This is a genomic window from Nocardioides humi (assembly GCF_006494775.1).
Lineage (GTDB): Bacteria > Actinomycetota > Actinomycetes > Propionibacteriales > Nocardioidaceae > Nocardioides > Nocardioides humi.
In genome coordinates this window covers 2,408,897-2,465,810 of sequence record NZ_CP041146.1, presented here as the reverse complement: position 1 = coordinate 2,465,810, position 56,914 = coordinate 2,408,897, and the positions used below count along the sequence as shown (strand labels likewise).

Sequence of the window (56,914 nt, the reverse complement as noted above, 5' to 3'; positions counted from 1 at the left end):
TCGCACTGGGTCGGGACCCCCGAGTCCGGTTCGGTCAACGAGACGTTCGACCGTGACTTCCTGCGACGGCTCGAGGACGGCGATGCGGCAGCGCTCACGGCGTACTCCGACGAGGAGATCGATGCGGCGGGCAACGGCGCCCACGAGATCAGGACCTGGCTGGTCACTGCGGGCGCTGCGGGAACGGGCTTCGACACGCTCGCGTACGAGCCCGTCCCGGCCTGGCTGACCGGGACCGCCGTGACTGCGGCCCGGCTGTAGACAACCAACACGAGGAGATTCCCACGATGACTGCACTGCCCAAGGTGACCGGAGCCGACATGCGGGGCGTCATGGCCTACCCGCCCACCCCGGCCCTCCCCGGAGCCGAGAGGGTGGAAGCCGTCGACACGGTCGACCTGGCCGAGACGGAGCGCATGATCCGCGCCCTGATCGCCGACGGAGTCGACGCCATCGCGCTCAACGGCACGCTCGGCGAGTGCGCCACCCTGACGCTGGAGGAGTGGAAGGCGTTCGCGGACTGCGTGGCGGAGACGGTGCGCGACGTCGCTCCGGCCTTCCCGGTCTTCGTCGGGGCCACGACCCTCAACACCCGCGACACCGTCTCGCGGATGAGGTTCCTCGCGGACCTCGGCATCACCGGCACGCTGCTGGGACGGCCGATGTGGGGCAACATGGTCGGTCCGGTGATGGAGCGCTTCTACCGGGACGTCGCCGAGGCCGTGCCCGAGCTCGCGATCGTGGTCTACGACAACACCGCCGCGTTCGGCGACATCATCCCGCGCAGCGTCTACCGCACGCTCGTCGAGCTGCCGCAGGTCGTCGCCGTCAAGTACGCCGGTGGTGCGTCCGTCGGGTTCCGGTACCACAACGACATGGCGCACACGGGCACCCACTTCCCGCTGATGCCGATCGAGACCGACTGGATGCCGGCGTGGGACATGTACGGCGAGGAGCTGGTCGGCATGGCCTGGTCGTCGACCACTGCGTGCGGCCCGGGCCCGGTGCTGGCCCTGCGCGACGCGCTGCGGGCCGGCCGCACCGAGGACGCGCGCTGGCTCACCGAGCGGCTGCGGTGGGCACACGAGCCGTTCCTCGTCGGCCAGAACTTCATGGAGTTCTCGAAGTACAACATCCCGCTCGAGAAGATCCGGGTGAACGAGGCCGGATACATCAACGTCGGCAAGTGCCGTCCGCCGTACACGGAGGACTTGGTGCCGGCCCAGCACGTCCAGGACACCAAGGACCACATCCTGCGCTACCGCCAGGTGATCGCCGAGGTGGAGGCGCGGTTCGGCACCGAGACGGTCGTGGCATGAGCTCGCCGCCCGCCGGTGACGTGCAGCGCCTGCTCGAGACCATGCAGGTCGGGGTCCCGGAGGGTCGCGTGCCGGCCCGGATCTTCAACGACCAGGCGGTCTACGAGCGGGAGAGGGAGCGCGTGTTCGGGCGGGTCTGGTGCTTCCTCGCCCACGAGAGCGAGGTGCCGAAGCCGGGCGACTACGTCACCCGCTACATCGCGGACAACAACGTCATCGTGGCGCGCACCGAGCGGGGGGACCTCAAGGCGAGCCTCAACATGTGCCGGCACCGCGGCAACATGATGTGCAAGTCGGAGATGGGCAACTCCTCCCACTTCCGGTGCTCCTATCACGGCTGGGTCTACAAGAACTCCGGAGAGCTGATCGGGGTCCCGTACTTCAAGGAGGGCTACGAGAGCAAGCTCGACCGGAAGCAGTGGGGGCTGGTCCCGGTGCGGACGGAGACCTATGCGGGCCTGGTCTTCGGCACCCTCGACCCGGATGCGGAGCCCCTCGAGGAGTACCTCGGCGGCTTCCAGTTCTACCTCGACATCTACCTGAAGCAGGGGCCTGGCGGGAGCGTCGTGCACGGCCCGCCGGACCACTGGGTCGCGGAGACCGACTGGAAGATCTGCGTCGAGAACTTCTCCGGCGACGGCTACCACACGCCCGTCGCCCACCAGTTCGGCTTCCACCTCGGCTACTTCCCGTCCTCCGGAGCCACCCACAGTCAGGGCTGGGCTGCGCACATCCCCGGAAAGGGGCACGGGATCGGGCTGGGGCACACGCCCGGGATGCCGCCCTTCGCGGGGTATCCGCCGGAGCTCGTCGCGCAGATGGGAGAGACGCTCAGTCCAGCGCAGATGGAGGTCTTCTCCAAGACCCGGACGGCGGTGGGCTCGGTGTTCCCCAACCTGTCGTTCCTGATCCAGCCGTTCAGCCTCGTCCCGGGGGAGCCCGGTGTCCGGTTCTGCACGATGCGGCTCTATCACCCGACCGGGCCGGGCCGGATGGAGATGTGGTCGTGGTGCCTGGTGCCCGCGGCAGCGAGTGACGAGTACAAGGAGGCGGCCTACAAGGCCTACACGCTGGCGTTCGGACAGGCCGGCATGTTCGAGCAGGACGACTTCGAGAACTGGACGCGGCTCACCCGGGTCGCCGGCTCGTCGGTCGCCAAGCATCTCGAGTTCCCCTACGTCATGGGCATCGAGCGCGAGCCGCTCAGCGACTTCCCCGGCCCGGGACACGTCGTGAGCCCCTACGTCACCGACACGAACTTCCGTGGTCTGTGGGGCACCTACACCGACTACATGCTGAAGGAGAGCTGATGGCGCTCCTGTTGCCGCCTGCGGACCCCGAGGTCGTCGCCTCGGTGCAGCACTTCCTGCACTGCGAGGCACTCGCGCTGGACGAGCGCAGGTTCCGTGACTGGCTCGAGGCGTTCGCGGACGACGCCCACTACGAGATGCCGGTCCGGGTCACCCGCGAGAAGCTCGCGGAGTGGGAGCTCTCGCCGAGCTCACGGATCTTCGACGACACCAAGCGCACGCTGGAGATCCGGGTGCAGCGACTCGAGACCGACTTCGCCTGGGCCGAGCAGCCGCCGTCGCGGACACGTCACCTCATCACCAACCTGCTCGTCCTGGAGGGGGAGCAGGCCGGCGAGGTCGTGGCGTTGTCGAGCTGCCTGGTCTACCGGAGCCGGGGCGAGGATCCCACGCCGAGCCTGTTCTCGGTCGCGCGCCGTGACCGGCTCCGTCGCGCCGGCGGAAGCTGGCAGATCGTGCACCGGCTCGCCGCCCTGGACCAGGCGACCGTCAACGCCCACAACATGTCCATCTTCGTGTGACCAGGGAGCCGAGCATGGAACCGCCTGCCACTCCGGGCGCCAGCCGCCCGCCGACCCCGTCGGCGGCCGAGGTGCCGCAGGGGACCGACAACGACGGACCGATCGTGGTCGCCAACGAGTTCGCGGACGTGGTCGTGCGCAAGGCGCACACACGCAACGGCGTGCGGCTCGAGATCTGGTCACCGCGCCGGGGAACGGTGATCCACCTCGACGCCGTCGCGCTCGACTGCCTGAGCTACCAGGAGCCGGAGCTCATCACCGAGCTGCTGGCCCGGACTCCCGGGGCATGACCGCCCGGCTGTCCGGCCTCTCCCTGCTCGTGACCGGGGGCGGGTCCGGGATCGGCCGTGCTGTCGTGGATGCCTTCGTCGCCGAGGGCGGTCACGTGACCGTGGTCGAGTACGACGATGAGAGGGCCTCCGACGTCGCCGCAGCGCATGGCGACGCGGTCGAGGCGATGGTGGGCGACGCGGGAGACCCGAAGGTGCTGGCCGCGGCGGTCGAGGCCGCATCCCGTCGTGGTTCGCTCGACCACCTGGCGTGCATCGTCGGCAGCTTCGACTTCTACCAGTCGATCCTCGACCTGGACGCCGACCGTCTCGAGCGAGCGGCGATGGAGATCTGGCGCCGCAACGTGCTCAGCGCCCTGCTGGCGATCCGCGCGGCACACGACCACCTCAGCCGTGCGCGCGGCTCGATCACGCTGACGGTCTCGGGCGCCGCCTACCGCGCCGAAGGAGGTGGCGTCCTCTATGGAAGCTCCAAGGCTGCGCTGCACGGTGTCGTGGTCCACCTCGCCTCCGAGCTCGCTCCCCGGGTGCGGGTCAACGGCGTCGCTCCGGGCGGCACGGCCCAGACCCGGCTCGGCGGCCTGGCGTCGCTCGACCAGCGCACCACGACCGCGGAGGTGGCCGGCCGCGACGAGAGGATCCGGGCGGGCACCGCCCTGGGGGTGCTGCCGCTACCGGCCGACCACGCGCCGGCATACGTCCATCTCGCCGACCCGGTGGCGAGCCGAGTCGTCACCGGGACGGTCATGCGCACCGACGGCGGACGCCAATAGACCCCAGTGGGGGGACGCCGTCATGCGCCGTGCCCTCCTAGCGTGAGCCGCCCGAGGGGTATGCGCGCCGCGCATGCCAGGACAGGAAGGAAGTGCCGTGAGTCTCGAGCTCCGTAGGATCGTCAGCCACGTGGAGGAGCTGCGGCTCGTGCTCGGCCGCTCGGACGAGGACGGTCCGCTGCGCAAGGTGGCGGTGTGCGGCATCTACGCGAACCCGTTCGCCGGCGCGGGATACGTCGAGAACCTCTCCCCGATCGTGGCGGCCTCGGCCGAGGTCGGGAGTGAGCTCGGCAGGCGCGCCGCGGCGCTCCTGGAGGCGCCCGTGCAGAGCTACGGCAAGGCCGGCCTCGTCGGTACCGCCGGTGAGCAGGAGCACGTGAACGCCGCGGTCACCTCCGTGTTCGGCGACGCGTTCCGAGAGGCCGTCGGCGGTGGCAGGGCGTGGATCACCTCGACCACCAAGATGGCCGGCCCGGGCGCGACGATCGACGTCCCGCTGGCGTTCAAGGACGAGATCTGGGTGCGCAGCCACTACGACGCCGTCGAGGTCAGCATTCCGGCGGGCCCGGCTCCCGACGAGCTGGTCGTGATCGTCGCCGTCAGCAACCGTGGGCGGATCAACGCCCGCGTCGGCGGCATGACCCTGGGTGAGGCGCAGTCGTGACCGGTCAGGTCCTGGCGATCGTGAACGCCGGCGCGGTCCTGTCCGGGGATCACGGGCAACCGGTGCTCGATGACGTCGACACCCTCATCTGCACCGACGGACTGATCTCCCATGTTGGTCGCGCCGGCGACCTCGCTGCAGCGGTCGCCGGCGCGGACGTCGTCGTCGACGCCCTCGGCTCGACGGTCGCGCCGGGTCTGATCGACTCGCACTGCCATGTCGTACTCGGCGACTACACGCCCCGGCAGAAGACGGTGGACTTCCTCGCGAGCTACGTGCACGGCGGCATCACCAGCGTGATCTCGCCGGGGGAGATCCATGCACAGGGCCGCCCGCATCACCGAACCGGAGTCAAGGCGCTGGCGATCGCCGCGAAGACCTGCTTCGACAACTTCGCCCCCGGCGGCATGACGGTTCATGCCGGGGCCGTCGTCCTCGAGCCGGACCTGACGGAGGAGGACTTCGCGGAGCTCCAGCAGGCCGGGGTCCGGCTGGCGAAGTTCGGCTTCGGTCTCTATGCGGACCCGGCGGACGGCGAGCCGCAGGTGCGCTGGGCCCAGCAGCACGGTGTGACGGTCATGTGCCATTCCGGCGGTGCCAGCATCCCCGGCAGCCAGCCGATCACTCCGGAGCACCTGCTCCGGCTCCGGCCCGATGTGTGCGGACACGTCAACGGCGGTCCCACGTCACTCGACGAGGCCGGCGTGGACCGGATCATCGAGGAGACGGACATGGCGCTCCAGCTGGTCCAGGCCGGCAACCTCAGCTCGGCCGTGCGCATCCTGCGGAAGGCGGTGGCCGCAGGCCGGTTCAGCCGGGTGGTGATCGGCTCGGACACGCCGACGGGCACCGGGGTGATGCCGTTGGGTGTGCTCAAGACCGTGGCCGAGCTGTCGTCCCTCGCGCCGATGGACCCGGCTCTCGTCTGGTCGGCCGCATCGGGCAACTGCGCCCGCGTCTGGGACCTGGACGCCGGGCTGGTGGCCCCGGGCAGGGCCGCGGACCTGGTCGTCATGGACGCGCCGTGGGGATCGCGGGCCGACGACGCGCTCGGCGCTCTCGCGCTCGGTGACCTGCCCGGGATCAGCGCGGTCGTCACCCGGGGACAGGTGCGCGCGCTGCGCAGCCGCAACACGCCGCGGGCGGCCCGACTCGCCGTCGTCACGCCCGACCTGCCCCACCTCCTGGACTCGCACTAGCCGAAGGATCTGGACATGTCACTCACCGTCGCCGCCGACCTCGATGCCTGCCAGGGCTACGCGTGCTGCCTGATGGAGGCACCTGCCGTCTTCGACCTCAACGAGGAGATCGGCAAGGTGGTCGTGCTCGAGGCCCACCCGACACCCGACCAGCGCGCTGTCGTCGAGGCTGCTGTCCGGGCCTGCCCGGCCAAGGCACTCGCGCTCGTGACGGAGTGACGTGGACCGTGTCATCGTGGTCGGAGGCTCGATCGCCGCAGTGCGTGCGGTCGAGCGCCTCCGAGACCTCGGCTTCGCCGGGCGGCTGACGCTGGTCGGCGCCGAGACCCACCTGCCCTACGACCGGCCGCCGCTCTCCAAGCAGGCACTCCAGTCGGGGAGCCTCGCGGCGACGGAGCTGCACGACCGGGCGTGGTACGAGGAGCGGGGCATCGAGCTCCTGCTCGGCACGCCCGCCTCCGCGCTCGACCCGGTACGCCGCGAGCTGAGGGTCGGGCAGGCGACGATGTCGTACGACGGCCTGGTGATCGCGACCGGGGCTGCGCCTCGCCGTTCCGGTCCGGTCGCATCCTCGCCCCTGGTGCACATGCTTCGGACGGTCGACGACTTCGCGGCGGTCCACGACGCGGTGATCGGCTCCCGCCGGCTGTGCATCGTCGGTGCGGGGTTCATCGGGCTCGAGATCGCCGCGGCGGCCCGGGCACGGGGGGTCGAGGTCGTCGTTCTCGAGAACGACCCGGTGCCGCTCTACCGTCACCTCGGCTCCGAGGCCGGTGCGTGGGTCGCCGAGCTCCACGCCGCACACGGTGTGGACCTTCGCTGTGGCGCCCGTGTCTCCGAGGTGCACGGCAAGCCCGGCGCGGTCCGGGTGGAGACCACTGATGGTGGATCGATCCTCGCCGACGCGGTCGTGGCCGGGGTGGGCGTGGCCCCCGCGACGGACTGGCTGGCGGGCAGTGGGCTCGATGTCGACGCCGGCGTCGTCTGCGACGCGACCCTGCGCACGTCGGCACCCGGAGTCGTCGCCGCCGGCGACGTGGCGCGCTGGCGCCACGAGCTGTACGGCCGACATCTGCGTGTCGAGCACTGGACGACGGCGGCGGAGCAGGGCTGGCACGCGGCCGCGACGCTGCTCGGTCATCCCGAGCCGTACGCCGCCGTACCGTTCGTGTGGTCGGACCAGTGGTCGGCCAACCTGCGGTTCGTCGGGAGCACGGAGGGCGCGGACCGGGCGAAGGTCTTGAATGCCGCCGACGGCCGGCTGGAGGTCGTCTACGGCACCGCCGACCGGCTGGTCGGTGCCCTCTGTGTGAACTCCGCCAAGCGGCTGGTGGCCCACCGCGCGGCGATCGCCGCCGGAACGGCGTGGGCCGACCTCGACGGCCTCTGAGCGCCCGGCGTCCGGGCCCGGCGGGAAGTACCCGAAGGGGTCCTGCGACCCGAGGGCCGCCCCGGAGAGGGTGGTGCTCCCATCCTTCGAGAAAGGCCGGCACGTGACCGACGAACTCCAGCTCATCGAGCTCTTCCCGCAGCACGAGGACTGGTCCCTGCAGACGATGCGCCTCCTGGCGCAGGTGCCCGTCGGCGGTGCCGACCTCTTCGAGTGCGCGCGGACCGCAGCGCGGATCGGGGACAGCACCGATGACGACGTCTGGCATCGCGAGTGGCGGCAGACGGCCGTCGACCTGGCCCGGCACGGGCGGGACCAGATCGACGCGGGCCACGTCGTGACGGGTGCGGCGGCACTGTTCCGCGCGGGCAGCTACTGGCGGCACTCGGAGTTCTTCCTCCCGTCCGACCACGAGAGTCGGGTCGAGGCGTACACGGAGGGCACCCGATGCTTCCAGGACGCGGCGGGCCACCAGGGCGGCAGGATCGAGCGCATCCATGTCCCGTACGAGAACGGTCAGACCCTGGACGGCTATCTCGTGCGTCCGGACACGTCGGGCAGGCGTCGGTCCACGGTGCTCTTCCTCGGCGGGGCCGACTCCTGGGCGGAGGAGCTCTACTTCCTCGGAGGCAGCCAGTTCCCGGCACGTGACATGAACCTCGTGCTCGTCGACACCCCGGGCCGGGGCAGCTCACTGCGGTTCAAGCAGATCTACAGCCGTCATGACTACGAGGTGCCGGCCGCGGCGGTGCTGGACCACCTGCAGACCTTCCCGGACGTCGACATGGACCGTATCGGTGTCGCGGGCGTGAGCCTGGGTGGCTACTACGCCCCACGCGTCGCGGCCTTCGAGCCGCGGGTCAAGGCGGTCGCCGCATGGTGCGGGACCTGGAGCATCCTCACCGACTTCTACGAGTGGTACCCGCCGCTCCAGGCGCAGCTGCAGTGGCTGACCGGCTCCCGTGACGACGCGGAGGCCAGGGAGAAGCTGGCCAGGTTCACCCTCGACGGTGTCGCCGACAAGATCGACGTGCCCGTCTACGTCATGCACGGGACGCAGGACCTGATCATGGACATCGAGGGCGCTCGCAGGTTCGTGGACGCACTCACGGTGGACGACGTGACGGTCCAGATCTACGATGCCGCCGGCCGTCTGCACTGCAGCTACGACCACCAGGCCTACGCCGTCGCCCACATGGCCGACTGGTTCGCCGACAAGCTCCGCGCGTGACCGGTGAGCCACCGCTCCTCCTCGACCGCCGCGGACCGGTGCTGCTCCTGACCTTGAACCGCCCCGCGGTGCACAACGCGGTGAACCGTGCGATGGCCACGGCGATGGGAGAGGCGCTCGAGCAGGCGGCGGCCGACGAGCAGGTTCGGGCTGTTGTCGTGGCCGCCGGCGGCGACGGAGCGTTCTGCTCGGGGGCCGACCTCAAGGAGGTCGCCGCCGGCAGGACGCCGAACGCGGAGGGCCAGGAGCAGTGGGGCTTCCTCGGCCTGGTGAACCACTGGGTGCCACAGCCGGTCATCGCGGCCGTCACGGGCTCCGCGTACGCCGGGGGAGCCGAGCTGCTGCTCGCGTGCGACCTGGTGGTCGCGGACCAGGACGCCCAGCTGGTCTACACCGAGATCCGGCACGGTCTCTTCCCGAGCATGGGCGGGACCGTGCGTCTCGCCGAGCATGTCGGCACCAAGGTCGCGTTCGAGTGGATGGCCACCGCCCGGCCGGTGTCGGCCCGCGAGGCGTGGCAGCGCGGCCTGGTCAACCTCGTGGCTCCGCGCGCCGAGGTGCTGACGCGAGCACTCGATCTGGCGGCGGACCTCGCCAGCCGCTCACCGGAGGCACTGCATGCCCTCAAGCGTGCCTTCTACACCGCCGTCGGTGGCGAGCGGCTCCTCGAGCGACCCCGTCGCGAGGTGAGCGATGCCGAGTGGCACCGGCTGCGGGCCGGGGAGGCGGGCCAGGCGGGGCCACGGGCGTTCGCGGAGGGCCGCCGCGTCAGGTGGTGAGCAGATGGTCCCCGAACGGGTGATCCCGGCTCGCGGCGCTCCCCGTCAGGCTGGAGCCACGCCGAACCCGAGCGACCGGACGATCTCCGGTATCGCCGTGGGCGTGCCTCTCACCCCCGTGCCCACAGGCAAGGAGCAGTGCTCATGTCCGTCCCTCCGCCGGTCGCGCGACCAGCTAGCCCTCAGCCATTGCAGTTCGTCCGTCCCGACGGGTCCGTCACCGAGGACGGCGCCCGGCACGGCATCGACGTGGAGCTCGCCCGGACCTGCTACCGCGACATGGTCCTCGCACGCCGGCTGGACCACGAGGCACTCGCCCTCCAGCGGCAGGGCGAGCTCAGCCTGTGGCTGATGGCCTGGGGCCAGGAGGCGGCCCAGGTCGGGTCGGCGCAGGCCCTGAGACAGACCGACATGGTGTTCCCCAGCTACCGGGAGCACGCCGTCGCCCTGCATCGTGGCGTGCGCCCGAGCGAGCTCCTTGCGCAGTGGCGCGGATGCACGCACGGCGGCTGGGACGTCGCCGAGCGTCGTTTCCATCTCTACTCCCTGGTTCTCGGCACCCAGACACTCCACGCCACGGGGTACGCCGCCGGCGCCCGGCTGGCCGGGAGCGACGAGCTGGTCGTGGCCTACTTCGGGGACGGTGCGTCCAGCCAGGGCGATGTCAACGAGGCGCTCAACTGGTCGGCCGCCGCATCCCTGCCGTTGCTGTTCCTCTGCCAGAACAACCAGTGGGCCATCTCGACCCCTGCGGCGCTGCAGATGAGGACCTCGGTGCACCAACGGGCCGCCGGGTTCGGCATCGCCTCGTTCGTGGTGGACGGCAACGACGTGCTCGCCGTTCACGCCGTCACCGCCGCGGCAGCCGAGCTGGTCCGTGCCGGGAAGGGGCCGGCGCTGGTCGAGGCCGTGACCTATCGCCGCGCCGGTCACAGCAGCTCGGACGATCCCACGCGCTACCGGTCCGACGACGAGGTCGCGGACTGGACCGCCCGCGACCCGATCGACCGGGTCGACCGGATCCTCCGTGCCTCCGGCGTACCGGCCGACTTCTTCGACGACGTGCAGGCGGAGGCCGAGCAGCTGGCGCTCCGGGTCCGTGAGGAGTGTCGCGCGATCCCCGATCCGGACCTGGACGACGTCTTCGCGAGCACGTACGCCGCGTCCAGGCTCGATGTGGAGCGGGAGCTCGCCGAGCGGCACCGGATGCTGCGCAGCCTCGAGGAGGTCCCGGCGTGACCGCGGCGACGCATGCCGGTGCCGTCGCACCGGAGACCATGACCATGGGCGGCGCCATCAACGCCGGCCTGCGCCGGGCCATGCAGGACGACGACCGGGTGGTGGTCCTCGGGGAGGACGTCGGCGTGCTCGGCGGCGTCTTCCGGGTCACCGACGGGCTGTCCCGCGAGTTCGGCGCCGACCGGGTCGTCGACACCCCGCTCGCGGAGTCCGCCATCGTCGGCACGGCGATCGGCCTTGCGCTGCGTGGCTTCCGCCCGGTCTGCGAGATCCAGTTCGACGGCTTCGTCTACCCGGCGTTCGACCAGATCGTGAGCCAGCTGGCGAAGCTCCGGGCGCGCTCGGGCGGCCGCCTCGCTCTTCCCGTCGTCATCCGCATCCCCTGCGGTGGAGGGATCGGCGCTGTCGAGCACCACAGCGAGTCCAACGAGGCCTACTTCGCGCACACCGCCGGCCTGCGTGTGGTCGCCTGCGCCACTCCGCACGACGCGCACCACATGATCCGTCAGGCCATCGACCTGGACGACCCGGTGATCTTCTTCGAGCCGAAGCGGCGCTACTGGGACAAGGGCCCGGTCGGGCCGGAACCCGGTCTCGACCTCGACCGCGCGCGGGTGCTGCGCGTCGGCGACGACTGCACGCTGGTCGCCTACGGACCGTCGGTGGGCACGGCGCTGGCGGCGTCGGCGGCCGCTGCCGAGGACGGCTACTCGGTCGGCGTCCTCGATGCCCGGACGCTGTCGCCCCTCGATGTCGACGCGTTGGTCTCCGCGGCCCGGCGCTCACGACGGATGGTGGTCGTCCACGAGGCGTCGACCTTCCTCGGCCTGGGCGCCGAGATCGCTGCTGCGGTGACGGAGCGGTGCTTCGAGGAGCTCGCCGCGCCGGTGCTGCGGGTCGGCGCGTGGGACCTTCCCTACCCACCTGCCCGTGTCGAGGACGAGTTCCTGCCCGACGTGGACCGGGTCCTCGATGCCGTGGACCGCGTGCTCGGCTACCAGAGAGGCCGATGATGGGCGAGCGGTACGACTTCCTCCTCCCCGATGTCGGGAGGGCCTGACCGAGGCCGAGCTCGTGGTGTGGCATGTCGGGGTCGGTGATCGCGTGGAGGTGAACACGATCCTGTGCGACATCGAGACCGCGAAGTCGGTGGTCGAGCTCCCGAGCCCGGTCGCCGGCACTGTCGTCGAGCTGCACGCGGCTCCCGGCGACACCGTCCTCGTCGGGATGCCGCTGGTCTCCGTCGGTACGGCGACGACCCCGGCTGCGGCGCCTGCCCCGGACCCGGTTCGGGGACGTGAGCCCGATCCTCGGCCCGCCTCCGGACCTGACCCCGCAGAGACCGGCGCCGAGGAGGCGCCGCTGGTGCTGGTCGGCACCGCCCCGGCTCCGATGGCCGCCCGGCGCCGGCACCTGCGTGCCCGGTCGGCAATGCCGGAGCCGGAGCCGACGATCTCACCCGTCGTCGCCGCGGAGCACCGCGAGCCCGTCCGAGGTGTCCGCAAGCGCATCGCCCAGGCGATGACGAGCTCGGCGTTCACGGCGCCTCACGTGACCGAGTGGCTCGCAGTCGACATGACGAGGACCCTCGAGCTGACCGCCTCCCTCCGCATGCGGAGGGACTGGGAGGGCGTCCGGGTGACCCCGCTGCTCCTGGTCGCGCACGCTCTGCTGGTCGCCGTCCGGAGGAACCCGGACATCAATGCCTGGTGGGATGATCCGGCGCAGGAGATCGTCCGGGCGGACTACGTCAACCTCGGCATCGCCACCGCCACGCCACGAGGACTGCTGGTACCGAACATCAAGGACGCGCAGCGCCTCGGACTCCGGGATCTCGCCGTAGCACTGGACGACCTGATCACCCGCGCCAGGGCCGGCCGCGCGAGCATCGACGCGCTCTCGCGAGGGACGATCACGATCACGAACATCGGCGCCCTGGGTGTCGATGCCGGCACGCCCATCCTCAATCCGGGTGAGGCGGCGATCCTGGCGTTCGGCGCGATCCGGGAGATGCCATGGGTGCACGAGGGCCGGATCGTCGTCCGCCGGGTCAGCCAGCTCGCGCTCTCCTTCGACCATCGGCTCGTGGACGGCGAGCTGGGATCGGCGGTGCTGTGCGACGTCGCCCGCGTGCTCGGCGATCCGACGGAGGCACTGCTGGGCTAGTGTCCTGACGGGACACTGCAGCCGTGTTGCCGACGGTCAGCGCAGTCGCAGCCGGAGCTGCTCGGGTCCGCTGAGCATCAGGTTGGGCCGCATCGGCACCTCGCCGACGACCGCGTAGTCCGGGAACCGGCGGACGATCGTCTCGACGGCCACCTGGATCTCCATCCGCGCCAGCCACGATCCCAGGCAGACGTGGATGCCGTAGCCGAAGCCGATGTGCTTCGGGTCCCGCGGGCGGAGCAGGTCCAGCTCGTCAGCGCGGTCGAAGACCCGCGCGTCACGGTTGCCGGAGGCGATCATGCACCGCACCGTCTGTCCGGCCTGGACGGGTGTGCCCGCGATGACGGTGTCGGCCACGGCTGTGCGGTGGATGAAATGGACGGAGTTGCAGTAGCGGAGGAACTCCTCGACCGCCCGTGTCGTGTCCTCCGGGCGCTCCAGCATGACCAGCCGCTGCTGCGGGTGGACTGCCAGCGCCTTGAGCGCGTTGCCGATGAGGTTCGTCGTCGTCTCATGGCCGGCGAAGAGCAGGAGGACGAACATCGCGTCCAGCTCTTCCTTGGTCAGCCGCACGCCCTCGGTCTCCGCGCTCACCAGGGCGCCGAGCAGGTCGTCGTGCGGCGTGACCTCGCGCTCCTCGATGAGCTCCTGCAGGTAGGCGCGGAACGCCGTGAGCGCCTCATGGGCCTCGGCGATGTTCGAGTATCCCGTGCCGATGGCCCGACCGATCTCCGCACTCCACAGCCGGACGTCCTCGGCGCGCTCGGGCGAACAGCCGAGCATCCGTGTGATCACCTGGTAGGGGAGGGGGTAGGAGAGAGCGGGGACGATGTCGACGACCTCGTCGCCGCGGGCGAGCGCCTCGTCGAGCAGCTCGTCGACCAGGGCCTGCACCAGCTCCTGCATCACCGCGATGCGCCGCGGAGTGAACGCGTAGTTGGCCAGCGCTCGCAGCCGGGTGTGGTCGGGCTGGTCGACCTGGTTCATCATCCGCGACTCGTTCTGGACCAGGTCCATGAGCAGCGGCACCTGGTCGGCGGGTGTGCGCTCGCGGAGGTTGCGGACCCGGGTTCCCGACATGCGGGTCGAGCTGAAGGTCGCCGGATCACGCAGAACTGCGACCACGTCGTCGTACCGGAAGACCGCGAGCACATCCTGCGCGAAGGCGGCCGGCACGTGCTCGCGCATCGCCTGGTAGAGCGGGTACGGGTCGGACAGCTCCTCACCTCGCCCCTGGAAGAGCGTGTCGAGCCGCGCAACGAGGTCGTCGGCTGTCTCGGGTCGGGTCGCGGTCATGGCTGCGTCCTCTCGGTTGCGGCGGCTCTGACGGCCTCACTAGAGTGTGACTCTAATCATTCAAGTAACAGTTGAAAAGAGTGACCGAGGCTCTGGCTGAAGGAGTGCGCATGGACCTGAGGAGCCTGACGCCGTATGTCGTGGAGGTGCCCGACGGGGTGCTCGACGACCTGCGGGGTCGCCTGGAGAGAGCCCGGCTCGACCAGACGTTCCCTGCAGGAGACTGGACCTACGGCACTGACCACCGCTACCTCGCCGACCTGCTGGAGTACTGGCGGGAAGGCTACGACTGGCGCGTGCACGAGCGAGCGATCAACGCGTTCGATCACTTCCGGGAGTCGATCGACGGCGTGCTCGTGCACTTCGTCGCGCAGCCCGGTGTGGGGCCGGAGCCGTTGCCCCTGGTCATGTCTCACGGCTGGCCGTGGACCTTCTGGGACCTCCGCAGGGTGATCGGGCCCCTCTCCGATCCCGCTGCGTACGGTGGTGATCCGGCGGACGCCTTCGACGTGGTCGTGCCCTCGCTGCCCGGCTACGGGTTCTCCACACCGCTGACGGCGGACGGCGTCAACTTCTGGCGTACGGCGGACCTGTGGCACCAGCTGATGACGGAGCGGCTGGGCGTGGGCAGGTACGCGGCCCAGGGCGGCGACTGGGGAGCCTTCGTGTCGGCCCAGCTCGGTCACAAGTACCCCGACCACGTCGTCGGCCTGCACCTTCACCTGTTGCCATGGCTCGAGCCGGGGCCGATGCCGGGCACCGACTACCCGCCGGAGGAGCAGCGGTGGGCCGAGCGCCTGCTGCGGCATCAGCTCTGGGGCTCGGGCTACTCCATGCAGCAGTTCACCCGGCCTGCCACGATCGGGCACGCCCTCGTCGACTCGCCCGTCGCGCTCGCGTCGTGGCTGGTCGAGAAGCGGCAGGCCTGGGCGGACAACGACGGCGACATCGAAGCGGTGTTCTCCAAGGACGACCTGTGCACGATGCTCACGATCTACTGGGTGACGGCGAGTGGCGGAAGCGCTGCGCGCTACTACACCGAGACGCGCCGCAACCCGTGGAGACCGACCAGCGAGGTCTCTCCCCGCGTCCCCGTTCCCACCGGAGTGGCTGTCTTCCCGGAGGAGCTGTTCAAGCCGTCGCGGTCGTGGGCGGAGGGCTACTTCGACCTCCGTCGCTACGCCGAGATGCCGCGCGGAGGTCACTTCGCGCCGGCCGAGGAGCCGGAGCTTCTCGTCGCCGAGATCAGGGAGTTCTTCCGTCCGCTCCGGGACGGGGGCCGGTGAGTGGGGCCGAGGCCTCGTGAGAGCGTGTCCGGGTGACCGATGTCGAGTCCTCCGCGCTCAGCCGCCGTTCCCGCCGTGAGGAGTACGCCGACGCCACCAAGGCGGCGGTCGTCGAGGCCGCGCGCGAGCTGTTCGCGGCGCAGGGATACTTCGCCACGAAGGTCGAGGAGATCGCTGAGCGCAGCAGGGTCTCGCCGGCGACGGTCTACGCGCAGTGCGGCGGCAAGCAGGGCCTGCTTCGCACCCTCATGGACCGGTGGACGGCCGGTCCCGGCATTCGAGCGGTCATCGCCGCGGTCGAAGACGCGGAGTCGCCGAGGGAGGTTCTACAGATCCTCGCTGCTGCCTACGCCGGGATTCATGCGGAGTTCGGCGACGTCACCCGCGTGGTTTCGCAGACTGCGCCCCATGACGAGGAGGCGGCCAAGGTGCTCGCGATCGCGACGGAACGGCAACGGCAGGCGCTGACCCAGATTGCCGTGCGGCTGCGTGCTCTCGACGCGGTGGCCGATGGTCTCAGTGACGATGATGTGGTCGACATCGTCTTCTACTACTTCGCCCGCGACCGGATCGGATTCATGGTGTCCGAGCTGGGCTGGTCGGCTGACCGCGCCGGGTCCTGGATCAGGGATCAGGTGGCGCGCACGATCCTCAAGCCCCGCTGGCGTCCTCGCTCGCACTGACGAGCCGGCTCCCTGGGTGTGGGCCGGCGGCGCCGAGCACGGAGGGGCCCTCACCCCTCCGTCGTACGACGCGCGCCGGGTGCACCCGGCCCCGGCACCGACCCCGGCGGAGGCGGGCCGAGCCGGCCCGTGCGGATCCAGTCGACGGCGAAGTCCGCCGGATTCGCCGGGTCGAGCATCACCGCCAGCTCCGCCTCGGGCCGCAGTCGCGCGAGATGGAGGCCGGCGACCACCTGGTCGCTGACGGTGACGTACGGCTCGGTGCCGTCGTCCGGCTCGATCCGGGCCCGCACCCGCAGCACGGGCGTGCTGCCGGCGTACGTCCCGACCTGCTGGACGGACAGCACGATGGCGCGCGCGGGCAGCCCGATGCCGTTGGTGAGCTCGAGGTGCCGGGCCATCCGCAGGCCGAGCCCGCTGACGTCGGCCGCCTGCCGCATCTGGTTCGGGATGTCCGCCACCTGCCCGAGGTACGACGTCGGCCGTCCCTGCGAGCGGAGGTACTCCTTGTTGGCGCGGTTGAGCCGCTGCCAGTCGCCGAACAGGCCCATGGCGGGCGGCCTCAGTAGCCGAGGAAGCGACGGAACTGCTGGCCCACGGCCTGGGACTGACCCATCCGCGCGACCCAGCCGTCGAGCGCGGCCTTCGCGTCCGCGGGGTCGATCCCGCGCTCCTCGGCCAGGGTGATCATCCCGGCCTCGTCGTTGATGCCGCGGGCCTGGGCGTCGCGGGCCATGTCGGCGTAGTCCTGCAGGGAGACGCCGTTGATGGGCTCCCAGATCGGGTCGTCCTCGGCGACCGAGCGGGTGGAGGGGCCGCCGAACACGGCCGGGTCGATCGAGCCGGCGCCCTCGACGTGCACAGAGCCGGGCTGGCCCGCCTGACCCGCCTGCGCCGCAGCCGCCTGCGCGGCAGCGGCCTGGGCCGCGGCAGCCTGCTGCTGCGCGGCGTTGATGGCGTCCTTCGCCTTGTTGAAGAGTCCCATTGTTGCTCCTGTCCGGCCGCGTGGCGGCCTGTCGCGTGACGTCCCCCGGTGCTGCGACCGTAGGACGGCGGGTGTTCGCTGGACAGTGTTCGGCAGTCCCAAGGTCGTCTCATGTCGCCGGCGACCCGAGAGCCGGGGACTGGGGTGTCACCCCTCCGTCGAGCGGCGTACGACGAGCTCCGGCTCGAGCACGATGTCGCGCACCTGGCTGCGCGGGTCCTCGATGGTGGCGAGGAGCAGGTCGGTGGCGACCTCGCCCATCTCGGCGCGCGGCTGCCGGATCGAGCTGAGCGGGATCGCGGCGGAGGCGGCGAAGTCGATGTCGTCGTACCCGAGGATGGCGACGTCGTCGGGGACCCGGACGCCGGCGAGGGTGAGGGCCTGGAGCACGCCGAGGGCGATGAGGTCGTTGGCGGCGAAGATCGCGTCGGGCCGGGCGGAGCCGGCGAGCAGCTCCTCGGCGCCCTGCCGCCCGGCGGAGGCGTCCATGGTGGCGGTCTCGACGAACCGCAGCCGCGCGCCGGTGACGCCGTCGACGGCCTCCTGCGCCCCGCGGAGACGGTGCTTGACCTGGGTCAGGCCGCGGGGGCCGCCGAGGAACGCGATCCGGCGGCGCCCGGACTCCAGCAGGTGGGCGGCCGCCAACCGGCCGCCGCGCAGGTCGTCGACGGCGACGGAGGAGAACTCCCGGCTGCCCGTGCGACGGTCGACGACGACGACGGCGGTGCCGCGCTCCCGCAGCCGCCGCAGGCGGGGCAGCACCTTGCCGACGGGGGAGATGAGCAGGCCGCTGACCCGCTGCTCCTCGAAGAGGTCGAGGTACGTCGACTCGCGGTCCGCGTCCTGGCCGGAGCTGCCGAGGATGAGGGGCCGCCGGTGCTCGGCGAGCCGCAGCTCGACGCCGCGGGCGACGTCGGTGAAGAACGGGTTGCGCACGTCGAGCACGACCATGCCGATCGCGCGGTTCGTGCCGGCCCGGAGCTGGCGGGCGGCGTCGTTGCGGACGAAGCCGAGCTGCTCGATGACCTGCTGGACGTGCTCGAGGGTGGCGGGGGAGACCTTCTCGGGCCGGTTGAGGACGTTGGAGACCGTGCCGACCGAGACGCCGGCGGCCGACGCGACGTCCTTCACGGACACGCTGCGCGCCGTGTCACCGGGCCGGTGCACCTCGCTCGTGGTCACGGTTCCCTCCTGTCTGGTGGGCTCACCTTAGGACCTCGGGCGCCCTTCGCCCGAGCTCTTGATTCGTTTCAAGAAAGTTGCGGGAGACATCTTGACGCCTGTGACGGCAGTCACCTAATGTCCCTGGCATCCGCTATTGAAACCTTTCAATCGGCAGATGTCGAGCAAGAGGAGTGAGATGTCCGACCACGAGGAGCGCCCCGCGCCGACCCTCGAGCTGCGTGATGTCGCCAAGTCGTTCGGCGCCGTCGCCGCGCTGCGCTCGGGGACCCTCGAGGTGCTGCCGGGCTCGATCCACGCGCTGGTCGGCGAGAACGGCGCGGGCAAGTCCACGCTGGTCAAGATCGTCGCGGGCGTGCATCGCCGCGACGCCGGCGAGTTCCGCCTCCTCGGCGAGCCGGTCGACTTCGGCTCGACCGCCGAGTCCAAGGCCGCGGGCGTCGCCGTCATCTACCAGGAGCCCACCCTCTTCCCCGACCTCTCGGTGGCCGAGAACATCTTCATGGGCCGCCACCCGCTCGGCCGCGGCCGGCGCATCGACCGGACCCGGATGTACGACGAGTCGCACGCCCTCTTCGCCCGCCTCGGCGTGAGCATCGACCCCCGCCGGGTCGCCAACGGCCTGTCCATCGCCGACCAGCAGCTCATCGAGATCGCCAAGGCCATCTCGCTCGACGCGAAGCTGCTCGTGATGGACGAGCCCACCGCGGCGCTCAGCGGCAACGAGGTCGCCCGGCTGTTCGCCGTCGCCCGGAGCCTGCGCGACGAGGGCCGCGCCCTGGTCTTCATCTCCCACCGCTTCGACGAGGTCTTCGACCTGTGCGACACCGTCACCGTGATGCGCGACGGCGCCTACGTCTCCACCGCCCGCGTCGCCGAGACCACCGAGTCCGAGATCGTCGCGAGGATGGTCGGCCGCGAGGTCGCCGAGCTCTTCCCGAAGACCCCCGCGCCCGTCGGCGACGTGGTCCTCGACGTCGAGGGGCTCAGCTCGACCGGCGAGTTCCACGACGTCTCCTTCCAGGTCCGCGCCGGCGAGATCGTCGGCCTCGCCGGGCTGGTCGGCGCCGGCCGCAGCGAGATCGCCCGGGCCGTCTTCGGCGTCGACGGGTACGACGAGGGGCGGGTCACCCTCGGCGGCCGGGCGATCCCGAAGGGCAGCCCCCGCCGGGCGATCCGCGCCGGCATGGCCTTCGTCCCCGAGGACCGCCGCCACCAGGGCCTGGTCATCGAGGGCTCGGTCGCCCGCAATATCGCCTCCGTCATCCGCGGCGGCCTCAGCCGCGCCGGCCTGCTCACCGCACGCGCCGAGAACCGGGCGGCCGGCCCCTGGGCCGCGACGCTCCAGGTCAAGACCAGCGCCCTCGACATGCGCGCCGCCACGATGAGTGGCGGCAACCAGCAGAAGGTCGTCATCGCCAAGTGGCTCGCGACCGACCCGCGGCTCCTCATCATCGACGAGCCGACCCGCGGCATCGACGTCGGCACCAAGGCCGAGGTCCACCGGCTGCTGTCCGACCTCGCCGGCCAGGGCCTGGCGATCCTGATGATCTCCTCCGAGCTCCCCGAGGTCCTCGGCATGGCCGACCGGGTGCTCGTCGTCTGCGAGGGCCGGATCACCGCCGACATCGCGCGCGACGAGGCCACCCCCGAGAACGTCATGGCCGCCGCCACCCGGTCCGCCGACGGCGCGACGAAGGAGCCCGCAGCATGAGCACCTCCACGCTGGCCCCGTCGCGGCAGAGCCCGGCCGCCCGCGCCGTCCACACCCTGCTCCACTCCCGCGAGCTCGCGATCGTCATCGTGCTCGCGCTGCTGATCCTGGTCGCCACGGCCCGGCGCAACTCGTTCGTGCTGAGCGCCGACGGCTGGCGCGACACCCTGCTGGCGCCGTCGATCCTGCTGCTCCTCGCCGTCGGCCAGATGGTCGTGGTGGTGACCCGCAATGTCGACCTCTCGGTCGGCTCGACGCTCGGCATCACGGCATACGTCACCGGCAAGATCTTCGTCGCGAACCCCGACACGTCCGTGATCGTGGTGTTCCTCGCCGGCCTCGCGGTCGGCGCGGCGATCGGCGCGGTCAACGGGCTGCTGGTCGCGCTGTTCAAGGTGCCGGCCCTGGTGATCACGCTCGGCACGATGTACGTCCTGCGCGGCGCGCTCACCCACGAGGTCGGCAGCAAGCGGATGAACGCCCAGGACTACCCGGCGCACTTCGAGAGGCTCGGCACGCAGCAGGTGCTGACCATCCCGGTGCTCACGATCATCGCGCTCGTCGTGGTGGCCGCCGTCGGCTACTACCTCCACACCGCCCGGGGCGGCCGCGAGCTCTACGCCATCGGGTCCGACCCCGACGCCGCCGACCTCTACGGCCTGCCCGCCACCCGCCGGGTGTTCGGCGCCTTCGTCCTCTGCGGCGCCCTGGCGGGACTGGCCGGCGTCTTCTCCGCCGCCCGCTACGCCACCGCCTTCTCCGGCACCGGGTCCGGCATCGAGCTGCAGGCCGTCGCGGCCGTCGTCATCGGCGGCGTGGCGATCTTCGGCGGCAGCGGCACCGTCTGGGGCGCCGCGATCGGCGCCTTCCTCCTCGTCACCATCAACCGCGCGCTCCCCATCCTGGGCATCAGCGAGTTCTGGCAGGGCGCCGTCGTCGGTGCGCTGATCATCGGCTCGATCGTCCTCGACCGCGTGCTGAGCATCCGGCGCACCCACCAGCTCGTGGAAGCGAGGGACCACGCATGAGCACCCTGACTCCCGACGCCCCGCAGGCCGAGCGGGCGACCCGCACCTACCCGTCGTACTCCCGCAACCTGCTGGCCCGGCTCCTCCTCAACCGCGAGGCCGCGGTGATCCTCGCCCTGGTCGTGGTGTTCGTCTACGCGATGGGCAACGTGCAGTACTTCGACGGGCCGCTGACGATCTACAACCTGCTCAAGGAGTACGCGCCGATCCTGCTGATGGCGCTGCCGATGACGCTGATCATCGTCACCGGAGAGATCGACCTGTCGGTCGCCAGCACGCTCGGCGCGAGCGCGGCGATCACCGGCGTCCTCGTGGTCGAGCACGACCTGTCCGTGCCGACGGCCGCCCTCGTCGCGATCGCCGCCGGCGCCGCCCTCGGCGCGCTCAACGGCTTCTTCGTCGCGTACGTCGGGCTGCCCTCGCTCGCGGTGACCATCGGCAGCCTGGCGCTCTACCGCGGCCTGGCCCAGGGCCTGATCCAGGACAAGCGGATCTCCGGCTTCCCCGGCGACTGGCGCAGCTGGCCGACCGAGCGGATCGGCGACACGCAGTACCCCAACATCATCATCCCGATCGTCGTCCTGGCCGTGGTGTTCGGCCTGCTGCTCCACTTCACCGGCTTCGGCCGCAGCATCTTCGAGATCGGGCTCAGCGACGAGGCCGCCCACTTCGCCGGCGTCAACGTCGCCCGCACCAAGCTGATCCTGTTCACGCTCAGCGGCGCCGTGGCCGCCTTCGCCGGCGTGTACGTCGCCCTCAAGGCCAACTCCGTCGCCACCGACACCGGCACCGGCTTCGAGCTCAAGGTGATCGCGGGCGTGCTGCTCGGCGGCGTCTCCATCTTCGGCGGCCGCGGCGCGCTGCACGGCGTCATCGCCGGCGTGCTCCTCATCGCCGTCCTCAACTCGGCGCTCCAGCTCGACGGGCAGGGCTCCGAGGTCATCCAGATCATCATCGGCCTGCTGCTGGTCGGCTCGGTGATCGCCTCCAACTTCCTGCCGCGCATCCGGGCTCTGCTTCCGCGGCGGGCCGTGGCCGACGCAGCCACACCGAAGACGCCGGTCAACGGCGACCACACCCGAAAGGTAGCTCAATGAGGATCAACACCAAGCGGTTCGCTGCGGGTGCAGCACTGGCGCTGGTCGCCACCCTGGGCCTGGCCGCCTGCGGCAGCGACGACGACGGCGGCGGCTCGGGCGACGGCGACGGCCTCACCGTCACCTTCCTGCCGAAGAACCTCGGCAACCCGTACTTCGAGACCAGCGACGCCGGCGGCGAGAAGGCCGTCAAGGAGTTCGGCGGCACCTACGCCGAGGTGGGTCCCGACACGGCCGGCCCCGACGCGCAGGTCTCCTACATCGACACCGCGGCCGCGCAGGGCGTCAGCGCCCTGATCGTCTCGGCCAACGACCCGACGGCGCTGTGCGACTCGCTCAACGCCGCCCGCGACGCCGGCACCAAGGTCGTCACCTTCGACTCCGACACCGACCCCGAGTGCCGCGACCTGTTCATCAACCAGGCCACCGCCGAGGGCATCGCGAAGGTCCAGATCGACATCATCGCCGAGCAGATCGGCGACGAGGGCGAGGTCGCCATCCTGTCGGCGGCCGCCAACGCCACGAACCAGAACGCCTGGATCGACCTGATGAAGGCCGACCTCGCGGCCAACCACCCGAACATCAAGCTCGTCGACACCGTCTACGGCGACGACGACGACCAGACCTCGTTCGACAAGACCGCGGCGCTGCTGGCCGACCACCCGAACCTCAAGGGCATCATCTCGCCGACCACCGTCGGCATCTCGGCCGCAGCCCGCTACCTGTCGACGTCGTCGGCCAAGGGCAAGGTCGCGCTGACCGGCCTCGGCACCCCGGACCAGATGCGCGACTACGTCAAGGACGGCACCGTCGCCGAGTTCGCGCTCTGGAACCCCGAGGAGCTCGGCTACCTCTCGGCGTACGCCGGCAAGGCGCTCGCCGACGGCGACATCACCGGTGCGGAGGGCGACACCTTCGAGGCCGGCGACCTGGGCGAGTTCACCGTCGGCGCGGACAGCACCGTCCTGCTCGGCGACCCGTACCGCTTCAACGCCGACAACATCGACGACTTCCACTTCTGAGTCGCCGGACCCGCCACGACCGCGGGAACAGGGAGGAGGGTGACCCATGCCCCGCTACTGCTTCAGTCTCCAGGTCCGTCCCGACCGGATGGAGGAGTACGCCGAGCGACACCGCGCCGTCTGGCCGGACATGCTCGCCGCGCTCGAGGAGACGGGCTGGCGCAACTACTCCCTGTTCCTGCGGGAGGACGGCCTGCTGATCGGGTACGTCGAGGCCGACGACCTCGCCGCCGCCCGGGCCGCCATGGCCGCCACCGAGGTCAACGCCCGCTGGCAGGCCGAGATGGCGTCGTACTTCACCCAGCTCGAGGGTGCACCCGACGAGGGATTCGTCCTGCTCCGCGAGGTCTTCCACCTCGACGACCAACTGACCGCTGCTCGCGCAGAAAGCCACTGATCATGACCGACTTCGCCGCCATCGCGGCCCAGCTCGACGGCCAGGCCATCGAGCTCCCTTCGTGGGCGTTCGGCAACTCCGGCACCCGCTTCAAGGTCTTCGGCAGCGCGGGGACCCCGCGCAGCGTCGAGGAGAAGATCGCCGACGCTGCCCAGGTGCACCGGCTGACCGGCCTCGCGCCGACCGTCGCCCTCCACATCCCGTGGGACAAGGTCGACGACTACGCCGCGCTCGCGTCGTACGCCGTCGAGCAGGGCGTGCGACTCGGCACGGTCAACTCCAACACCTTCCAGGACGACGACTACAAGCTGGGCTCGCTCGCCCACCTCGACCCGAAGGTCCGGCAGAAGGCGATCGACCACCACTTCGAGTGCATCGACGTGATGGCCGCGACCGGCTCCCGGGACCTCAAGATCTGGCTCGCCGACGGCAGCAACTACCCCGGCCAGACCGACCTGCGCGGCCGGCAGGACCGGCTCGCCGAGTCGCTCGCGACGATCTACGGCCGGCTCGGCGAGGAGCAGCGGCTGGTGCTGGAGTACAAGTTCTTCGAGCCGGCGTTCTACCACACCGACGTCCCGGACTGGGGCACGTCGTACGCCCAGGTCGCGGCCCTCGGCGAGCGGGCCATGGTCTGCCTCGACACCGGCCACCACGCCCCGGGCACGAACATCGAGTTCATCGTGATGCAGCTGCTGCGGCTCGGGAGGCTCGGCTCCTTCGACTTCAACTCGCGCTTCTACGCGGACGACGACCTGATCGTCGGCGCGGCCGACCCGTTCCAGCTGTTCCGCATCCTCTTCGAGGTGATCCGCGGCGGCGGCTACGGCCCGGCCAACCCCGACGGGCACAGCGACGTCGCGTTCATGCTCGACCAGTGCCACAACATCGAGGACAAGATCCCCGGGCAGATCCGCTCCGTGCTCAACGTGCAGGAGATGACTGCCCGCGCGCTGCTCGTCGACCGGGAGGCGCTCGACGCCGCGCAGTCCGCCGGCGACGTGCTCGGCGCGCACGGCGTGCTGATGGACGCCTTCTACACCGACGTCCGCGCCGACCTCGCCGCCTGGCGCGAGGAGCGCGGCCTGCCGGCCGACCCGATGCGCGCGTACGCCGAGTCCGGCTACCAGGCGCAGATCGAGGCCGCCCGCGTCGGCGGCACCCAGCTTTCGTGGAACTGAGAGAGACGATGACGAATCCCGCAGCAGCCGCGCTGATCGCGCGCTCCAACCGCCTCGGCGCCGACCCCAAGAACACCAACTACGCGGGCGGCAACACCTCGGCGAAGGGCACCGAGACCGACCCGGTCACCGGCGAGCCCGTCGAGCTGGTCTGGGTCAAGGGCTCCGGCGGCGACCTCGGCACCCTGACCGAGTCCGGCCTCGCCGTGCTCCGTCTCGACCGGATGCGCAGCCTGGTCGACGTCTACCCGGGCATCGAGCGCGAGGACGAGATGGTCGCCGCGTTCGACTACTGCCTGCACGGCAAGGGCGGCGCCGCCCCGTCGATCGACACCGCCATGCACGGTCTCGTCGACGCCGCGCACGTCGACCACCTGCACCCCGACTCCGGCATCGCCATCGCGACCGCCGCCGACGGCGAGGCGCTGACCAAGGAGATCTACGGCGACAGGGTCGTCTGGGTCCCGTGGCGCCGGCCCGGCTTCCAGCTCGGCCTCGACATCGCCGGGATCAAGGCGCAGAACCCGCAGTCGATCGGCTGCATCCTCGGCGGCCACGGCATCACCGCGTGGGGCGACACCAGCGAGGAGGCCGAGGCCAACTCGCTGTGGATCATCGACACCGCCGCCGCCTACATCGCCGAGCACAGCAAGGCCGAGCCCTTCGGCCCCGCCCTCGACGGGTACGCCGCCCTGCCGGACGCCCAGCGCCGCGCGCGGGCCGCGGCGCTGGCCCCCACCGTCCGCGGCATCGCGAGCGCCGACCGGCCGATGGTCGGCCACTTCACGGACACCGACGTGGTGCTGGACTTCCTCGCCTCCTCGGAGCACCCGCGGCTCGCTGCGCTCGGCACCTCCTGCCCGGACCACTTCCTGCGCACCAAGGTGAAGCCGCTCGTCCTCGACCTCCCCCCGAGCGCCTCGGTCGAGGACAGCATCGCCCGGCTGCACGAGCTGGCCGCGGCGTACCGCGAGGACTACCAGGCGTACTACGACCGGCACGCCACCCCCGAGTCGCCGGCCATCCGCGGCAAGGACCCGCTCATCGTGCTGGTGCCGGGCGTCGGCATGTTCAGCTTCGGCAAGGACAAGCAGACCGCCCGCGTGGCCGGTGAGTTCTACGTCAACGCGATCAACGTGATGCGCGGCGCGGAGGGCCTGTCGACGTACGCCCCGATCGACGAGGCGGAGAAGTTCCGCATCGAGTACTGGGCGCTCGAGGAGGCCAAGCTCCAGCGGATGCCGAAGCCGAAGCCGCTCGCCACGCGGGTCGCGCTCGTCACCGGCGCCGCCTCCGGCATCGGCAGGGCCACCGCGGCCAAGCTCGCCGCCGAGGGTGCCTGCGTCGTGATCGCCGACCTGTCGCTGGAGAGGGCGCAGGAGGCGGCCGTGGAGCTAGGCGGCAGCGACGTCGCCGTCGGCGTCCGGGTCGACGTGTCGAGTGCCGAGGCCGTGCAGGCGGCTGTCGATGCCGCGGTGCTCGCCTTCGGCGGCGTGGACCTGGTCGTCAACAACGCCGGCCTCTCGCTGTCCCGCTCGCTGCTGGAGACCACCGAGCAGGACTGGGACCTCCAGCACGACGTGATGGCCAAGGGCTCCTTCCTCGTCGCCCAGGCGACCGCGAAGGTGATGATCGAGCAGCGGATGGGCGGCGACATCGTCTACATCTCCAGCAAGAACTCGATCTTCGCCGGGCCCAACAACGTCGCGTACGGCGCCGCGAAGGCCGACCAGGCCCACCAGGTCCGGCTGTTGGCGGCCGAGCTCGGCGAGCACGGCATCAAGGTCAACGGCGTGAACCCCGACGGCGTCGTCCAGGGCTCCGGCATCTTCGCCAGCGGCTGGGGCGCCAACCGCGCCGCCGTCTACGGCGTCGAGGAGAAGGACCTCGGGAAGTTCTACGCCCAGCGCACGATCCTCAAGCGCGAGGTGCTGCCCGACCACATCGCCAACGCGGTGTTCGTGCTCTGCGGCCCGGAGCTGACCCACACCACCGGCCTGCACATCCCGGTCGACGCCGGGGTGGCCGCAGCGTTCCTGCGATGACGGTGCGGGTCGCCGCGGTCGACCTCGGCGCCACGTCCGGCCGGGTGATGTCCGGCCGGATCGGCGCCGACCGGGTCGAGATCAACGAGCTGCACCGCTTCCCCAACGGGCGGTGCGGGCCCGGGGGTCGCTGTTCTGGGACGTCCTCGGCATCCACCGCGAGACCCTGGCCGGCATCCGCGAGGTCGCCCGCACCGGCCCGCTGCACGGCATCGGCATCGACTCCTGGGCGATCGACTACGGGCTGCTCGACCGCGACGGCCTGCTCCTCGGCCAGGTCTTCAGCCACCGCGACGCGCGAGTCGACGGGATCGCCGAGAAGGTGGTCGCCGAGATCGGCGCGCCCGCGCTCTATGCCACCACCGGCATCCAGCAGCTGCCGTTCAACACGCTCTACCAGCTGGTCGCCGCCCGCGGCACCGCCGCGCTGGAGTCCGCCGAGACCCTGTTGCTGCTGCCGGACCTGCTCGGGTACTGGCTCACCGGCGCCGTCGGCGCGGAGCGCACCAACGCCTCCACCACCCAGCTGTACGACGTCCGCGCCGGCGCCTGGGCGGTCGACCTGTGCCGCGACCTCGGCCTCCCGTGGGGGATCCTGCCGCCCCTGCGCGACCCGGGCTCCCTGCTCGGCCCCCTGCTGCCCGAGGTCGCCCGCGAGGTCGGCGTCGGCGCCGACGTACCCGTGGTGGCGGTGGGCTCGCACGACACCGCCTCGGCCGTCGTCGGCGTGCCCGCGAGCGGCGGCGACTTCGCCTACATCTCCTCCGGCACCTGGTCGCTGGTCGGCCTGGAGCTGGACGCCCCCGTGCTCACCGAGGCCGCGCGCGAGGCCGACTTCACCAACGAGCTGGGCGTCGACGGCACCGTGCGCTTCCTCAAGAACGTGATGGGCCTGTGGGTCCTCTCGGAGTCGCTGCGGTCGTGGAGCGAGCGCCGCTACGCCGACGTCGAGCTGCGCTCGCTGATCGCCGCCGCGGCGGAGTTCGCGCCGCTCCGCACGGTCGTCGACATCAACGACCCACGACTGCTCGCCCCGAGCACGGCCGCCGACCCGATGCCCGAGCGGATCGCCGCGCTGGCCGCGGAAGCCGGCGAGACAGTCCCGCACTCCCCGGTCGCGATCACCCGCTGCATCGTCGACAGCCTCGCCGTCGCCTACCGCCGCCACGTCCGCACGGCCGCCACCCTCGCCGGGACCTCGCCCGAGGTCGTCCACGTCGTCGGCGGCGGCTCGCAGAACGAGCTCCTCTGCCAGCTCACCGCCGACGCCTGCGGCCTGCCGGTCCTCGCCGGCCCGGTCGAGGCGGCCGCCCTCGGCAACGTCCTCGTCCAGGGCCGCGCCCTCGGCGCCGACCTCCCGGACCTGTCGGCGATGCGCGACCTCGTCCGGCGCTCGTACGACGTCCGCCGGTTCGAGCCGCGCGACGGCACCGACTGGGCGGCGGCCGAGCGGCGAGTCGGATGACCGTGGTCCACGAGCGGCGGGTCGCCGGCAAGGACGAGGGATGGACGCCCACGGGCCTCGACCTCGAGATCCTCGGCCTGCTCGCCCAGGGGCTCACCATCGACGCCATCGGCCGCAAGATCGGCCTCTCGGACCGCACCGTGCGCCGACGGCTGCGCACCGTCGCCGACGAGCTGGGCGTTGACTCCTCGATCGAGGTCGTCGTGCACGCCGTGCGCGCCGGCCTGATCTGAGCCGATCGGCGGGATGGCTCACGGCCAAGGCTGACGATCTCTGTCGACGTCGGTCAGCTCGGTTCGCTTCGCTTGTCCGAGGTTGCGGGCGAGCGACGAGAGAAGCCTCCTGAGGTTGCGCGGGTTCCGCCTGTGTCCCGTCGCAGGGACGTCTCTGCCCCTCCCCTCCGAGGAGGGCGGTCGGCGACATCTGGCCGTTCGAGCGGCCTGACTCGAACAGGCTCAGGGGCCGCATCCCGAGAACACCGACTCTCCCTGCGCCGGAGTGGTGTGTGGCATCGTCACGCGGTCTGGCCGAGCCGGTCAGGATGAGCTCCCCCTGGTGTGGCGATCGTCGACCTCGCGGCGGGCATGGCTCCAGATCGCCGGTTCCAGCTGCCATTCGTCGAAGAGGAGCGTCGCCCTGGCCGGATCCGGTCACTCGTCTTGTGGCGCTCGTCACTTCCTCCTAGTTTTCGTTGCAACGTTTCAACTAGGAGGCCCCCTGATGCAGTCACCCCGTCGGTACCTGACCTCGACGGTCGCGGCCGCCACCCTGGCCCTCGGCATGCTGACGGGAGGGACCCTGACGGGCCTCGCCCCGGCACCGGCCGCGGCGGCAGCGGCCGCCGGAGAGGGCCTCGCCGTCACCGGGCTGCAGACCAACGGACGGACGACGCCGCTCGGCATCGGCGCGGACGGCCTCGTGTTCGGCTGGAGGTCGACGTCCGAGGCCCGCGGGGCCGTCCAGTCGGCGTACGAGCTCGAGGTCGCCGAGGCCGACGGCGGCGCCGTGGTCTGGTCGTCGGGCCAGGTGCAGTCCGCTGAGCAGCTCAACATCGCCTACGGCGGGCCGGCGCTCGACGCGCAGACCCGGTACTCGTGGCGGGTCCGGGTCTGGGACGGCGGCGGGCAGGCGAGCGGGTGGAGCGACCCGTCCTGGTTCGAGACCGGGCTGCTGGACGCGGCCGACTGGGGCGACGCGGAGTGGGTCGGCGCGCCGGCCGACTCCGAGGTCAACAGGTGGACCGACTACACCGCGGACTTCGACTTCACCCTCGACAACCTCGTCTTCGCCGCCATGGTCCGCAGCGCGAACACCAACAACGGCTACATGTGGCAGGTCAAGGCCGTGGGCGACCAGGCCCTCTTCCGGCCGCACACCAAGATCAACGGCAGCTACGCGTCGCTCGGGGACGTCGACATCAGCTCGATCATCACGGCCGACGAGCTGAGGACCGGTCAGCACCGGATGAGCGTGACCGTCGACGGCGACACGATCACCACCTCGATCGACGGCGAGCAGATCGACACCCGCACGAGGACGGACTTCGCCAAGGGCTTCGTCGGCTTCCGGACCTCGGTCGCCACCGAGGGCACCGAGGCGTTCACCGTCCACGCCGTGCACGTCCAGGCCGAGAACGGCGACGTGCTGCTCGACACCGACTTCTCCGACGGCAACCCGTTCAACGGCGGCTCCCTGGTGGCCGGCGGCCTCGAGGTCAAGGGGAACCAGGAGTTCCTGTGGCACTCGCCCGACGACAACCTGCCGCTGCTGCGCACCGACTTCGCCACCGAGGCCGGCAAGACCGTCGAGCGGGCGCGGATCTACGCCACCGCGCGGGGATCTACGAGCTGACCCTCAACGGCGAGGCCGTCGGCGACCAGCACCTCGCACCCGGCTGGACCGACTACAACACCCGGTTCCAGCACCAGACCTATGACGTCACCGACCAGGTCCGCGACGGCAGCAACGGCCTCGGCGCCACGCTCGGCAGGGGCTGGTGGGCCGGCAAGGTCGGCATGTGGGGGCCCGGCGTCTACGGCAACCAGCTGTCCCTGCTCGCCCGCCTGCGCGTCGACTACACCGACGGCACCAGCCAGTGGGTCGACACCGGTGACGACTGGACCACGCACAGCGGTCCCTACGCCGCGGCCGACAACATCGACGGCGAGACCTTCGACGCCCGCCAGGCCCAGCCCGGCTGGGACCAGCCCGGGTACGACGACAGCGGCTGGGCCGCCGCCGTCGTCCGGCCCTCGGCGACCGACCTCGTCGTACCGCAGCCCGACGAGCCGGTCCGCACGACCGAGGAGCTCGACGTCGTCGAACGCACCGAGCCCACGCCGGGCACCTTCGTCTACGACCTCGGCCAGAACATGGTGGGCGTGGCCCGGATGGTGCTGACCGGGCAGGCCGGCACCACGGTGAACGTGCGCTACGGCGAGGTGCTCAACCCCGACGGCACGCTGTACACCGCCAACCTCCGGGCCGCGAAGGTGACCGACTACTACACGTTCGGCGCCGCCGGGACCATCACCTACGAGCCCGCGCTGACCCAGCACGGCTTCCGCTACGTCGAGATCACCGGGGCGAGCACGCCGCCGATGGCCGGCGACGTCACCGGCGTGGTGTGGGGCTCGGACCTGCCCGCCACCGGACACCTGGAGACGTCGAGCTCCATGCTCAATCAGCTGCTCAGCAACATCTCGTGGGGCCAGCGCGGCAACTTCGTCTCGATCCCGACCGACACCCCGCCCGCGACGAGCGGCTCGGCTGGACCGGCGACATCAACGTCTTCGCCCCCACCGCGAGCTACCTGCGCGACACCCGGGCGTTCCTGTCCAAGTGGATGACCGACCTGAGCGACTCGGCGTACGCCGACGGCAACCTGCCGGGCATCGCCCCCGTGCCGCCGGGCATCGACCTCGGCACCGGCCTCGGGTGGTCCGACGCCGGCATCACCGTCCCCTACGCGGTCTTCAAGGCGCTGGGGGACACCGCGATCGTGCGGGAGAACTACGCCCTGATGACGAAGTACTTCGCCCTGGTCGAGGCCGGCGCCGGTCCCGACCTGATCGACACCGCCCGCGGCAACTGGAACGACTGGCTCAACCTGGACGACCCCACTCCGGTCGGCGTGCTCGGCACGGCGTACTACGCCGAGGACGCCCGCATGCTCGCGGAGATGGCGGCCGCGATCGGCGAGGACGCCGACGCCGCCGCGTTCGCGCAGCGGTCGGTCGACGTGCGGGCCGCGTTCGGCGAGGAGTTCGTGGCCGCCGACGGCACCGTCACCGGCAACAGCCAGACCGGCTACGCGATGGCCCTCGGCATGGACCTCGTCCCCGACGAGCTGCGCGCCAAGGTGGCCGCACGGTTCGTCGCCAAGCTCGCCGCGAGCGGCAACCACCTGACCACGGGTTTCCTCGGCACGCCGTGGCTGCTCCCCGCGCTCACCTCGATCGACCGCGACGACCTCGCCTACGAGCTGCTCCTGCACGAGGACTACCCGTCGTGGGGCTACGAGGTCGCGATGGGCGCCACCACGATGTGGGAGCGGTGGGACTCGATCAAGCCCGACGGCTCCTTCGGCGATGTCGGCATGAACTCCTTCAACCACTACGCGTACGGCGCCGTGGGCGACTGGATGTACCAGCACATCGGCGGCATCAGCCCGCTCGAGCCGGGCTACCGAAGGTTCCGGGTGGTCCCGGCGGTGGACGGCGCCCTGACCGACGCCCGCGGCGAGCTCGACTCCGTCTACGGCACCATCGCGACCGACTGGGAGCGGCAGGACGACGACCTCACCCTGGACGTCGACGTACCGGTCAACACCACCGCCGAGGTGGTGCTGCCCGCGGCCAACACCTGGGCCGTGACCGAGGGCGGCGACCTCCTCCAGGACGTCGACGGCGTCCAGGACGTCAGCAGCGCCGACGGCGAGGTCGTCGTGACCGTCGGCTCGGGCAGCTACCACTTCGCCGTGACCGCGGCGGACGCTCCCCTCGGCGCGATCCTCGACCTGATCGCGGACGCCCGCGACCACGTCGGCGACACCGTCGCGAGCGGTGACCTGACCGCCGAGGACGGGACCGAGCTGACCGACGGCCTCGACGAGGCCCGGGACGCCGTGCTCGAGGCGCGGGCCGCCGACGGCGACGCCGGCACCGAGCACCTCGTCGCCGCCCTCGACGCCATCCGCGCCCTGCGGTCCTGGCTCGCCGGCAGCGACGTCGACGGACCCGTCCGCGGCGACGTCGACGGCCGTCTCGCCGCCATCGAGCAGGCGCTGGCCCGGGTCGCCATGACCGCCCAGGGCGTGGCCGTGAGCCTCCCGCCCGTCGCGGACCCGGTCGCCGCCGGCGACGAGGTGACGGGTGCGCTCGTCGTCGCGAACGACGGCGGTGCCGAGGTCACCGACCTGACCGCCACCGTCCGGGTCGCCGGCTGGGCGCCGGCGAGCGTGGAGCCGGTGGACCTGGCGCCTGGCGGCAGCGTCGAGCTGCCCGTGCCGGTGGTCGTCCCCGCCAACGCCGCGGCCGGCGACTACGACGCCCGCGTGGAGGTCGCCTTCACCCTCGACGGTCACGACTACACCGTCAGCGACACGACCGCGGGCTGGGCACGGGTCGACTCCGGGCTGGGCATCGGCGACGTCACCGCCGAGCCCGCCGCCGAGGACCCGGTGGAGCGGGTCGTGCTGCAGGTCCCGGTGACCAACGACGGCGAACGGGACCTCCGGGTCTCCGTGGCCGCCGGCAGCCTCCCCGACGGCTGGCGCTCGGTCGCCTCGGCCGAGACGCTCGTCCCCGCCGGGGAGACGGTCACCGCGACGGTTCCCGTCACCGTTCCCCTCGACCTGGTCGGCGGGACGACGGAGCTGAGCGTCGACGTACGACGGGCCGGGCGGACGGTGGTCTCGAAGGCCGCCAGCGTCACCGTGGACCTGCCGCACCCGCCGGCGGGCGAGGCGGTCGACCACGTCGACTTCGGCGAGTCGGGATCGGAGCAGGCGCACGGCCTGCAGGCGTCGCCGAGCAGCGGCACCAACACCGAGGCCGGCTACACCCGGCGCTACGCCCACTCGAACTTCCCGGGCTCGTGGTACTCGGTCGAGGTCGCCGTCCCCGCCGGGGAGCCGTTCCTGATCCGCAACGTCGAGACCTACGACGGCGCGCGCACCAAGAAGTACAACGTCTACGTCGACGACGTGCTGGTGAAGACCCAGCTGGTGCCGCGCAGCGAGTCGGGCGCGGGCATCAAGGTCTACGACCTCGTGGTCGACGACCCGGCGGTGCTGCCCGCGGACGGCACCGCGCGGATCAAGTACGAGTACCCGCTCGACGCCTCCGGCTACTACGACCCGTCGCTGGCCGACATGTGGGTGCTGCCCCTGCCGGAGGACACCCGGGCGCCGGACGTGTCCGCCACGGTGACCAGCGGGGTGCCGGGCGCCGGGAGCTGGTACTCCTCGCCGGTCGCCGTCGAGGTGACCGCCGCCGACGGCCGCGACCCGGCTCCGGCGGTCCAGGTGGGCCGCTCCTCGGGCTGGCAGGACTACACCGGCCCCGTCGTCCTCGCCGAGGAGGGGGAGCACACCGTCTCCTACCGCGCGACGGACGCCGCCGGGAACCGGTCGGCGGCGGGTGAGCTGAAGGTCGGCATCGACCTGACGCCGCCGGTCACCGTGGTGACCACCGAGCGGGGCAGCGGCGTCGAGGAGTCCGACCGTGCGCGGCTGGAGCTCACGGCCGAGGACGCCCTGAGCGGCGTGGCGCGCACGAGCTACCGGATCGACGGTGGGAAGTGGAAGCGGTCCGACGGCAGCCCGGTGCTGGTCGAGGGGTACGGCGACCACGTCGTCGAGTACGTCTCCACCGACCTCGCCGGCAACACCGAGGCGGTGCACCGCACCACGGTCACGCTCGCCGACGTCGACGAGATCGCCGCGATCGTGGCGCCGCAGGTGACGGGCACGCCGCAGTTCGGCGCGACCCTCACCGCCACCGACGGCTCCTGGAACACCAAGGGGCTCGCCCTCACCCGGCAGTGGCTGCGCGACGGTACGCCGATCCCGGGAGCCACCGGGTCGTCGTACCTGCTCGGTGGCGCCGACCTCGGCGCCCGCATCTCGGTGCGGGTGACGGCCACCAAGGAGGGTGACAGCGGCGTCGCGGACTCGGCGGCGACCAGCCCGGTGACCGCCGCCGGCCTCGCGCTGGGTGTCCCCGCGCTCACCGGCAAGGCGCGGGTCGGGAAGAGGCTGACCGCGACGCTGGCGGTGCCGGCCGGCGCCACCGTGTCCTACCAGTGGTTCGCCGGCGGGAAGGCGATCAAGAAGGGCACCAAGGCGAGGCTGAAGCTGAAGGGGAAGTGGCAGGGCAAGAGGATCCGGGTGAAGGTCACCGTGTCCCTGCCCGGTCACCAGACCACGACGGTGACCAGCGCCAAGACCGGGAAGGTGAAGCGACGCTGATCCTCTGAGAGGCGGAGCGGCGCAGCTGCGAGCGCAGTTGCGCCGTTTCCGTGTCTGGGGTATGAATCGTTTCAACAGCTGTGGCGGTGGGAGAGTGGGCGGTATGCGTGTCGCGTTGATGGTCACCTGCGTGAACGACGCGATGTTCCCGGGGACGGGGCGGGCCGTTGTCCGGCTGCTGCGGCGGCTGGGTGTGGAGGTCGAGTTCCCGGGGGCGCAGACGTGCTGCGGGCAGCCGATGGTCAACACGGGCTATCTCGACGAGGCGGTGCCGGCGGTGCGCTCGTTCGTGGGCGCTTTCGAGGGGTACGACGCGATCGTGACGCCGTCGGGATCGTGTGCGGGCTCGGCGCGGCATCAGCACGGCCTGGTCGCCCGGCGCGCGGGTGATGCGGGCCTGGCGGCGGCGGTGGCGCGGACCTCTCCGCGGACCTACGAGCTGAGCGAGTTCCTGGTCGACGTGCTGGGGGTGAGCGATGTCGGGGCCTACTTCCCGCACTCGGTGACCTACCACCCGACCTGCCACTCGCTGCGGATGCTGGGCGTCGGCGACCGTCCCCGGCGGCTGCTGGAGGGGGTGCGGGGCCTGCGGCTGGTGGATCTGCCCCAGGCCGAGGAGTGCTGCGGTTTCGGTGGGACGTTCGCGTTGAAGAACTCCGACACGTCGGTCGCGATGGGCTCTGACAAGGCTCGGCATGTGCGGGAGACCGGTGCGGAGGTGCTGGTCGCCGGGGACAACTCGTGTCTGATGCACATCGGCGGTGTGCTCGGCCGTGGGCGAGCCGGCGTCCGGGTGATGCATCTGGCGGAGATCCTCGCCTCGACCGAGGAGCAGCCGGCATGAGCGGCACCTTCGTGGGGATGCCGGCGTTCCCGGTCGCGGCGGGGAAGGCGCTCGCCGACACCCAGCTGCGCCACAACCTGGCCCACGCCACCGGCGTGATCCGCGCCAAGCGGGCGGCGGTCGTGGGAGAGGTGGACGACTGGGAGGAGCTGCGGCTGGCCGGTGCGGCGGTGAAGGAGCGTGCCCTGCTGGCTCTCGAGGACAACCTGGTCCGGCTCGAGGCGGCGTTGACCGCCCGGGGAGCGGTGGTGCACTGGGCGCGCGACGCCGAGGAGGCCAACCGGATCGTCGTCGAGGTGGCCCGCGCGCACGCGGTCGACGAGGTGGTCAAGGTCAAGTCGATGGTGACCCAGGAGATCGGTCTCAACGAGGCGCTGGAGGCGTCGGGCATCGCGGCCTGGGAGACCGACCTGGCCGAGCTGATCGTCCAGTTGGGCGGGGACCTGCCCTCCCACATCCTGGTGCCGGCGATCCACCGCAACCGTGCGGAGATCCGGGAGATCTTCCGCCGCCGGATGGGTGAGGTCGGCAGGCCCGCACCGGACGACCTGAGCGACGAGCCGGCCGTCCTCGCCGGCGCCGCGCGGGAGCACCTGCGTGAGAAGTTCCTCCGCGCCCGGATGGCGGTCTCGGGCGCCAACTTCGCGGTCGCCGACTCGGGGACCCTGGTCGTGGTCGAGTCCGAGGGCAACGGCCGGATGTGCCTGACCCTGCCGGAGGTGCTGGTCTCGGTGGTCGGGATCGAGAAGGTCGTGCCGACCTGGGCCGAGCTCGACCCGCTGCTGCGGCTGCTGCCGCGCTCCTCGACCGGCGAGCGGATGAACCCCTACACCTCGATGTGGACCGGGAGCACCCCCGGCGACGGGCCGCAGGAGGTGCACGTCGTGCTCCTCGACAACGGCCGTACCCGGGCGCTGGCCGACGAGGTCGGCCGGCAGGCGCTGCGCTGCATCCGGTGCTCGGCGTGCCTGAACGTGTGCCCGGTCTACGAGCGGGCGGGCGGTCATGCCTACGGCTCGGTCTACCCGGGCCCGATCGGCGCGATCCTCAACCCGCTGCTGCGCGGGACCGGGGATGCCCAGACCGACTCGCTGCCCTACGCGTCCTCGCTGTGCGGTGCGTGCTTCGAGGCCTGCCCGGTGCGCATCGACATCCCCGAGGTGCTGGTGCACCTGCGCTCGAAGGTCGTCGACGGCCACCGCGCCGATCGGGTCCCCAAGCCCGAGGCCCTCGCCTTCCGGGGTGCGGCCTGGGCGTTCGGCGACGCCGGGCGGCTGGGCCGGCTGGAGCGGCTGTCCGGTGTCGCCGGCCGGGTGCTGCGGCGCCGCCGTAGGACCACCCTGGGACGGCTCCCGGGACCTGGCGCGGCCTGGACCGACGCCCGGGACCTGCCCGCCCACCGGCGGAGTCCTTCCGGGACTGGTGGAGCCGGACCCGAGGAGGCGAGCTCGATGACTAGCGCCCGCGAGGAGATCCTCGGCCGGGTGCGCGCCGCCCTCGCCGACGTCACCGGGACGGCGCCCGCCTCGGAGCCGGTCCTCGCCCCGCCCGGCGCCCGTCCCCGGCGGGTGCCGGCCTGCTCGACCACTTCGCCGAGCGGGTCGCCGACTACCGCGCGACCGTCGAGCGCTGCCACCCCGACGACCTGCCCGCCGCCGTCGCCGCCGCGCTGCCCCACTCGCTGCCCCGCACCGCGCGGGTCGTCGTCCCCCGGGACTGGAAGGCCGGCTGGGCTTCGCCGTGCCCGGCGTGACCGTGGACGACGGCAGTCTCGGCGCCGGCGACCTCGACGGCCACGACGCCGTGGTCACCGCCTGCCGCGTCGGCATCGCCGAGACCGGCACCATCGTGCTCGACCACGAGCCCGACCAGGGCCGCCGTGCGATCAGCCTCGTGCCCGACCGGCACGTGTGCGTCGTGTACGCCGACCAAGTCGTCGCCGACGTACCCGATGCCTTCCCCCTGCTCGACCCCCGACGCCCCCTGACCTGGATCAGCGGCCCCAGCGCCACCAGCGACATCGAGCTCGACCGCGTCGAGGGCGTCCACGGACCTCGCCACCTCCACGTGATTGTGGTGGACCCGGCCTGAGTCGTTCGGGGATCATGGCCGGGTGAGCAGCATGGACATCGCGACAGGACCGGAGGAGGCGATCGGGCCCCACGAGGACGAGCCCCACGAGCAGGGCCTCAACGACCGGCTCAACTGGCTGCGGGCCGGTGTCCTGGGCGCCAACGACGGGATCGTGTCGACGGCGGGCATCGTGCTCGGTGTCGCCGGGGCGACCAGCGAGCGGACGGCGATCCTGGTGGCGGGCATCGCGGGGCTGGCGGCGGGCGCGATGAGCATGGCGGCCGGCGAGTACGTCTCGGTGAGCACCCAGCGCGACTCCGAGGAGGCGCTGCTCGCCGAGGAGCGCCGCGAGCTGCGCGAGGACCCCGACGACGAGCTCGCGGAGCTCGCCGGCCTGTACGTCGACAAGGGGCTCGATCCCGACCTGGCCCTGCAGGTCGCCCGGCAGCTCACCGCCAACGACGCCCTCGCCGCGCACGCCGAGGTCGAGCTCGGCATCGATCCCGAGGACCTCACCAGCCCTGGAACGCCGCCTTCGCCTCGATGCTGTCCTTCGTCCTCGGCGCCCTGCTGCCGCTGCTGATCATCGTCCTCGTCACCGCCGACCTGCGAGTGCCGGTGACGGTGGTGGCGGTGGTCGCGGCGCTGGTCCTGACCGGCTGGCTCAGCGCCCGGTTCGGGTACGGCGCGCCCGGCCGCGCGGTGCTCCGCAACGTCCTCGGCGGCCTGCTCGCGATGGCGGTCACCCACGGCATCGGCCAGCTGGTCGGCACCCAGCTCTGATGCGCGTCTTCACGGCGGTCGTCCCGCCCCCGCACGCGATCGAGCACCTCGACGCCTTCCTCGAGCCGCGCCGCGCCGCCGCCGACTTCCGCTGGACCCGGCCCGAGCAGCTCCACGTCACGCTGGCCTTCATGGCCGCCGTCGACGAGCACCGCGTCGACCGGTACGTCGACCGCCTGGCCGAGTCCCTCGACGGCCTGCCGCCCGCGGAGCTCTCCCTGGCCGGCGCCGTGGTCTTCCCCAACGTGACCGAGGGGCGGGTGCTGGCGACCGGCGTGAGCGGTGCTGACGGTGCGGATGGCGCTGACGTGCTCGCCCAGGCGTCCGTCCGGGCCCGCAACGCCGCGGTGGCGTGCGGGATCGAGGTCGACGGCCAGCGGTTCCGCCCCCATGTGACGGTCGCCCGCACCGGCGGCCGGTTCGTGGAGATGACCAGCTGGGTGCGCCTGCTGGACACCTACGCCGGCCCGCCCTGGCCGCTCGCCTCGGTCGAGGTGATCGCCTCCCACCTCGGCGAGGGCCCTCGCCGTACCCCGCGCTACGAGACGGTGGCCGAGGTCGTGCTGTAACACGTGGTTCGCTGACCTGGCAGCCGCCTGACCTCGCTCGAGCGCCCTCGTATGCGGCTGGGAGAGCAGGCACGGTCCCCGTAGGCCGGTGGACTACGTGTTACAGCGCACCACCGACCCAGCGCGACGAAGGGCCGGCCCCGCAGCGGCGGAGCCGGCCCTTCGTCGTACGGGTGCGTCAGTTCAGGTGGTGCACGATCTCCTCGACCTTGTCCTTCGCGTCGCCGAACAGCATCTGGCTGTTGTCGCGGAAGAACAGCGGGTTCTGGACGCCGGCGTAGCCGGCGGCCATGGAGCGCTTGAAGACGATGACGTCCTTGGCGTTCCACACCTCGAGGACCGGCATGCCCGCGATGGGGAGGTCGGGTCCTCGGACGCGGCCGGGTTGACCGTGTCGTTGGCGCCGATGACCAGGACGACGTCGGTGTCGGGGAAGTCGTCGTTGATCTCGTCCATCTCGAGCACGATGTCGTAGGGCAGCTTGGCCTCGGCGAGCAGCACGTTCATGTGGCCCGGGAGGCGGCCGGCGACGGGGTGGATGCCGAAGCGGACGTCGACGCCCTTGGCGCGCAGCTTCGCGGTGAGATCGGCGACGGGGTACTGCGCCTGGGCGACCGCCATGCCGTAGCCGGGCGTGATCACGACCGAGGAGGCGCCGGCGAGGAGCTCGGCGACGGCGTCGGCCTGGATCTCGCGGTGCTCGCCGTAGTCCTTGGCGTCGCCCGCGGGGGCCTCGATGCCGAAGCCGCCGGCGATGACGGAGATGAACGAGCGGTTCATCGCCTTGCACATGATGTACGACAGGTAGGCACCGGAGGAGCCGACCAGCGCGCCGGTGACGATGAGCAGGTCGTTGCCGAGCAGGAAACCGGAGGCGGCCGCGGCCCACCCGGAGTACGAGTTGAGCATCGACACCACGACCGGCATGTCGCCGCCGCCGATGGAGGCGACGAGGTGCCAGCCCAGCGCGAGGGCGAGAACGGTCAGCGCGACCAGGATGGCGTTCTGCAGGCCGCTCTCGGCCTCGGCGGCGACGTAGACGACGGTCAGGATCGCGAACAGCACCAGCGAGCCGACGTTGATGAGGTTCTTGCCGGGCAGCATGAGCGGCGCGGACTTCATCCTGGCCGACAGCTTCAGGTTGGCCACGATCGAGCCGGTGAAGGTGACCGCGCCGATGAAGATGCCGATGGAGACCTCGGCCTCGTGGATGTTGTTGAGGCTGTCGAGTTCGTAGTGCGAGCCCTCGAGGTGCCCGTTCCAGCCGATGAGGACCGCGGCCAGACCCACGAAGGAGTGCAGCAGCGCGATCAGCTCGGGCATGCCGGTCATCTCGACGATCCGCGCGCGCCAGAGGCCGATCACGGCGCCGATCGCGACGGCCGCGACCAGCAGGGCGATGACCAGGCCGCGGTCGTCGACGTACTCGCTGACGTCGACGGTCTGCGCGATGGTCGCGGCCAGCGCGACCGCCATGCCGACCATGCCGTAGGTGAGGCCGTTGCGGGAGGTCTCGTGCTTCGAGAGGCCCGCCAGCGAGAGGATGAAGAGCAGGGCGGCGACGATGTACGCCGCGCCGGTGATGGAGATGATGTCCATGGCGCTCAGGCCCCCTTGCTGAACATGGAGAGCATGCGGCGGGTCACCGCGAAGCCGCCGAAGATGTTGATCGACGCGAGCAGGATCGCCGCGGCCGACAGGCCGACGACCAGCTTGTCGTCACTGGCGACCTGCACCAGCGCACCGACCACGACCACGCCGGAGATGGCGTTGGTGACCGACATCAGCGGTGTGTGCAGGGCGTGCGCGACCTTGCCGATGACGTAGTAGCCGATCACGATCGACAGCATCAGCACGGTGAAGTGCCGCCGCAGGTCGTCGGTCGGCGCGAGCGCGTTGACCAGCCAGAACAGGCCGATCGCGCCCAGCACGACGGCCACCCTGCCGGTGGGTGTGAGCTTCGCCTGGGGCTTGGCCGGCGCAGGTGCGGCGACCGGCGCCGCCGCGGGGGCGGCCGAGACCTGTACGGCCGGCGGCGGCCAGGTCGACTCTCCGTCGCGGACGACGGTGATGCCGCGCTGGACGACGTCGTCGAAGTCCAGCGTCAGGTTGCCGTCCTTCTCCGGGGTCAGCAGCTTGAGCAGGTTGACGATGTTCGTGCCGTACAGCTGCGAGGTCTGGGCCGCGAGCCGGCCGGCGAGGTCGGTGTAGCCGAGGATGGTCACGCCGTTGTCGGTGATGACCCTCTGGTCGGCCACGGTGCCGGCGGCGTTGCCGCCGTTGGCCGCGGCCATGTCGACGATCACCGAGCCGTTGCGCATCCCGGCGACGGTCTCGGCGGTGATCAGCGACGGCGCGGGGCGCCCGGGGATCAGCGCGGTGGTGATGACGATGTCGGCGGCGCGTGCCTCCTCGTCGTACATCGCGGCGGTGGCGGCCACCTGCTCCTCGGTCATCTCCTTGGCGTAGCCGTCGGAGGAGACCTCGGACTCGAAGTCGACCTCGACGAACTGCGCGCCCATCGACTCGACCTGCTCGGCCACCTCGGGGCGTACGTCGAACGCGCGCACCACGGCGCCCATCGCCGAGGCCGCGCCGATCGCCGCGAGACCGGCGACGCCGGCACCCACGACGAACACGCGTGCCGGCGGGATCTTGCCCGCGGCCGTCACCTGGCCGGTGAACATCCGGCCGAACTCGTGGGCCGCCTCGACCACCGCGCGGTAGCCCGCGACGTTCGCCATCGAGGACAGCACGTCCATCGACTGCGCACGCGAGATCCGCGGCACCGCGTCCATCGCCAGCGCGGTCACCCCCTGCGCCTGGAGCCTCTCGAGCAGCTCCGGCGACCGGCCCGGAGCCATCATCGAGATGATCGTGGCGCCCTGGCGGAGCCGGCCGATCTCCTCGTCGGTCGGCGCGTTGACCTTCACGACGACGTCGGCGCCCCACACCTCGGCGGCCGTGCCGACCCGCACCTGGGCGTCACCGAGGCCGGTGAACGCGCTGTCGGGCTGGTCGGCGAGCTCGCCGGCCCCGACTCGACGATCACGTCGTAGCCGAGGTTGGTCAGTTGGGTCACGGTCTTGGCGGTCGCCGCGACCAGGGTCTCGCCCTGTCTCGACTCGCGCGGGATGCCGATGAGCATCGAGCCTCCACCTTGCTGGTTGACACAAATTGTCGCCAACGTACTGATCCGGAGGCCTCCGTGGGAGCCGTCTTATATGTGACGAGGGGCACTCGCTCCGGGTCAGGCGCCCGCGATGCCGTACATCCGGTCGCCCGCGTCGCCGAGGCCGGGGACGATATAGCCCTTCTCGTTGAGCCGCTCGTCCATCGCGGCGGTGACGACCGTCACCGGGATCTCGAGGTCGCCCAGCTCCTCCTCGAGCCGCGCGCAGCCCTCGGGCGCGGCCAGCAGGCAGACCGCGGTGATGTGGTCCGCGCCGCGGTCGACGAGGAAGCGGATCGCCGCCGCGAGCGTGCCGCCGGTCGCGAGCATCGGGTCGACGACATAGCACTGGCGGCCCGACAGGTCGTCGGGCAGCCGCTCGGCGTACGTCGTCGCCTCGAGCGTCTCCTCGTTGCGCACCATCCCGAGGAAGCCCACCTCCGCGGTCGGCAGCAGCCGCACCATGCCGTCGAGCATGCCGAGCCCCGCCCGCAGGATGGGTACGACGAGCGGCCGCGGCGCCGCGAGCCGGGTCCCCGTCGTCGGCGCGACCGGCGTCTCGATCGCGGCCGGCTCCACCCGCACGTCGCGGGTGGCCTCGTAGGCGAGCAGCGTCACCAACTCGTCGGCGAGGGCCCGGAAGGTGGGGGAGTCGGTGTCCTTGTCGCGGAGCACGGTCAACTTGTGGGCGACGAGGGGGTGGTCCACGACGAGGGTGCGCATGGGCACAGCATGCCCTACCCGCGCCGGCGGGTCCCGACGACGGCGGCTGCCCCCCGTTCGGGGGTCATTTCGCCCGTTGCGTCCAGATTTCACGGCAACCGGCCCGCCGTCGTCCCTACCGTCCCGCCCATGTTGACCACCTTTGGAACCTCCCCGGGCCTCATGCGCCGCGGCGTCGGCGTCGCTGCGGTGACGGCCATGCTCACCTGCGCCGGCCTCGTCTCGACCCCGACCGCCCTCGCCGACCCGGCACCTGCCCCCTCCGACTCGGAGCGGACCACGGCAGGGGCCTTCTCCTTCGCCACGCCCGACGGCGTCTGCGCGGTCGACGTGACGATCGCCGGTGCCGCCGGCGGCGTGTCGATCGTGCCCAACGCCGGCGAGACGATTCCGGCCGATGCGGCCGGCGCCGGCGCGGTCATCCGGTTCTCGGTGCCGGCGACGCCCGGCCAGGTCTTCGAGGGCACGGTCGGCGGAGCCGGTGGCGCCGGCGGCGGTGGCAGCAACGGCGGCGGCGACGCCGGCGCCGGCACCCACAGCGGCGGAGGGGGCGGCGGCTACACCGACGTCTCGTCCGGCGGCACCCTCCTCGCCCTCGCGGGTGGCGGCGGCGGCACGGGCGGTGGTCACGTCGTCGACTGGGGCCACGGCGGCAGCGCGGGCGTGCCCACCGGGACCGGCGTCTTCGCCGGCGGCGACGGCATGGTCGGCCAGGACGACGACACGACCGACCCCGGCGACCCGAGCGCGATCCGCCCCGGCGGCGGTCAGGGCGGCCAGACGGCCGCACCCGGCGACGGCGGCGTCCACGCCACGATCCCGACCCAGAGCGGCGAGGCCGGCACCGGCCGCGACGGCGGGGCGGGTGCTGCCGACCCCGGCGCCGACACCGGCGGCGGTGGTGGCGGCGGCTACTTCGGCGGTGGCGGTGGCGCCAGCACCAAGGGCGACGGTGCGCCCAACCACGGGGGCGGCGGCGGAGGCGGCGGCGCCAGCTTCGTCGACGGCTCGGTCCTCTTCGACTCCGCGACCCTCGGCAGCCACGACGACGGCACCAGCGGCATGATCTCGCTGACCTGGCAGCTGTGCGAGTACGACCTCGCCGTCACCAAGACCTCGAACGCCCAGGTCTTCGAGCCCGGCGTCCCGGTCCAGTACGTCGTCAAGGTCACCAACCTCGGCCCCGAGCCGATGGTCGCCGGCGACACCGTCACCATCACCGACGCGATCGCCGTCGGCGGCACCCTGACCGGCGTGCAGAGCAGCGGCGGCGGTGCCGCGTTCACGTGCACCCCGGCCGTCGGCTCCCCGATCACCCAGGACGAGATCGACTGCTCACGGCCCGACGCCGCGGGTGACCGCGGCCTCGACGTCGGGGAGACGCTGACCCTGACGTACAGCAAGGCCCTGAACGGCGGGGACGCCGTCACCAACACGGTCAGCGTGACGGACCGCGGCAACCCGGCCAACAACACCGCGGCGGCGACGCTCGCCCCGGCAGCGCCCGGCCTGGCGCTGGTCAAGAAGGCCAAGCCCAAGAAGATCACCAAGGCCGGCCAGAAGGTGACGTTCACCTATCGGGTGACGAACACCGGCAACATCGCGCTGAACCCGGTCACCGTCGCGGAGACCCGGTTCACCGGCACCGGCAAGACGCCGAAGGTCAAGTGCCCCGCGCTGCCCACGGGTCTCCAGCCCGGTGCCCAGGTGGTCTGCACCGCGAAGTACACCGTCACGAAGAAGGACGCCGCGCGCGGCAAGATCGTCAACGTGGCCGTGGCCAACGGCGCCACGCCCGGCGGCTCGCAGGTCGGCTCCGCGCCGTCCAAGGCGGTCGTCAAGGGCAAGAAGAAGCACAAGCTGCCGTCGCCGCCGGCCACGGGCGCGCGGGCGTCGGTGAGCTAGCAGCCTCTGCCGGAGCATTCGGTGTCCGGGGGCCGGGCGGGCTCGGAGAGCGAGAACCGCCGGCGGCTGGCGGTCGTCGAGGATCATCGGCTGCAGCGGATGCGGACCGTGGAGATCCTCTCCGCGCAGCCGGGGCTGCGGGTGGTCCACGCCTGCGAGACCCTGGACCAGCTCGTCGCGTGGATGGGGGCGGTCGCCGACGCCGGCCGCCCCCATCTGCTGGTCCTCGACCTGTTGGTCGACCGGGGGCCGGAGGCCGATCCCGCCGTCGTCACCCGCCTGGTCGAGGAGGGCGTGCGGGTCCTGGTGCTCTCCGCGATGGGCTCGGTCCCCCTGGTCCGGGCGATGCTCCGCGCCGGAGTGACCGGTGTCGTCGGGAAGCGCGACAGCGAGGAGGACATCGTCGCGGCCGTCCGGGCCGGCCTGGAGGGGAGGGAGTGGATCACTCCCGAGCTGGCCGGCGTGATGGCGGGCGACGCCCGGCGCCCGCGGCTGAGCGACCAGGAGGAGCGGGCGCTCGTCCTCTACGCATCGGGCCTGACGCTCGACGCCGTCGCGCTCGACCTCGGGGTGAAGCGCGACACCGCCAAGAAGTACCTCGACCGCGTCAAGGCGAAGTACGCCGGGGCGGGGCGCCCGGTGCACACCAAGATCGATCTCAACCGCGAGGCGATCCGAGACGGCCTGATGGCCCCGAGGGTGCCGCCGACGGCACCCTGATCCCGAAGGATGGATGATGCACGACCTTCGCGCGGCCGTTCGGCGGCCCCGGCTCCTGGTCCCGGCGATCCTGCTGGCGGTCGCCCTCGCCGGGACCGTCGCGCCCGAACCGGCAGGCGCGGCAGAGCGCCGGGTGCGCGCCGGCGTGACCTGTACGGCGCCGTCGCGCCCGTTCACCCCGACGACGGCGACGATCCCCGCGATCGACCGGAGCACGACCGTGGTGCGGGTGCGGCGTACGGCGAAGGGCGCGGTCGGCGCCCCACCGGTCTCGAAGCGCGGCAAGTGGCTCCTGGGCCGGGATCCGCAGGCGCGCCCCGGCGAGGGGGAGGGCACCGTGATCATGACCGCCCACACCTGGCCCGACGGCACCGCGCTCGGCAACGCACTGCTGCGCTCGCTGCGGAAGGGCGGCCGGGTCGTGCTCGGCAACAAGGCGGGGACCGAGGCCGCCTGCTACCAGGTCACCCGGCGCAAGAGGTACGCCGCCGCGCGCGTTCCCCGGAAGAAGGCCTTCCGGTGGTGGGGGCCCGAGCAGCTCGTGATCGTCGTCTGCTCCGGCAAGCGGCTCGGCCCGGGGCACTGGAGCCACCGCACCGTCTGGTACGCCGTACCGGTGCCCGTCGCGTCCTGAGCCTCGATCCGTGGACGGCCACCTACCACGCGACACCACAGCGGCGCGGGTCGAGCCGAAATCCTCTGGTCCTGCGCCGGTTCCCGTGTCACCCTGATGCCATGACCGCTAGCGGGACGGCCATCGATTCGGTCGACTTCGCCCTTGCCGCCTACCGCGAGGAGGGCGTGTGGCAGGTCGCCGAGCTCACGCCCGACCACGCCACCGACATCGAGACCCTGGCCGGGGCGCTGCGCCGGTTCCCGGGCGACGGCGGTGCCGTCGGGCTGGTGGCCGTCGAGGAGGACTTCTTCGTCGTGGTCAGGGTCGCCGGCCCGCGCACCCGCGTGATGCTGTCCGACGTGACGGCGGCGACCGAGTGGGAGCTGGCGGCCGTCGTCGTCGAGCACCTCGGCCTGCCGCCGGTCGAGGACGAGGACGACCCCGAGCCCGCCGGCGACCTCGAGCTGCTCAGCGACCTCGGCGTCGACGCGATGGACCTCGCCGCCATCCTCGACGACGACGAGCTGTACCCCGACGAGATGCTCTCCGAGATCGCCCGCGGCCTCGGCTTCGGCGACCTCTTCGACGACGCCGTCGGCCTCACCTCCGCGTGACCGCACCGCTCACCCGCTGGGAGGAGCCGATGCGGGCCGCCCTCGCGGAGGCCTCCGCCGCGCTGGCCACGGGCGACGTGCCGATCGGCGCCGTCGTCGTCGACGCCGCCGGGCTGGTCGTCGGTGCCGGTCGCAACGTCCGCGAGCGCGACGCCGACCCCACCGGCCACGCCGAGGTGGTCGCGCTGCGCGCCGCCGCGGCCGCCCGCGGCGAGTGGCGGCTGGACGGCTGCACCCTCGTCGTCACCCTCGAGCCCTGCACGATGTGCGCCGGCGCCGCCGTCCTCGCCCGGGTCGACCGCGTCGTGTTCGGTGCGTACGACGACAAGGCCGGCGCCGTCGGCTCCCTGTGGGACGTCGTCCGCGACCGCCGGCTCAACCACCGGCCCGAGGTGATCGCCGGCGTGCTCGCGGAGGAGTCCGCCGTCCTGCTGGAGGGCTTCTTCGCCGCCCAGCGATGAGTTCGCCGGCGGCTCCCGGTCCCCACCGCATGGATCCTCTCGACCTCGGACCCGCCACGACCACCCTCCGCGCGCTCGTCGCCTCCGTCCCCGACGACCGGCTGACCGCGTCGACCCCGTGCACGGAGTACTCCGTCGGCGACCTCGTCGACCACATCGGCGGGCTGGCTGTCGCGTTCACCGGTGCCGCCCGCAAGGAACAGGTGCCGGGCTCCGAGCAGGGCGGCACCGGCGACGCGTCGCGGCTCGAGCCGGGATGGCGGGACCGGATCGACCGCAGCCTGGTGGAGCTCGCCGAGGCCTGGCGCGACCCGGCGGCGTACGAGGGCGAGACGGTCGCCGGCCCGGTCGAGATGTCCGGCGCCGAGGCGGCGGCGGTCGCGCTCAACGAGGTCGTGGTGCACGGCTGGGACCTGGCCACCGCGCTCGAGCGGCCCTACGCCGCTCGCGACGAGGACGTCGCCGCGTGCCTCGCCTTCGCCGAGCCGTTCTCCACGCCGGAGGCCGCGGAGTTCCGGGGCGACGCCTTCGGCACGGTCCTCCCCGTCGCGGCCGACGCACAGCCGCTGGTCCGGCTGCTCGCGCTCCTCGGCCGCCGGGCCTGAGGCGAGGCTCAGCCCAGCGCCGCGGCCTCGGCGGCGAGCTTGCCGATCCGCTCCCAGTCCCCGGCGGCGACGGCGTCGGCGGGGGTGATCCAGGTGCCGCCGACGCAGCCGACATTGGGCAGCGCGAGGTACGCCGGCGCCGAGGCGACCCTGATCCCCCGGTCGGGCAGAAGCGGGCCTGGGGGAGCGGGTCGGCGACCGACCTCAGGTACGGCGCCCCGCCGGACGCCTCCGCGGGGAAGAACTTCATCGAGGTCACGCCCGCCTCCAGCACGGTCATCACCTCCGAGACGGTGGAGGTGCCGGGCAGGAAGGGCACGCCGGTCGCCTGCAGCGCCGCCAGCAGCCCGGGAGTGCAGCCCGGCGAGACCAGGAACGCCGCCCCGGCCTCCACCGCCGCGGCCGCCTGCGCCGCGGACGTCACGGTCCCGGCGCCGAGCGCGATCTCCGGAACCTCGGCGGCGATCGCCCGGATCGCGTCGAGCGCGGCGGGGGTGCGCAGGGTCAGCTCGATGGCGGGCAGGCCGCCGGCGACGAGCGCCCGGGCCAGCGGGACCGCGGTGGCGACGTCCTCCACCACCACGACCGGCAGCACCGGCACGAGGTCCAACACGGACTCAGGAGCGGACAAGGGGCACCTCCGGGGCAGCGGCAGCGGGGACGGGGAAGATCGAGGCGCCCTCGTCGGCGGGTCCGACGGTGGCGCGGAAGGCGGCGAACAGCTCGCGGCCGGTCCCGGCCCACGCGGAGCCTGAGGAAGCCGACCCGAGAGGCGTACGGTGCGCCAGGTCCGCGGCCACCGTCAACAGTCCCGCGTCGGCGTCCAGCGTGACGAGGTCGCCGTCGCGCACCCGCGACAACGGCCCGCCCAGCGCGGCCTCCGGGGTGACGTGGATGGCGGCGGGGACCTTGCCGGACGCGCCGGACATCCGGCCGTCGGTGACGATCGCGACCTGCTGCCCCCGGTCCTGGAGTACGCCGAGCGCCGGGGTGAGCTTGTGCAGCTCCGGCATCCCGTTGGCGGCCGGCCCCTGGTACCGGATCACCGCCACCAGGTCGATCCCGTCCAGCTCGCCGGCCGAGAACGCCGCCAGGAAGTCGTGCTGGTCGTCGAAGACCCGCGCCGGCGCGGACACGAAACGATGCTCCGCAGCCACCGCCGACGTCTTCACGACCCCGGTCCCCAGCGGCCCGCGCACCACCTTCAGCCCGCCGTCTGTCGAGAACGGTGCGGATGCCGGCCGCAGCACATCCTCGTCCAGGCTCGACGAGGGCCCCGGCCGCCACGACAGCTCACCGTCGGCCAGGAAGGGCTCGGAGGTGTAGCGCCGCAGCCCCCGCCCCACGATCGTCTCGACGTCCTCGTGCAGCAGCCCCGCGTCGAGCAGGGTCCGCACCAGGAAGCCGATCCCGCCGGCCGCGTGGAAGTGGTTCACGTCGGCGGCGCCGTTGGGGTACACCCGCGCCAGCAGCGGTACGACGGCCGACAGCTCGGCCAGGTCGTCCCAGCTGAGCAGGATGCCGGCGGCGCGGGCGATCGCGACCAGGTGCAGGGTGTGGTTGGTCGAGCCGCCGCTGGCCAGCAGCGCGACGCAGGCGTTGAGCACGACCTTCTCGTCGACCATCTCCCCCAGAGGAGGAGCCGCGTCGTACTGCCTGGTCCGACGCACCGCCACCGCCGCGGCCTCCCGGGTGAGGGCGTCGCGCAGCGGCGTGCCGGGATTGACGAAGGACGAGCCCGGCAGGTGCAGGCCCATCACCTCCATCAGCAGCTGGTTGGAGTTGGCGGTGCCGTAGAAGGTGCACGTCCCCTTCGAGTGGTACGACGCCGCCTCGGCCTCGAGCAGCTCCTCCCGCCCTGCCTTCCCCTCGGCGAAGAGCTGTCGCACCCGGGCCTTCTCCTTGTTCGGCAGCCCGGAGGTCATCGGCCCGGCGGGCACCCACACGGCCGGCAGGTGGCCGAAGGACAGCGCGCCGATCAGCAGGCCGGGCACGATCTTGTCGCAGACCCCCAGCAGCAGCGTCCCGTCGAACATGTCGTGCGAGAGCGCGATCGCGGTCGACATGGCGATCACGTCGCGGCTGTAGAGCGAGAGCTGCATGCCGTCGCGGCCCTGGGTCACGCCGTCGCACATCGCGGGCACGCCGCCCGCGACCTGGGCGAGACCGCCCGCGCGGATCACCGCGTCCTTGAGCACGGGCGGGTAGTCGACGTACGGCTGGTGCGCCGACAGCATGTCGTTGTAGCTCGTCACGATCGCCAGGTTCGGCTTCTGCCCGCGCGCGAGCTCGGCCTTCTCCGGCGGATCGGAGGCGGCGAAGCCGTGCGCGAGGTTCGCGCAGGCCAGCCGCCCGCGCGCCGGACCGCGCACCGCAGCGGCCCGCACTCGCTCGAGGTACGCCGACCGGCCGGCCGCGCTGCGCTCGGTGAGCCGCCGGGTGACGTCGGCGAGGACGGGGTGGAGGAGGATCTCAGGCATCGGCGTTCTCCTGCCAGAAGCGGCGGTCCCGTGCCAGCAGTCTCGCCGCGGCGGCGGGACCGTGGGTGCCGGGGTGGTAACGGACGGGTTCCAGCGCGGTGTCCTGCCACTGGGCGAGGATCGGCTCGACCCAGCCCCAGGCGGCCTCGACCTCGTCGCGGCGCATGAACAGCGTCGGGATGCCGCGCATGACATCCATGAGCAGTCGCTCGTACGGCTCGGGGCTGCGCTCCTCGAAGGCGTCCTCGTAGGTGAGGTCGAGGGACGCGGGGTGCAGCCGGATCCCGCCGGGACCGGGGTGCTTGGCGGTGAGGTGCAGCTGCATGCCCTCGTCGGGCTGCATCCGGATCGTCAGCCGGTTCGGGGTCGTCACACCGTCGCTGTGCGGGAACATCGCGTGCGGCGGCTCCTTGAAGACCACCTCGATCGTGGACTCCTGCCGCGCCATCCGCTTGCCGGTGCGCAGGTAGAACGGCACACCCGCCCAGCGCCAGTTCTGCACCTCCGCCCGCAGCGCCACGAACGTCTCGGTCGTGCTCGGGTGGCCGAGCTCCGCGCCGTACGACGTGTACTGGCCGCGCACCGTGTTGCGGTCGACCTCGCGGCCGGTGAGCGGCGCGAGGGCACGCAGCACCTTGAGCTTCTCGTCGCGGACGGCGTCCTCGGACGCCTCGGCCGCGCCGCCGACGTGGGTGGGCGGCTCCATCGCGACCAGGCAGAGCAGCTGGAGCAGGTGGTTCTGCACCATGTCGCGCAGCGCGCCGGCGCGGTCGTAGTAGTCGCCGCGGTCGCCGACGCCGAGCGTCTCGGCCACCGTGATCTGCACGTGGTCGACCCAGCGGGAGTTCCAGATCGGCTCGAGGAAGACGTTGGCGAAGCGCGTGACGAGCAGGTTCTGCACGCTCTCCTTGCCGAGGTAGTGGTCGATCCGGAAGATCTGGCGCTCCTCGAAGACCCGGCCCACCGCGTCGTTGACCCGGCGTGACGAGGTCAGGTCGCTGCCGATCGGCTTCTCCAGCACGACCCGGCACTGCGGGGTCACCAGGCCGAGGTCGTCGAGCCGGTCGCAGATCGGGCCGAACAGGTCGGAGGCCACCGCGAGGTAGAAGACCCGGTTGCGGTCGTCCGGGGCCGGTGTGTCGGTACCGGTCGTGATGACGAGGTCGCTCTTCAAGATCCCGTGCAGCCGGTCCCAGTCCTCGGGGGAGTGGGCGTCGAGGGTGAGGTGGCGCAGCCGGGACGTCAGCCGGTGCAGAGCGCCGGCCTCGAGGTGGTCCTCGGCCACGTGGTCGAAGAGGGCCTGGGTGACGAGGTCGCGGTAGCCGGTGTCGTCGAGCTCGCTGCGGGAGACGCCGACGATCCGGGTGCCGGCGGGCAGCTGGCGCCGGCGCTCCTGCTCGTAGAGGCCGGGCAGCAGCTTGCGCAGCGCGAGGTCGCCGGTGCCGCCGAAGACGGTGAAGTCGCAAGGGGGGAGCACGAGGTCGGGTGCGGTCACGTGGATCAAGACTAGTGCGCAAGAGTGTCCCTTGAAAGACATTCTTATGTCTTTTTCCGGACAAAGTGGTGGAGGTTTAGAGTTCCGGCATGACGGAGGTACGGCAGCCGGTCGGCCGTGACACGGCGACGGCGGGCGACCTGCTCGCGCTGGTGCGCAGCGGCCGGGCCGCCACCCGGGCCGACCTGGGGCGGCTCACCGGCCTGTCCCGCACCGCCGTCGTCAGCCGGGTGGCCGCGCTCGGCGAGGCCGGGCTGCTGCGGCTCGGCGCCGAGCTCGCCTCCACCGGCGGCCGCCCGCCCGGCAGCCTCGAGCTCGCCACCGACGCCGGCACGGTCCTCGCCGTCGCGGTCGGGCGCTCCCGCTCCCAGGTCGCCGTCTTCGACCTCGGCGGCACCGAGCTGGCCGCCTCCGCCGTCGACCACGAGGTCGGCGCCGGGCCCGACGCCGTGATGTCCGTGGTGGCCGGCCAGCTGACCCGGCTGCTGGAGCCGGGCACGCCGCCGGTGCTCGGCATCGGCATGTCCCTGCCCGGCGCCGTCGACGCCGATCGCGGGGTCAGCGTCGACACGCCGGTGATGGCCGGCTGGGACGGCGTCCCGCTGGCGCCGTACCTCTCCTCGGTGGCGGACGCCCCGCTGTTCCTCGCCAACGACGCCGACATCCTCGCCCGCTCGGAGTACCTCGGCCACGCCACCGAGATCCGCGACCTGCTCGTGCTGAAGGCCTCGACCGGGCTCGGGCTCGGGGTGCTCGCCGACGGCCGGATCGTCAGCGGCTCCCGCGGCGGCGCCGGCGACCTCGGCCACACCAAGGTCCCCGAGGCCGCGGGCCGCCCGTGCCGTTGCGGCGACGTCGGCTGCCTGGAGACGATCGCCGCCGGCTGGGCGCTGGTCGCGCGGCTGCGCGCGGAGGGGCGCGACGTCGAGCACGTCCGCGACCTGGTCGCCCACGCCCTCGCCGGCGATCCCGAGGCCAAGCAGCTGCTGCGCGAGAGCGGCCGGATGGTCGGCGAGGTGCTTGCTGTCGCCATCAACCTGCTCAACCCGCGCGCCGTCGTCCTCGGCGGCGACATGGCCGCGGCCTACGACGTCTACGCCGCCGGCGTGCGCGAGGCCGTCTACGCCCGGTCCTCCGCGCTCGCCACGCGGGAGCTGCAGTTCCTCCCGGCGACGTACGGCGACCGGGCCGGTCTCGTCGGCTGCGCCGCCCTGGCGCTGGACGAGGTGCTCAGCCCGGCCGCGGTCGACCGGCGGCTCGCCCTCGCCCGTGATCCGTCGTACCGGACAGGACGGTCGTGAATCGCCCGATTCGCAGCAGTTCTGTCCGGTACGACGAGCGCTGGTGACCGGTCATCGCGCGAGCGCCGTCGCCTCCTCATCGGTCAGCAGCCGCGAGCGGATCAGGAAACGCACGCCGTACGGCGCCTCCAGGGAGAACCCGGCGCCGCGGCCCTTCACGACGTCGATCGTGAGGTGGGTGTGCGACCAGTACTCGAACTGGGCCTTCGACATCCACACCGGCACGGCGCGGTCCAGGCCGATGTCGAGGTCCCCGAGGTGGATGTCGGCGTCGCCGAGCAGGAAGTCGCCGTCGGGGTAGCACATCGGGGACGACCCGTCGCAGCAGCCGCCGGACTGGTGGAACATCACCGGGCCGTTCGCCTCGGTGAGGCTGCGGAGCAGCTCCGCAGCCTCACCGGTGACATCGACCCGCTGTGCCGTGCGAGCCGGGTCGTCCATCAGAAGAAGCCCAGCGCGTCCGGGCTGTAGGACACCAGCAGGTTCTTGGTCTGCTGGTAGTGGTCGAGCATCATCTTGTGGTTCTCGCGGCCGATGCCGGACTGCTTGTAGCCGCCGAACGCCGCGCCGGCGGGGTAGAGGTGGTAGCAGTTCGTCCAGACCCGGCCGGCCTTGATCTCGCGGCCCGCGCGGTAGGCCTGCGAGCCGTCGCGGGTCCAGACGCCGGCGCCGAGGCCGTAGAGGGTGTCGTTGGCCACCTTGAGGGCGTCCGCCTCGTCGTCGAAGCCGGTCAGCGAGACGACCGGGCCGAAGATCTCCTCCTGGAAGATCCGCATCGAGTTGTCGCCCTCGAACACGGTCGGCCTGACGTAGTAGCCCTCCGCCAGGTCGCCCTCGAGGATGTTCCGCTCGCCGCCGGTGAGGATCTTGGCGCCCTCCTCCTTGCCGATCTCCAGGTACGACAGGATCTTCTCGAGCTGGTCGTTGGAGGCCTGCGCGCCGATCATCGTGGTGTCGTCGAGCGGGTTGCCCTGCTTGACCTTCTCCACGCGGGCGATGGCGTCGTGCACGAAGTCGGAGTAGATGCTGCGCTGGACGAGCGCGCGCGACGGGCAGGTGCAGACCTCGCCCTGGTTGAGCGCGAACATCGTGAAGCCCTCGAGCGCCTTGTCGTAGAAGGCGTCCCGCTCGGCGGCGACCGAGTCGAAGAAGATGTTCGGGCTCTTGCCGCCCAGCTCCAGGGTGACCGGGATGATGTTCTGGCTGGCGTACTGCATGATCAGCCGGCCGGTCGTGGTCTCGCCGGTGAAGGCGACCTTCGCGACGCGCGACGACGACGCCAGCGGCTTGCCGGCCTCGACGCCGAAGCCGTTGACCACGTTGACCACGCCGGCCGGGAGCAGGTCGCCGACCAGCTCGATCAGCTTGAGGATCGACCACGGGGTCTGCTCGGCCGGCTTCAGTACGACGGCGTTGCCGGCCGCCAGCGCGGGCGCGAGCTTCCACACCGCCATCAGGATGGGGAAGTTCCACGGGATGATCTGGCCGACGACGCCGAGCGGCTCGTGGAAGTGGTAGGCCACCGTGGTCTCGTCGAGCTCGCCCGCCGAGCCCTCCTGGGCCCGCAGCACGCCGGCGAAGTAGCGGAAGTGGTCGACCGCGAGCGGGACGTCGGCGGCGAGGGTCTCGCGGACCGGCTTGCCGTTCTCCCAGGTCTCCGCGACCGCGATCTCGGTCAGGTTCGCCTCCATGACGTCGGCGATCTTGTTGAGGAGGTTGGCCCGCTCCGTCGCGGAGGTCTTGCCCCACGACGGAGCGGCGGCGTGGGCGGCGTCGAGCGCGGCCTCGATGTCCTCCGCGGTGCCGCGCGCGATCTCGGTGAACGGCTTGCCGTTGACCGGTGAGATGTTCTCGAAGTAGTCGCCCTTCACCGGCGCCACCCACTGGCCGCCGATGTAGTGGTCGTAGCGGGGCTCGACCGAGACGAGCGAGTCGGGCTGTCCGGGGGCTGCGTAGACGGTCATGTCTGCTCCAGTGGTCGTGATCGGGATCGTCGGTGTGACGGTGATCACGACGCTAGGAGCCGCAACGTTGCAGGTCCGTTGCCTCGGCTCCCTGCGCTCGCGCCGTCTGGATCAGAGCAGCTCGCGGTCCAGCCGGGCGATCTGTCCGTCGACGAGCGCCCGCATCGGCGACGACGCCGGTACGACGGCCCGCTGGGCCAGCCACATGTCGTAGTCGTCGCGCCCCCACCCGGACCGGGTCCAGGCCGACATCAGCTCGGGCGTCCGGGAGCGGAGCAGCGCCTGGCGCAGGGACGCGGCCAGCGCCTCGCGCAGCCGGACGACGCCGGGCGCGGTGGACCGCGGGAGCACCGGGCCGCCGTACCCGCGCATGGCGCTGCGCAGGTCGCCGGCCGCGAGCTGGGCCTCGACGGCGAGCCAGTCACCGCTCACCGGCGCGGTGAGGCGGTACGGACGCGAGGCGAGCAGCTGGTCGCCGAGCAGGCCGCGCAGCCGGTTGAGCTCGGCGCGCAGGGTCGACGTACCGCCGTCCGCCTCGTAGAGCAGCACGCCCAGCTCGTCGCCGGTGAGGCCGGTGGGGGAGGCGGCGAGGAGCGCGACGATCTCGCTGTGGCGGCGCGAGAGCCGCAGCCGGCTGAGCCGGCCGCCGCCGTCGACGGTCACCAGCGCCTCGTCGTGGCCGAGCAGCTCGAGCACCAGCCGCAGCCCCGTCGGGCGCTCCGCGGGCGGCGGAGGCGGGGTCTGCCGCGCCAGCTCGGCCTCGGCCAGGCGTGCCGCGGCCCGCACCATCGCCATGGTCTGCGGTACGACGATCGCGTCGCCGCCGGTCACGTCGAGGACGCCCAGCAGCTGGCTGGTGCCCGGGTCGTGGATCGGCGTGGCGGCGCAGCTCCAGGAGCGCACCGACGAGCGGAAGTGCTCGTCGCGGGTGACCCGCGCGTCGCGTCCCGTCGCGAGTGCGAGCCCCGGCGCGTTGGTCCCGGCCAGTCGCTCGTCCCAGTTGCTGCCCTCCACGAACCCGATCCGCTCCGCCTCGCGCAGCCGCTCCGGCGTACCGCACACCCACAGCAGCGTGCCCTCGGCATCGGCCAGCGCCATCACCGCCCCGCAGTCGCGCACCTCACGGCCGAGCACGTCGTCGAGCAGCGGGAACACCCGCGCCAGCGGATGGGCCTCCCGTTGCCCGCGCAGGTCCGGGACGTCGAGCGCGATCGGCGCCGCCCGCTGGGTCACGTCCACGCCCGCCGCCGCCGAGCGCTCCCAGGACGCCGCGACCTCCGCGCGCATGCGGCGGGGTCCGGCGTCCGGTGTCATGAGTCCAGTAGACAAGGTGATCCCTCGTGTGACCAGCGTCTCTCGCCCTGACGATGCCCGGCAGACGTTGCAACCACGTTGCGACCCGGGCCCAGGGCGATTCGGCGGCGCGGCCGGGCTCCGGTAATCTCTCCCGCGGTGGCGTGTCCGAGCGGCCTAAGGAGAACGCCTCGAAAGCGTTTGTGGGTGCAAGCCCACCGAGGGTTCAAATCCCTCCGCCACCGCCAGCGAGACAGCCCCTGCACTGCGGAGACGCAGGTCGGGGGCTGTTGCTGTTTCTCCAGGAACAGGCTGACCCGCCTCCGGCGGACCGTCGTGGTCGACATCTAGTAAGGTATGCCTTACCTATTGACGAAGGTGAGACATGAGCGACGTACGGCAGACCTGGACCAAGGGAGCGGCGGGGTGGCTGGCCAACGAGCTGGTCTTCGACCGGCTCTTCGCGCCGGTGACCGCGGCGGTGCTCGACGCGGCCGCGCTGCACCCGGGCGACCGGGTGCTGGAGGTCGGGTGCGGGTCCGGGGCGCTGCTGGAGGCCGCC

48 protein-coding genes, 1 tRNA gene and 7 pseudogenes (2 of these 56 cut by a window edge) are annotated in these 56,914 nt (G+C 72.0%); 43 read left to right on the top strand and 13 right to left on the bottom strand.

Annotation, left to right across the window (positions count from 1 at the left end):
• The 15 genes from FIV44_RS33165 to FIV44_RS12035 all read left to right on the top strand — a co-directional run.
• Nucleotides 1-261 carry the 3' portion of a DODA-type extradiol aromatic ring-opening family dioxygenase gene (locus tag FIV44_RS33165; protein WP_141004650.1) on the top strand. Its footprint begins 204 nt before the window's first position, so the window shows 261 of its 465 coding nt (coding positions 205-465); its start codon lies off the left edge, out of view; its stop codon occupies nt 259-261.
• Between the two features lie 26 nt (nt 262-287).
• A complete protein-coding gene (locus FIV44_RS12100; RefSeq protein ID WP_141004649.1) occupies nt 288-1,319 on the top strand; it encodes a dihydrodipicolinate synthase family protein in 1,032 nt (343 codons plus the stop codon).
• Nucleotides 1,316-2,629, top strand: coding sequence for an aromatic ring-hydroxylating oxygenase subunit alpha (locus FIV44_RS12095; RefSeq protein ID WP_219996414.1), 1,314 nt, complete (start codon nt 1,316-1,318; stop codon nt 2,627-2,629). Before FIV44_RS12100 ends, FIV44_RS12095 begins: the two co-directional genes overlap by 4 nt.
• A complete protein-coding gene (locus FIV44_RS12090; protein ID WP_141004648.1) occupies nt 2,629-3,150 on the top strand; it encodes an aromatic-ring-hydroxylating dioxygenase subunit beta in 522 nt (173 codons plus the stop codon). The genes FIV44_RS12095 and FIV44_RS12090 overlap by 1 nt, the downstream gene beginning before the upstream one ends.
• Nucleotides 3,151-3,164: 14 nt before the next feature.
• Nucleotides 3,165-3,440 carry a hypothetical protein gene (locus FIV44_RS12085; protein ID WP_219996413.1) on the top strand — a complete coding sequence of 92 codons (276 nt, stop codon included), beginning with the start codon at nt 3,165-3,167 and terminating at the stop codon, nt 3,438-3,440.
• On the top strand, nt 3,437-4,213 hold the full coding sequence (locus tag FIV44_RS12080) for an SDR family NAD(P)-dependent oxidoreductase (RefSeq protein ID WP_141004647.1): 777 nt from the start codon (nt 3,437-3,439) through the stop codon (nt 4,211-4,213). The genes FIV44_RS12085 and FIV44_RS12080 overlap by 4 nt, the downstream gene beginning before the upstream one ends.
• 97 nt (nt 4,214-4,310) lie before the next feature.
• Nucleotides 4,311-4,877, top strand: coding sequence for an amino acid synthesis family protein (locus FIV44_RS12075; RefSeq protein WP_219996412.1), 567 nt, complete (start codon nt 4,311-4,313; stop codon nt 4,875-4,877).
• Entirely contained in the window at nt 4,874-6,076 is a 1,203-nt protein-coding gene (locus FIV44_RS12070) for an amidohydrolase family protein (protein ID WP_219996411.1), read from the top strand. Before FIV44_RS12075 ends, FIV44_RS12070 begins: the two co-directional genes overlap by 4 nt.
• A 15-nt stretch (nt 6,077-6,091) precedes the next feature.
• Nucleotides 6,092-6,295 carry a ferredoxin gene (locus FIV44_RS12065; RefSeq protein ID WP_141004645.1) on the top strand — a complete coding sequence of 68 codons (204 nt, stop codon included), beginning with the start codon at nt 6,092-6,094 and terminating at the stop codon, nt 6,293-6,295.
• A gap of 1 nt (nt 6,296) precedes the next feature.
• Nucleotides 6,297-7,466, top strand: a complete 1,170-nt coding sequence (locus FIV44_RS12060; protein WP_141004644.1) for an NAD(P)/FAD-dependent oxidoreductase — start codon at nt 6,297-6,299, stop codon at nt 7,464-7,466.
• A gap of 103 nt (nt 7,467-7,569) precedes the next feature.
• Nucleotides 7,570-8,697, top strand: a complete 1,128-nt coding sequence (locus FIV44_RS12055) for an alpha/beta hydrolase family protein (RefSeq protein ID WP_141004643.1) — start codon at nt 7,570-7,572, stop codon at nt 8,695-8,697.
• Nucleotides 8,694-9,476 (top strand): enoyl-CoA hydratase/isomerase family protein, encoded by a 783-nt coding sequence (locus FIV44_RS12050; protein WP_181411125.1) that lies wholly within the window; start codon nt 8,694-8,696, stop codon nt 9,474-9,476. Before FIV44_RS12055 ends, FIV44_RS12050 begins: the two co-directional genes overlap by 4 nt.
• A 189-nt stretch (nt 9,477-9,665) precedes the next feature.
• The gene (locus tag FIV44_RS12045) at nt 9,666-10,715 is read left to right on the top strand and encodes a thiamine pyrophosphate-dependent enzyme (RefSeq protein ID WP_219996410.1); all 1,050 of its coding nucleotides are present in this window, start codon (nt 9,666-9,668) and stop codon (nt 10,713-10,715) included.
• Nucleotides 10,716-10,753: 38 nt separating this feature from the next.
• Complete coding sequence (locus FIV44_RS12040) at nt 10,754-11,728, top strand: alpha-ketoacid dehydrogenase subunit beta (RefSeq protein ID WP_141007846.1); 975 nt, start codon at nt 10,754-10,756, stop codon at nt 11,726-11,728.
• A gap of 97 nt (nt 11,729-11,825) precedes the next feature.
• Nucleotides 11,826-12,881 carry a dihydrolipoamide acetyltransferase family protein gene (locus FIV44_RS12035; protein WP_246086930.1) on the top strand — a complete coding sequence of 352 codons (1,056 nt, stop codon included), beginning with the start codon at nt 11,826-11,828 and terminating at the stop codon, nt 12,879-12,881.
• 36 nt (nt 12,882-12,917) lie between these two features.
• Here FIV44_RS12035 and FIV44_RS12030 read toward each other — a convergent pair whose 3' ends face one another.
• Nucleotides 12,918-14,177 carry a cytochrome P450 gene (locus FIV44_RS12030; protein WP_141004639.1) on the bottom strand — a complete coding sequence of 420 codons (1,260 nt, stop codon included), beginning with the start codon at nt 14,175-14,177 and terminating at the stop codon, nt 12,918-12,920.
• Nucleotides 14,178-14,287: 110 nt separating this feature from the next.
• Here FIV44_RS12030 and FIV44_RS12025 point away from each other — a divergent pair, with 110 nt between their 5' ends.
• Together FIV44_RS12025 and FIV44_RS12020 are read left to right on the top strand one after the other, a co-directional pair.
• Nucleotides 14,288-15,463, top strand: a complete 1,176-nt coding sequence (locus tag FIV44_RS12025; RefSeq protein ID WP_141004638.1) for an epoxide hydrolase family protein — start codon at nt 14,288-14,290, stop codon at nt 15,461-15,463.
• A 32-nt stretch (nt 15,464-15,495) separates the two neighbouring features.
• Complete coding sequence (locus FIV44_RS12020; protein WP_141004637.1) at nt 15,496-16,146, top strand: TetR/AcrR family transcriptional regulator; 651 nt, start codon at nt 15,496-15,498, stop codon at nt 16,144-16,146.
• Between the two features lie 50 nt (nt 16,147-16,196).
• On the opposite strand, the gene FIV44_RS12015 is transcribed toward FIV44_RS12020, so the two are convergent.
• The 3 genes from FIV44_RS12015 to FIV44_RS12005 form a co-directional block, all read right to left on the bottom strand.
• A complete protein-coding gene (locus FIV44_RS12015; protein ID WP_141004636.1) occupies nt 16,197-16,697 on the bottom strand; it encodes a hypothetical protein in 501 nt (166 codons plus the stop codon).
• 11 nt (nt 16,698-16,708) lie between these two features.
• The gene (locus FIV44_RS12010) at nt 16,709-17,131 is read right to left on the bottom strand and encodes a hypothetical protein (RefSeq protein WP_141004635.1); all 423 of its coding nucleotides are present in this window, start codon (nt 17,129-17,131) and stop codon (nt 16,709-16,711) included.
• A gap of 147 nt (nt 17,132-17,278) precedes the next feature.
• Nucleotides 17,279-18,313 (bottom strand): LacI family DNA-binding transcriptional regulator, encoded by a 1,035-nt coding sequence (locus tag FIV44_RS12005; protein ID WP_246086929.1) that lies wholly within the window; start codon nt 18,311-18,313, stop codon nt 17,279-17,281.
• A gap of 178 nt (nt 18,314-18,491) precedes the next feature.
• On the opposite strand from FIV44_RS12005, the gene FIV44_RS12000 reads away from it, so the two are divergent.
• From FIV44_RS12000 to thpR, 17 genes and pseudogenes are all read left to right on the top strand, one after another.
• Nucleotides 18,492-20,027, top strand: a complete 1,536-nt coding sequence (locus FIV44_RS12000) for a sugar ABC transporter ATP-binding protein (RefSeq protein ID WP_141004634.1) — start codon at nt 18,492-18,494, stop codon at nt 20,025-20,027.
• Nucleotides 20,024-21,055, top strand: coding sequence for an ABC transporter permease (locus FIV44_RS11995; RefSeq protein WP_141004633.1), 1,032 nt, complete (start codon nt 20,024-20,026; stop codon nt 21,053-21,055). The genes FIV44_RS12000 and FIV44_RS11995 overlap by 4 nt, the downstream gene beginning before the upstream one ends.
• Nucleotides 21,052-22,152, top strand: coding sequence for an ABC transporter permease (locus FIV44_RS11990; RefSeq protein ID WP_141004632.1), 1,101 nt, complete (start codon nt 21,052-21,054; stop codon nt 22,150-22,152). Before FIV44_RS11995 ends, FIV44_RS11990 begins: the two co-directional genes overlap by 4 nt.
• Entirely contained in the window at nt 22,149-23,174 is a 1,026-nt protein-coding gene (gene rhaS / locus FIV44_RS11985; protein ID WP_141004631.1) for a rhamnose ABC transporter substrate-binding protein, read from the top strand. Before FIV44_RS11990 ends, rhaS begins: the two co-directional genes overlap by 4 nt.
• A 46-nt stretch (nt 23,175-23,220) precedes the next feature.
• Complete coding sequence (locus FIV44_RS11980; RefSeq protein ID WP_141004630.1) at nt 23,221-23,571, top strand: L-rhamnose mutarotase; 351 nt, start codon at nt 23,221-23,223, stop codon at nt 23,569-23,571.
• Between the two features lie 2 nt (nt 23,572-23,573).
• On the top strand, nt 23,574-24,752 hold the full coding sequence (gene rhaI, locus FIV44_RS11975; protein ID WP_141004629.1) for an L-rhamnose isomerase: 1,179 nt from the start codon (nt 23,574-23,576) through the stop codon (nt 24,750-24,752).
• Between the two features lie 8 nt (nt 24,753-24,760).
• Nucleotides 24,761-26,797: a bifunctional aldolase/short-chain dehydrogenase gene (locus FIV44_RS11970; protein WP_141004628.1), complete on the top strand. Its 2,037-nt coding sequence runs from the start codon at nt 24,761-24,763 to the stop codon at nt 26,795-26,797.
• 112 nt (nt 26,798-26,909) lie between these two features.
• Nucleotides 26,910-28,262, top strand: coding sequence for a rhamnulokinase (locus tag FIV44_RS11965; RefSeq protein WP_246086928.1), 1,353 nt, complete (start codon nt 26,910-26,912; stop codon nt 28,260-28,262).
• Nucleotides 28,259-28,495 (top strand): helix-turn-helix domain-containing protein, encoded by a 237-nt coding sequence (locus FIV44_RS11960; protein WP_141004627.1) that lies wholly within the window; start codon nt 28,259-28,261, stop codon nt 28,493-28,495. Before FIV44_RS11965 ends, FIV44_RS11960 begins: the two co-directional genes overlap by 4 nt.
• Before the next feature lie 487 nt (nt 28,496-28,982).
• Nucleotides 28,983-30,113: a glycoside hydrolase family 78 protein gene (locus FIV44_RS31310; protein ID WP_219996409.1), complete on the top strand. Its 1,131-nt coding sequence runs from the start codon at nt 28,983-28,985 to the stop codon at nt 30,111-30,113.
• Nucleotides 29,999-32,137, top strand: a pseudogene (locus FIV44_RS34035) (family 78 glycoside hydrolase catalytic domain). The gene FIV44_RS31310 and the pseudogene FIV44_RS34035 overlap by 115 nt, the downstream one beginning before the upstream one ends.
• A gap of 425 nt (nt 32,138-32,562) precedes the next feature.
• On the top strand, nt 32,563-34,734 hold the full coding sequence (locus FIV44_RS34030) for an OmpL47-type beta-barrel domain-containing protein (protein WP_425465171.1): 2,172 nt from the start codon (nt 32,563-32,565) through the stop codon (nt 34,732-34,734).
• Nucleotides 34,735-34,795: 61 nt separating this feature from the next.
• Nucleotides 34,796-35,578: a (Fe-S)-binding protein gene (locus FIV44_RS11945; protein ID WP_246086927.1), complete on the top strand. Its 783-nt coding sequence runs from the start codon at nt 34,796-34,798 to the stop codon at nt 35,576-35,578.
• A pseudogene (locus tag FIV44_RS11940) lies at nt 35,575-36,669 on the top strand (lactate utilization protein B); the annotation flags it as partial. The gene FIV44_RS11945 and the pseudogene FIV44_RS11940, both read left to right, overlap by 4 nt.
• A gap of 360 nt (nt 36,670-37,029) precedes the next feature.
• A pseudogene (locus FIV44_RS33560) lies at nt 37,030-37,669 on the top strand (LutC/YkgG family protein).
• Between the two features lie 31 nt (nt 37,670-37,700).
• Nucleotides 37,701-38,434: pseudogene (locus FIV44_RS11930) on the top strand (VIT1/CCC1 transporter family protein).
• Nucleotides 38,434-39,003 (top strand): RNA 2',3'-cyclic phosphodiesterase, encoded by a 570-nt coding sequence (gene thpR, locus FIV44_RS11925; RefSeq protein ID WP_141004625.1) that lies wholly within the window; start codon nt 38,434-38,436, stop codon nt 39,001-39,003. Before FIV44_RS11930 ends, thpR begins: the two are co-directional and overlap by 1 nt.
• Before the next feature lie 178 nt (nt 39,004-39,181).
• On the opposite strand, the pseudogene pntB reads toward thpR, so the two are convergent.
• The 3 genes and pseudogenes from pntB to upp all read right to left on the bottom strand — a co-directional run bounded on the left by pntB (nt 39,182) and on the right by upp (nt 42,898).
• A pseudogene (gene pntB, locus FIV44_RS11920) lies at nt 39,182-40,602 on the bottom strand (Re/Si-specific NAD(P)(+) transhydrogenase subunit beta).
• A gap of 5 nt (nt 40,603-40,607) precedes the next feature.
• A pseudogene (locus FIV44_RS11915) lies at nt 40,608-42,151 on the bottom strand (Re/Si-specific NAD(P)(+) transhydrogenase subunit alpha).
• A gap of 102 nt (nt 42,152-42,253) precedes the next feature.
• Nucleotides 42,254-42,898, bottom strand: a complete 645-nt coding sequence (gene upp / locus FIV44_RS11910; RefSeq protein ID WP_141004624.1) for a uracil phosphoribosyltransferase — start codon at nt 42,896-42,898, stop codon at nt 42,254-42,256.
• Between the two features lie 129 nt (nt 42,899-43,027).
• Between upp and FIV44_RS33160 the strand changes: the two genes are divergently transcribed.
• The 6 genes from FIV44_RS33160 to FIV44_RS11880 all read left to right on the top strand — a co-directional run bounded on the left by FIV44_RS33160 (nt 43,028) and on the right by FIV44_RS11880 (nt 47,819).
• Complete coding sequence (locus FIV44_RS33160) at nt 43,028-44,803, top strand: DUF7507 domain-containing protein (protein WP_141004623.1); 1,776 nt, start codon at nt 43,028-43,030, stop codon at nt 44,801-44,803.
• A 21-nt stretch (nt 44,804-44,824) separates the two neighbouring features.
• Nucleotides 44,825-45,523, top strand: coding sequence for a response regulator (locus tag FIV44_RS11900; RefSeq protein ID WP_141004622.1), 699 nt, complete (start codon nt 44,825-44,827; stop codon nt 45,521-45,523).
• A 13-nt stretch (nt 45,524-45,536) separates the two neighbouring features.
• Nucleotides 45,537-46,157 carry a class F sortase gene (locus tag FIV44_RS11895; protein WP_181411124.1) on the top strand — a complete coding sequence of 207 codons (621 nt, stop codon included), beginning with the start codon at nt 45,537-45,539 and terminating at the stop codon, nt 46,155-46,157.
• Between the two features lie 101 nt (nt 46,158-46,258).
• Nucleotides 46,259-46,753, top strand: a complete 495-nt coding sequence (locus tag FIV44_RS11890; protein WP_141004620.1) for a tRNA adenosine deaminase-associated protein — start codon at nt 46,259-46,261, stop codon at nt 46,751-46,753.
• Nucleotides 46,754-46,782: 29 nt separating this feature from the next.
• Nucleotides 46,783-47,214 (top strand): nucleoside deaminase, encoded by a 432-nt coding sequence (locus FIV44_RS11885; RefSeq protein ID WP_141007844.1) that lies wholly within the window; start codon nt 46,783-46,785, stop codon nt 47,212-47,214.
• Nucleotides 47,215-47,243: 29 nt separating this feature from the next.
• Complete coding sequence (locus tag FIV44_RS11880; protein ID WP_141004619.1) at nt 47,244-47,819, top strand: TIGR03086 family metal-binding protein; 576 nt, start codon at nt 47,244-47,246, stop codon at nt 47,817-47,819.
• Between the two features lie 8 nt (nt 47,820-47,827).
• On the opposite strand, the pseudogene eda reads toward FIV44_RS11880, so the two are convergent.
• From eda to zwf, 3 genes and pseudogenes are all read right to left on the bottom strand, one after another.
• A pseudogene (gene eda / locus FIV44_RS34025) lies at nt 47,828-48,432 on the bottom strand (bifunctional 4-hydroxy-2-oxoglutarate aldolase/2-dehydro-3-deoxy-phosphogluconate aldolase).
• Between the two features lie 4 nt (nt 48,433-48,436).
• Nucleotides 48,437-50,299, bottom strand: coding sequence for a phosphogluconate dehydratase (edd, locus tag FIV44_RS11870; protein WP_141004618.1), 1,863 nt, complete (start codon nt 50,297-50,299; stop codon nt 48,437-48,439).
• Nucleotides 50,292-51,794 carry a glucose-6-phosphate dehydrogenase gene (zwf, locus tag FIV44_RS11865; RefSeq protein ID WP_246086926.1) on the bottom strand — a complete coding sequence of 501 codons (1,503 nt, stop codon included), beginning with the start codon at nt 51,792-51,794 and terminating at the stop codon, nt 50,292-50,294. The genes edd and zwf overlap by 8 nt, the downstream gene beginning before the upstream one ends.
• 89 nt (nt 51,795-51,883) lie before the next feature.
• Here zwf and FIV44_RS11860 point away from each other — a divergent pair, with 89 nt between their 5' ends.
• Nucleotides 51,884-53,095 carry an ROK family transcriptional regulator gene (locus FIV44_RS11860; RefSeq protein WP_141004616.1) on the top strand — a complete coding sequence of 404 codons (1,212 nt, stop codon included), beginning with the start codon at nt 51,884-51,886 and terminating at the stop codon, nt 53,093-53,095.
• A gap of 51 nt (nt 53,096-53,146) precedes the next feature.
• On the opposite strand, the gene FIV44_RS11855 is transcribed toward FIV44_RS11860, so the two are convergent.
• The 3 genes from FIV44_RS11855 to FIV44_RS11845 form a co-directional block, all read right to left on the bottom strand.
• Nucleotides 53,147-53,536: a DUF779 domain-containing protein gene (locus tag FIV44_RS11855; protein WP_141004615.1), complete on the bottom strand. Its 390-nt coding sequence runs from the start codon at nt 53,534-53,536 to the stop codon at nt 53,147-53,149.
• Complete coding sequence (exaC, locus tag FIV44_RS11850) at nt 53,536-55,059, bottom strand: acetaldehyde dehydrogenase ExaC (protein ID WP_141004614.1); 1,524 nt, start codon at nt 55,057-55,059, stop codon at nt 53,536-53,538. The genes FIV44_RS11855 and exaC overlap by 1 nt, the downstream gene beginning before the upstream one ends.
• 111 nt (nt 55,060-55,170) lie before the next feature.
• A complete protein-coding gene (locus tag FIV44_RS11845; RefSeq protein WP_141004613.1) occupies nt 55,171-56,373 on the bottom strand; it encodes a GAF domain-containing protein in 1,203 nt (400 codons plus the stop codon).
• Between the two features lie 137 nt (nt 56,374-56,510).
• On the opposite strand from FIV44_RS11845, the gene FIV44_RS11840 reads away from it, so the two are divergent.
• Nucleotides 56,511-56,600: transfer RNA gene (locus FIV44_RS11840), tRNA-Ser, on the top strand.
• Between the two features lie 137 nt (nt 56,601-56,737).
• Nucleotides 56,738-56,914, top strand: the start of a protein-coding gene (locus FIV44_RS11835; protein ID WP_141004612.1) for a class I SAM-dependent methyltransferase. Its footprint extends 684 nt past the window's final position; only the first 177 of its 861 coding nucleotides appear in the window; it begins with the start codon at nt 56,738-56,740; the stop codon falls past the right edge of the window.

Bases quoted from the DNA above. Each gene is read 5' to 3' on its own strand.
- FIV44_RS12100 (WP_141004649.1), top strand. From the start codon at position 288: ATGACTGCACTGCCCAAGGTGACCGGAGCCGACATGCGGGGCGTCATG.
- FIV44_RS12095 (WP_219996414.1), top strand. From the start codon at position 1,316: ATGAGCTCGCCGCCCGCCGGTGACGTGCAGCGCCTGCTCGAGACCATG.
- FIV44_RS12090 (WP_141004648.1), top strand. From the start codon at position 2,629: ATGGCGCTCCTGTTGCCGCCTGCGGACCCCGAGGTCGTCGCCTCGGTG.
- FIV44_RS12085 (WP_219996413.1), top strand. From the start codon at position 3,165: ATGGAACCGCCTGCCACTCCGGGCGCCAGCCGCCCGCCGACCCCGTCG.
- FIV44_RS12080 (WP_141004647.1), top strand. From the start codon at position 3,437: ATGACCGCCCGGCTGTCCGGCCTCTCCCTGCTCGTGACCGGGGGCGGG.
- FIV44_RS12065 (WP_141004645.1), top strand. From the start codon at position 6,092: ATGTCACTCACCGTCGCCGCCGACCTCGATGCCTGCCAGGGCTACGCG.
- FIV44_RS12040 (WP_141007846.1), top strand. From the start codon at position 10,754: ATGACCATGGGCGGCGCCATCAACGCCGGCCTGCGCCGGGCCATGCAG.
- FIV44_RS12030 (WP_141004639.1), bottom strand. From the start codon at position 14,177: ATGACCGCGACCCGACCCGAGACAGCCGACGACCTCGTTGCGCGGCTC.
- FIV44_RS12025 (WP_141004638.1), top strand. From the start codon at position 14,288: ATGGACCTGAGGAGCCTGACGCCGTATGTCGTGGAGGTGCCCGACGGG.
- FIV44_RS12015 (WP_141004636.1), bottom strand. From the start codon at position 16,697: ATGGGCCTGTTCGGCGACTGGCAGCGGCTCAACCGCGCCAACAAGGAG.
- FIV44_RS12010 (WP_141004635.1), bottom strand. From the start codon at position 17,131: ATGGGACTCTTCAACAAGGCGAAGGACGCCATCAACGCCGCGCAGCAG.
- FIV44_RS12000 (WP_141004634.1), top strand. From the start codon at position 18,492: ATGTCCGACCACGAGGAGCGCCCCGCGCCGACCCTCGAGCTGCGTGAT.
- FIV44_RS11995 (WP_141004633.1), top strand. From the start codon at position 20,024: ATGAGCACCTCCACGCTGGCCCCGTCGCGGCAGAGCCCGGCCGCCCGC.
- FIV44_RS11990 (WP_141004632.1), top strand. From the start codon at position 21,052: ATGAGCACCCTGACTCCCGACGCCCCGCAGGCCGAGCGGGCGACCCGC.
- rhaS (WP_141004631.1), top strand. From the start codon at position 22,149: ATGAGGATCAACACCAAGCGGTTCGCTGCGGGTGCAGCACTGGCGCTG.
- FIV44_RS11980 (WP_141004630.1), top strand. From the start codon at position 23,221: ATGCCCCGCTACTGCTTCAGTCTCCAGGTCCGTCCCGACCGGATGGAG.
- rhaI (WP_141004629.1), top strand. From the start codon at position 23,574: ATGACCGACTTCGCCGCCATCGCGGCCCAGCTCGACGGCCAGGCCATC.
- FIV44_RS11970 (WP_141004628.1), top strand. From the start codon at position 24,761: ATGACGAATCCCGCAGCAGCCGCGCTGATCGCGCGCTCCAACCGCCTC.
- FIV44_RS11960 (WP_141004627.1), top strand. From the start codon at position 28,259: ATGACCGTGGTCCACGAGCGGCGGGTCGCCGGCAAGGACGAGGGATGG.
- FIV44_RS31310 (WP_219996409.1), top strand. From the start codon at position 28,983: ATGCAGTCACCCCGTCGGTACCTGACCTCGACGGTCGCGGCCGCCACC.
- FIV44_RS34030 (WP_425465171.1), top strand. From the start codon at position 32,563: ATGACCGCCCAGGGCGTGGCCGTGAGCCTCCCGCCCGTCGCGGACCCG.
- FIV44_RS11945 (WP_246086927.1), top strand. From the start codon at position 34,796: ATGAATCGTTTCAACAGCTGTGGCGGTGGGAGAGTGGGCGGTATGCGT.
- thpR (WP_141004625.1), top strand. From the start codon at position 38,434: ATGCGCGTCTTCACGGCGGTCGTCCCGCCCCCGCACGCGATCGAGCAC.
- upp (WP_141004624.1), bottom strand. From the start codon at position 42,898: ATGCGCACCCTCGTCGTGGACCACCCCCTCGTCGCCCACAAGTTGACC.
- FIV44_RS33160 (WP_141004623.1), top strand. From the start codon at position 43,028: ATGTTGACCACCTTTGGAACCTCCCCGGGCCTCATGCGCCGCGGCGTC.
- FIV44_RS11895 (WP_181411124.1), top strand. From the start codon at position 45,537: ATGATGCACGACCTTCGCGCGGCCGTTCGGCGGCCCCGGCTCCTGGTC.
- FIV44_RS11890 (WP_141004620.1), top strand. From the start codon at position 46,259: ATGACCGCTAGCGGGACGGCCATCGATTCGGTCGACTTCGCCCTTGCC.
- FIV44_RS11885 (WP_141007844.1), top strand. From the start codon at position 46,783: ATGCGGGCCGCCCTCGCGGAGGCCTCCGCCGCGCTGGCCACGGGCGAC.
- FIV44_RS11880 (WP_141004619.1), top strand. From the start codon at position 47,244: ATGGATCCTCTCGACCTCGGACCCGCCACGACCACCCTCCGCGCGCTC.
- edd (WP_141004618.1), bottom strand. From the start codon at position 50,299: ATGCCTGAGATCCTCCTCCACCCCGTCCTCGCCGACGTCACCCGGCGG.
- FIV44_RS11860 (WP_141004616.1), top strand. From the start codon at position 51,884: ATGACGGAGGTACGGCAGCCGGTCGGCCGTGACACGGCGACGGCGGGC.
- FIV44_RS11855 (WP_141004615.1), bottom strand. From the start codon at position 53,536: ATGGACGACCCGGCTCGCACGGCACAGCGGGTCGATGTCACCGGTGAG.
- exaC (WP_141004614.1), bottom strand. From the start codon at position 55,059: ATGACCGTCTACGCAGCCCCCGGACAGCCCGACTCGCTCGTCTCGGTC.
- FIV44_RS11845 (WP_141004613.1), bottom strand. From the start codon at position 56,373: ATGACACCGGACGCCGGACCCCGCCGCATGCGCGCGGAGGTCGCGGCG.